Origin of the sequence: Anaerofustis stercorihominis DSM 17244, from assembly GCF_000154825.1 — a bacterium.
In the GTDB taxonomy this organism is placed as follows: Bacteria; Bacillota; Clostridia; order Eubacteriales; family Anaerofustaceae; genus Anaerofustis; species Anaerofustis stercorihominis.
The window spans coordinates 806,802-864,472 of sequence record NZ_DS560019.1 but is presented as its reverse complement, the minus strand read 5'-3'; the positions used below and the strand labels follow the sequence as shown (position 1 = coordinate 864,472).

Sequence of the window (57,671 nt, the reverse complement as noted above, 5' to 3'; positions counted from 1 at the left end):
TTTTCTCCGGCATTTTTATTGTCATATGTACCTGCTGTGGCTTTTATTGTAAGACCAGTTGATTTTGCAGATTTTACACTTGAAGCGCTTATCTGATCTTCCGCTAAAAGTCCGCTGACTTCTGTTACGGAAACGGCATCAAGACTTGCTTTTGATATTGTATTCGTACCGTCATAAACTTTAGTCGGAGCGGTAGTTATATCTATACCCGTAACAGTCAATTCTTTTTTAGCTATATTTATAGTTACTTGTTTAGTCTTTGTTAAATTTGTGTCCAAGTCAGTACATTTTACTTGAATATTTATATCTCCGTTTGTCGCTATTTTAGGAGTACCTGAAATAACACCTGTTTCGGACATTTCAAGTCCTTCGGGAAGACTTCCGCTTACTATTTCAAACTTAACGTTCGGAGCGTCGCTTGAAGCTGCATTTGAAGGAACCAAAGTCACATTACTTATTGCAGCCCCGTAAGTCCCGCTCACTTTTGGAGTTGTAAAGTCTAAAGCCGCATCCCAAGATGCATACAAAGTCAAGTCCGAAGTTATAGGAGATAAGTTGTTGTATAACTTAGCTTCTTGATTATTCAATGAATCATACCAGCCTTGGAAAGCATAATATTGTCTGGTAGCTGTAGGCATTTCCAGCATACCGCCGTAGCGTACGGAAGCAGAAGCTTGAGAAGCATTTCCGCCGTTACCGTTGAATGTAACGTTCATCATTTTTCTGTCATAATAACGTTTAAGACGAAGTCCGCTCGCCACTTCTCCGCTTTCCTTACGAAGAGCTGTTGTTGTATTTTCATCAAATCCCGTATAAGTCTTTTCGGGAGCCGTTACGGTTTCCCCTACCGTACCCTCAAAGGATTTGCTTTCTGCCAATGTATAGTTGTCATCCTTTACATTTTGCTTATAATACTCAACGGTATACATAGCATTTTCTGTTCCCTCTACCCAATAGGCAGTTAAAGTCGTATCACTGCTCGGCATTTTAAATTTTGTTCCCGCAGGATAGATATTCCCTTCACTATCCTTCCAGCCGCCGAAAGTACAATTTTCTTTTGTAAATGTATTATTGGGAAGAGTAACATAATCCTGTTCATAAGCCTTTATACTTGAAGGTGCGGTACCGACAGCCCCTTGACCGCCGTTAAAGCTCAAATAGTATTCTTCGGCTTCTCTGACTTCATCATCACCTTCAACTACAACCCTAACAGTTTTTATATCAGACATTGCACCTGGAGTATTCATAACCCATACGGAAACAGTATGTACTTCCCCGACTTGCCATGAAGAAGGTTTGGGTATGGACGCTTTAAGAGTTTGGACTTCGCCCGTTGCATCAACTTCGATTAACTTTTCCGCAGGAGTTTCATTTTCCGTATCCATATCGAATACATAGTATATCGCATCTTCTACATTTTCATTTATATCTTTGAAACGTGCTTCAACGTCCACTTTATCCCCGTTACAAACCGCAGAAATATCCTGCATTAATTGTGGAGGTGTAGCCGAACTACCTATACCGAGAAGCACAGAATACGTCTTAGTTTCCCCGTCCCTAATAAGTCTGTTTATCCATCCAAAAGACATACCGGAGTCTATATTAAGAACAGAACCTGTTGTCTTTATTCCGGAAAACATATTTGCAGGATACTGACCATATGGTCCGTAATACAATGTATCTACATCTGTAACACCATATGATTTTTCACATACAAAGTTAAATTGTCTTGAAGAAGCATCGGTACTCTCAGCCATACGTATACCCGTATCTGTTCTGTAAATCGGAGCGCTGTCATTATTTACGATTTGTATATCAGCTCCAGAACCCAATGCGACAAATTTATCTTTACCTGTATTATTAGTCAATGTGTACTGAATTTTAACATATCTATTTTCATTAGTAAAAGATAACGTTTGTGTCAAATCAAAACCTGTAACGCCATTGATATTACGTTTAACCACGCCATTCGGCAAACTGTTTATTGCTGTACCGCTGCTTGCAGCTGCATTATTTACTTCACTGTCCGTTATCCTTAAATATGAAATATACCCTCTATCCGAATAAGTAGTTTTAAAACTACCGGGCATACCTCTAACATTAAATGCAAATCCGGATTGGTTTGTCAAATATTCAATTTCGCTTGCCTGTGCATTGTCAGCGGCAAAAATATTTGAAGATGGGAATAAACATAACATTAAAACAAGAGTCAGTATCATCCCTATTATTTTTCTTGAAATCTTACTTCGCTTAGGTTTAAATTCGTCCATTTCTCTTTTCTCCTTTATTATTTTTATAAGTATTATTTTAGAAATAGATATGCATCTTACCTAACTACGTTAAAAGACGAAAATAAAGAACTTATGTCCTTTCTTATCGTCGATGTTTAATCATATTAAATTTACAATAAGTGTACTTTTTGTAACGAAAGGTGTATAATACCTAATGCAATTATATATGGGGAATAGTATGCAAAAGTGTTACATACCTAATGATTGATTAAATAAAAAAGAGATATTTTGTCTTATTTTTTTGTTTGACAATTAGTTACAAAAAGTACACCTTTTTTGACAAATAATTTAAAAATTTTACTGAAATTAACTATAATTATTTAAATATATAAAAAAAACACAAAAAAAAGAGGTTTAAACCTCTTTTTTATCCTTTAAATCCATAAGCTCATCAATCAACTTTACCGCTACTTCTTCTTTAGGCATTAAATCAAGAGCCTTCATATCATCCTCTGTAATGAAAGTGACTTTGTTTGTATCTCCTTTAAATCCCGAACCTTCTTCTTTCAAGCTGTTGGCAACTATGATATCCGCTTTTTTCCGCTTCAATTTTTCTTTTGCATTTTCTATCAGATTACTGGTTTCCATTGCAAAACCACAGACAATTTGATTTTTAAGTTTATTTTCTCCCAAAAACTTTAATATATCTTCGGTACGTTTGAGCTTGATAAACATATCATCATCTTTTTTCTTTATCTTTTCTTCACTTACATTTACAGGCGTATAATCTGCTACCGCAGCGGCTTTTATTATAAAATCCATTTCTTTATAATTTTCCTTTACCGCTTTAAACATATCCATTGCGCTTTTTACTTTTATGAAGTTAACAAAAGGAGGGATATCCTCAGTACTGTTACCGCTTATCAATGTAACATCAGCTCCTCTGAGCATTGCCATTTTAGCTATGGCATAGCCCATTTTCCCGCTAGAATGATTGGTTATATATCTTACAGGATCGATAGCTTCCATTGTTGCACCTGCGGTAACCAATACTTTCTTACCTTTTAAATCTTTAGAGCATGCAGTTTCTCTTAAAATATGATTTACCAAAGTTTCTTCATCCGGAAGTTTACCATCGCCTATATCTCTGCATGCAAGTATTCCTTTAACTGGATCAATCACTTCAAAATCATATTTTTTTAATTTCTCTATATTGTCCTGAGTTATTCTATTATTATACATATGAGTATTCATTGCCGGAGCGACTATTTTTTTACATGTCGCAGCTAAAGCAGTAGTAGACAGCATATCATCAGCTATCCCGTTTGCCATTTTGGAAATTATATTTGCACTTGCGGGAGCTATCAGCATAACATCGGCTTTTTGTCCGAGAGATACGTGAGAAACATGAAATTCAAAATTCCTGTCAAAAGTATCCACCAAGCATTTATTGTTCGTAAGGGTCTCAAAAGTTATGGGATTTATAAAGTTCAATGCATTTTTTGTCATTATTACATGAACATCTGCACCGAGCTTTATAAGCATGCTTGTCACATTTGCCATTTTATATGCGGCAATACTTCCGCTTATTCCAAGCACTACGGTTTTACCGTCTAATATTTTATTCATTTATCATATCCTCTGTCAAAAGACCATGTTTTTCATATCTTGTTATCCTAAGTATTTTATTATCATCATCTACGAATAATACTTTGGGAGGATTATCTTTTACTTCTTCGGGCGTCATGGAAGCATAAGCCATGATAATTATTTTATCTCCCACCTGTACTTCTCTTGCGGCAGCTCCGTTTAAGCAAATCATACCGCTTCCGCGCTCACCCGCTATAGTATAAGTTTCAAACCTGTTTCCGTTATTAACATCTACGATTTGAACTTTTTCATATTCGAGTATACCCGCTTTTTCCAAAAGTTCTGTATCTATTGTAATGCTTCCCACATAATCAAGCTTTGCTTCGGTAATCGTAGCTCTGTGGATTTTTCCCTTTAACATATTTAGTAACATATATTCCTCCTAGCATTCAAAAGTAAAATTGTCGATAAGTCTGGTTTTACCTATATAAACAGCCATGGCAACCAATACTTTACCTTGAATTTTATCTATTTTTTCAACAGTTTCCAAATCTACGGCTTCTACGTAATCAATTTTTACAAGTTGCTCTTTACTTATGTTTTCTTTCATTTTATCAAGCAAAATAGATACATCTCTTTCTCCACTAATCAACAGTTCTTTTCCCAGAGAAATCGTCTTATATAAAATAAGAGCCGCTTTTCTTTCTTCTTCACTTAAATATGTATTTCTTGAGCTTTTTGCCAGACCGTCTTTTTCCCTTATTATCGGACAACCGATAATATCTATATCCATATTCAAATCTTTTACCATTCTTTTTATGACGCATAATTGCTGAGCATCTTTCATCCCGAAATAAGCTTTGTTCGGCGTTACTATATTAAATAATTTTGTTACTACTGTCATAACTCCTCTGAAATGTATCGGTCTTGATTTGCCGCAAAGTTCCGTCGTTAGTCCGTTCATATCCACATAAGAACAAAAACCTTTTTCATACATTTCTTCCGCTTCGGGATTGAATATCAAGTCCGCACCTGTTTCTTCACATAGCTTACTGTCTTTATTCAAATCTCTGGGATAAGTTTCTAAGTCTTCGTTTTCCCCAAACTGCATTGGATTTACAAAGATACTTACAACGACTCTGTCATTTTCCTCTACGGCTTTTTTTATCAGGCTTTGATGTCCTTCGTGAAGATAACCCATTGTAGGTACAAGACCAACGCTTAGACCTTCTTTTTTCCATGACCTTACTATACTTCTAACTTCTTCTATTTTATGAACTAATTCCATTTCATTCTCCGCCTAATATAATTTTTCTATTACTTCATCATCTATTTTATAAGTATGTTCCCCACTAGGGAAGACACCTTTATTTATTTCATCATTATATTCTTTAAATGCTTCTTTCATTACACTTCCTATATCAGCATATTTCTTCACAAATTTAGGAGTAAAATCCGAAAACATTCCAAGCATATCCTGATATACAAGTATTTGTCCGTCACAGTATTTCCCCGCACCTATGCCTATAGTCGGAATATTTATACTCTCTGTTATAAGCTTAGCTAGCTTTTCGGGAACACACTCTAAAACCAACGCAAAAGCCCCTGCTTCTTCAACGGCTTTAGCATCATTAATCAATTTTTTTGCTGCCTCTTCACTCTTCCCCTGAACTTTAAATCCTCCAAAAGCATTTATACTTTGAGGAGTTAACCCAAGATGTGCCATTACGGGAATTCCCGCATTTGTTATAGCGTTTATAGCCTCACTTACTTCTTTTCCGCCTTCCAGTTTAACAGCTCCCGCTCGTCCTTCTTTCATAAGCCTTCCGGCATTTTTAACTGCGTCGTAAACAGAAGTTTGATATGACATAAAAGGCATGTCGACAACAACCAAAGAATTCTTTGCGCCCCTCGCAACGGCTCTTCCGTGGTGTATCATATCTTCCATAGTTACGGATAAAGTATCTTCATAACCTAGAACTACATTTCCAAGAGAATCTCCGACCAATATCCCGTTAATACCCGCTTCATCCATTAATTTTGCGGTGGAATAATCGTATGCGGTAAGCATAGATAATTTTTCATTACTTTCTTTTGCACTTTTAAAAGTTGTTACAGTATTTTTCATCCTTATTCCTCTTTCAATAGTTTCTTCATATTGCCGTAATCATTTTCTTTATTTTTTATTCCGGCAATATCTGTAAGTCCCAATGATAATGATTTATAAATATCTTTTGCTTCATTATTTAATACATCTAAGTGTTTCATTACGGTAGTAATATCATTTCTTTCTATGGGACCGGTCAAAGAATCAACTATCCCTCTTTCATAGATATTATTTGCATTGTTCATAAAAAGCGGCATTAAAGCATCAATAGCTTCTTTTTTATCAAATCCGCTCTCGGTAAGCAAATCAGCCCCTCTATCAACAAGGGCAATGACTAAATTACTCACGTAAACACATGAAGCATGATATTTACTTTTATTATCTTTAGAAATTATTTTGACTGGATTTCCCATGCTCTCAAAAAAACATTTAAATAAATCTAAATATTTTTCATTTCCTTCGATTGTAAAATAAGCACTTGAGATATCCTTATAAGACGTATACTTATCGTTAAAAGCATACATTGGATGAATGGAATAACCGAAAACTTCTCGGTCACCTTTTTGAAAGACTGCGGAAGATAATGCTCCGCTACAGTGACAAAATATTTTATTTTGAATGTCGAAATCTTTTAGACTTTCCCAAACTTCGCCGATATCCTTATCGGGGACCGTCAGGAATAATGCATCACATGAATTTAATATATCATATAATGTACTAAAACAATCAGTATTCGTGAACTTGACTGCTTCACGTGCAGAGTCGGGATTTTTACTGTAATATCCCAAAACATTTTTTTTGTGCAGTTTAAAGTATTTGCCGAGGCTGACGCCGACTTTTCCTGCACCAATAAATCCTATTTTCATTCTATCACCCTCTTTCGGTGATGCCATAAAGTCTCTTTCCTTCGATAAAAGCTTTAATTCTAATAATTAGAATGAAAAACAAAATATTTACCACGGTATAGTTTCAAAATGAATACCATCCGCCTACATAATAGCACTAAGGGGAATATTTGTAAATAAAAAAATAGATATTAATATTTATTTAATAAATAAAAAAAGAGCAGATTATCCTGCTCCTTGATTATTTTGATTTACTCAACTCAACCTCTACGGTATTTGCTTTTCCGTTTCGTTCATAGGTGATTTTTATTTTTTCTCCCGGTCTATGATAGTAAAGCTGTTCTCTGAATTTTAACATATTATTGACTTCCACTCCATCTACTTTTGTAATGACATCATTTTCTTTTATCCCTGCTTTTGCGGCACCCGAACCATTTACGACTCCTACTATCAATATCCCCTTATCTACAGATAATTTTTCATTTTCTGTATAGTATCTTGCAATTTCCTTATCCACACCTTCTATCCCTATAACGGTAGGAGTAAAAGAACCTTCTTCTTTAATTTGGTTTATTATAGGCTTTACTATATTGATTGGTATGGCAAAACCCAAACCTTCACCCGACTGGATCTTATAGGTATTTATACCAATGACCTCCCCGGCAAGATTTAATAAAGGTCCTCCGCTGTTTCCCGCATTTATGGAAGCATCGGTTTGTATAAGGTCTTCGGCTATTGTCTTATTATCTACGGCAATGCTTCTGTTGAGTGCACTTATTATCCCCTGAGTAACACTTCTCTCGAAAGTAAGCCCCAAAGGATTTCCTATTGCAATAGCTGTCTGACCTATATTTATTTTTTCACTGTCACCTAAGTTTACTACAGGCAAATTCTTTGCATTTATTTTTATTACGGCTAAGTCGACGGTATCAGATTTAAATACCACTTTTGCCTCATAGCTGGTCCCGTCTTTCAAGGTAACATTAATTTGTTTTGGATTACCACTTACAACATGCTGATTTGTAACAATAATTCCATTTTTATCCACTATAAATCCGGTCCCCACACCGCTGCTTTCGTACTCTCTATTGAACATATCTTTACTTAATTCCGTAGTTTCGATACCGACTACGGCAGGAGTAACGTTTGCAGCAACTTTTTCCGTCGTACTGGATTTTAAAGTCGTAGCCGAAGATGAACTTCCGCTGTTTCCGCCGCCTTGATAAACAGTACCGATTTTTTCATCTATTAGTTTTTCCATTCTGTAATTAGTTACAAAAAAAGCAACGGAACCGAAAAGAATGCCTCCGATTATCAGCCCTAAAAAGAAAATAGTTAAACCGCTTCTCTTTTCTCTCATTTTTTCCTCCTAAAATTCTAAGATACCATTGATACCGATCCTGTTCGCAACGTCTAAGATATAATCTTTGCCCTCTTTGATATCACTATCGAGTGCTACATTTTTTACGGTTTCATAAGCAATGGTACTTATATTGTTTTCTTCGCTTAAATGTCCGAGTCTTACCCTTTCAGTTTTATCCTTAATGAGCTCACTTAATACTTTTCCGCTGTCATTATTTGATAAATGTCCGAACGGAGATAAGATCCTTTGCTTTAGATGTATCGGATATGAACCTTTTTTAAGCATATTCTCATCATGATTTGCTTCAAGAAAAACAAATTTACATTCTTTTAAATTTTCTATTACATCTTCCATTATCATTCCCATATCCGTTGCAACTCCGCATTTTGTTTTTCCGTCATCTATTGTAAACCCTATAGGTGCAACCGCATCATGGGGAATGGAAAAACTGTTTACAAGAACATCATTTATGTAAAAAGGGATTTCTTCTTCGATTCTGTATATATTTTCTTCTTTTACTCTGCCGACCTTTTTCAGTACGGTATCACATGCGGCTCTATGTAAATATATGGGGATATCCGCCCTTCTGGACAATACTCCCGCACCTTTTATATGATCACTGTGTTCGTGAGTGATCAAAATAGCATCTATATCACTTATTTCAACATCTATTTTTTTTAGTTCATTTACTATAGTACTGCCGGGAAGACCTGCGTCAACCAAAATTTTAGTATTTTCGCTTTCCACAAGCAGACTATTACCTCTCGAAGAGGAAAAAAGATTAGTAAATTTCATTTATTCTCCTATTAATTCTATGCGTTCTATAATTAAATATATATTTTAATATTAAAAATCCCCTTATAAAATAAGGGGAAAAGGTTACGAATCAACTCTCTTTATGTCCGCTCCTAAATTTCTAAAGTTTTCTTCGATATTTTCATATCCTCTGTCTATATATTTAAGGTTTGTAATTTCTGTGGTTCCTTTTGCAACGAGCCCAGCAAGTATCATTGCAGCCCCTGCTCTAAGGTCGGTCGCCTGTATCTTTGTTCCATAAAGTTCGCTTGGACCTGTAAATACGGCTGTATTTCCGTTCACTCTTACATTGGCTCCCATTTTTTGAAGCTCAGTTACATATCTGAAACGATTTTCGAAGATACTTTCCGTAATTGAGCTTACACCGTTTGCAAGGCACATAATAAGTCCCATAGGCTGCTGTAAGTCCGTAGGAAATCCCGGATAAGGCAGAGTCTTGACATTACAAGGTTTGATATATTCTCTTCCCACTACCCTTATATTATCATCTTCATCAACACTAACGTCCGCACCCATTTCAATAAGCTTGGCTGTGATTGAATCCAAATGAGGAGGGATTACATTTTTTATGAGTACATCCCCTTTTGTCGCCGCCGCAGCTATCATATATGTTCCCGCAGTTATTTGATCCGGTACTACAGAATATTCACATCCATGAAGTTCTTCAACCCCCATAATCCTGATAACATCCGTACCGGCACCTTTAACGCTTGCACCCATTAAATTTAAAAAGTTTGCGATATCGACAACGTGTGGTTCCTTTGCGGCGTTTTCTATAACCGTCAGCCCTTTTGCCTTTACTGCAGCGAGCATAATATTAATTGTAGCGCCAACGCTTACAACATCCATATATATGTTAGTTCCGTTAAGACCGTTTGGAGATTCTATTTTAATCGAGCCCTTTACATCTACTTTTGCACCCAAGGCTTCAAACCCTTTAATATGCTGATCTATAGGTCTTGCACCTATATCACATCCACCCGGAGGAGGAAGTTCGACAAATCCGTTTCGTCCGAGCAGGGCACCTAAGAGATAATAACTGGCTCTCATCTTTGTACTTTCATCTGCTATCTCATCACTGGTGCAGTCCGCTATTGCTGTTGTATCTATACTTAAGCCTTTACTCGTCTTTCTGATTTTAGCGCCGAGTTTTTTCATTATGCTTATATAATTTCTGATATCTTGTATATCAGGTAAATTTTCTATTAAAAATTTATCGGATGCCAGAACCGTTGCGGGTAATATCCCAAGAGCCGCATTTTTTGCACCGGTTATAGTCACTTCTCCGGTAAGTCTTCTGCCACCGTTAATAATAATTTTTTCCATATTTTTCATCCTTTTATTCTTTTTCCCCTTAGCTAATTAATTATACTAAAATTAATACTAAAAATAAAGAGTAATTAATCATTATTTATATCTAGAAGCATGGATTATTTTGTAAATGTTTATAACTTCTCGTCCTTGCAAGAAGATTAGTATCACTTAAGTTAACTATGGGAGTACCTGCAAATCTTGTTTTGTATACGCTACCGTGACAGTCCGACCCACCGCTTACTATCAAGTCATTTTTTTTACAATATTCGAAGTAATACTTATTTTGCTCCTTTAAAGGATTATATGAACTGTAGCATTCAAGTCCGTCGATACCTATATCCAAATAGTAATTTAACATTTCCTCACTCATTACATTTCCCGGGTAATAATAAGAAGGATGTGCAAGGACTGCGACCCCTCCTGCATTTTTTATTACTTTAATTACTTCTTCCGATGAAATCAAATCTTCATCTTTAGGGACAGGAACCTGAGCTTTAACTTCATTAAAAGGCTCTACACCCTCACAAACTCCTTTTTGTGCAAGATAATTCATTATGGGAAGCCCAGCCATTTCTTTCATCTTATAAATATTATATTCTTCTAAACTTACACCATTATCATAATTTTTTTCTACCCATTTTATTATCCTGGTATCTCTGTTTTGCCTTACTCTTCTGGTTTTTGTCATAGTATAAGTAAGATCGATATCGTCAATATCTATATCATATCCAAGTATATGTATTTCTTTATCAAATGATTTAGAACATATTTCTGTTGCTCTTATAAAATTCAGTCCTTCCTTATTTGCGATATACTCCGTTAGTTTAACATTAGAAATACTGTCATGGTCCGAAATTGCAAAATACTTAAGCCCCGCTTCTTTCACATTTTTTACGGTCTCCTCACTGTTCCAGCTCCCGTCGGAAGCATTTGTATGAATATGAAAATCTAATCTGTCCATTTTTCCTCCTATAATAACTTTCTGAAATAGCACCCTCTTGTACTATCATTTAGTAATTCACTGTTTTCATAGTGTTTTATTATATTTTTTATATCATTTTTATTTTCATCATTAAACATAAATATTTTATTTATATCACTATCGAGTTTATTAAGCCTGTCAAATACACATAAAGGATAAGTATTATAAAGTTCACTTGTTTGTCCGTTACATTTTACTCTAAACTTCTTGCCCATCCTGTCGTTCAGAGACAGCTTTTTATTACAATTTTTACATCCTATCTCTTCTTTTACAGGACAATTCCTTGCAGTCATCAAAGGAAGATAACCATATACTATAATCGATAACTCAGTATTTGACTTGATTTTATTTATATTATTTATAGTATTTTCAAAAGAAAGGGTTACATTTTTTAAATTATGTATTTCTTTTTCAAGTAAATCCACTGAATAAGAATTGGTAATATTGGTTCCAAATCCCGTCATTATTTCAAAGTCAAGTTTATCCAACAGGACAATCTTACCTATCGTATGAGCAAGTCCTTTTTTAATTCCCAACTCTTTTGCCTTTAAAAGATTTTTATTTATATTTGCTTCCTCATCAAAGTATACCCTGGGAATTTCTACGCCCAGTTTACCTTTATACTTAACAATCAAATCTTTATTTAATTTATTAAGCTCGAATAAAGGAATGTACGTTTCATCAAAATAATCAAGAATAAATTCATTAAGTGTATTTATATCGTTGATAACGGCAATATTTTTACCACCAATAGGTCTGCTCTTATCTTTTGGTTTTATTAATTTTCCTATATCATAAACAGGAAATTTGCTAATCCTTATTTTATCAAGCTTATCCGTAGCATTCCTTCTCAGTTCATTTATGCTTGAAATAGGAACAAATATATTATTATCCGCCTTACCTTCCATATCATTTATCTCATAAACAGTCGAGCCTAATTTTAATAAATTTTTTTCAATATTTTCTTTTGCGGTAGGTTTATTTTTTGCTTCTTCAATTATATCACCTTTAACAGAAACAATATTATTATCTTCGTCGATCATTTCCAGATAAGAATTCTTCCCCAAAGTAAAGTCATACTTTATATCTACTTTAACTTTATCTTCATAAATATCTTTACTTTTTATCTCCTCAATTGCAGCTTTGGTATAAGATTTATCTTCTTCACTCCTAATACCAAACATATTATTTCTTTTACCTGTTATATAACCGTCGGTAAAACCGCTTCTTGAAAATACATCTTTAAGCAACTTTTTATTATATTTACCAAATTCTATTTTATTTCTTATTTCACTGACAACGCTCTTCACATATTCCTTACTCTTCATCCTGCCTTCAATCTTTAAAGAAGCGATGCCCATATTTGCAAACTCTTCTATATAATCGATATAGCAAACATCTTTAAGAGATAGATCATATCTTCCCTTTTCTCTAACATAGAAAGGGAGTCTGCATACACCGGCACATAACCCCCTGTTCCCGCTTCGCTCTCCCAACGCAGAAGAAAAATAACATTGCCCGGAAACACTCATGCAAAGCGCACCATGAATAAAGATTTCTACTTCAACATCAACTTCATCCATAATTCTTTTTATTTCTTTTAAAGAAAGCTCTCTTGAAAGAACTACTCTGTCAAATCCCATGTCTTTAAGTTTCTTTGCATCACTTACATTATGTACACTTAGCTGAGTGGAAGCATGGATAGGAACCTTTGAAATCTGTTTTAAAATATTTATTACCCCTAGATCCTGAACTATGATAGCGTCGAACCCGGCTTTATTAATAACTTCAATCTCTTTTACCAAATCCTGTATTTCATTGTCGTAAACCAAAGTATTGAGTGTAACATGAGCCTTTTTACCTCTCAAGTGACAAAAATCTACTGCTTCTTTTATATCCTCAAAACTAGAGAAATTTTCGGCATTCCTCCTTGCATTAAAATTAGAAAGACCAAAGTAAACACTGTCGGCTCCGGATAAAATCGCAGTTTTTAAATTTTCAAAACTTCCTGCAGGTGCTAAGATTTCTATTTCATTACCATTAACTATCATAAAAGTACCTTCAATTATTTATTTCAATGTAAGTATATAATAATAGCTATTTAAATACAAATATTTGAATGCTTTTTTATTTTTTTTAGAATTCTGCTAGATTTCATCAAATTTCCCCATGGATTATTTTTATAATTTTTTTATAACTTATAGGAGGCTTAAAATGATAAGTAGAGAAGGAATTATTAAAATAAACAATACATATAATAAAAACATAAAAAAAGAAAAAGAGACTAAAAAAAACAACTTTACCCTATATAAAAACATAGTCATAACGATTTTGTCTATTCTCGGTAACTTTAGTATATTCTTTTCCTACACTTTACCTTTTGTTTTCGGTATAAGCGCATTTATCATCTACAAAGAAGAACTTTCAAACATCCCCTTAGTTCTTATGGTGATAATAACATCTTTTACTCTTGGGATATCATCAGGGATAAGACTTATTTTTTCAATATTATTGATGTTCGCACTTAGCCGAAATTATATTATAAACAGTAATAAAGCTACATATGCATGTCTTGCAAGTGTCATCACATTATTTAGCGGCTTACTTACGAATTACATAGCTAAAAATCCTCCAATAAATAATATGTACTGTGCACTTGAAGCTCTTAGTTTGGTAATTGTTTTCTTTATCTTCGATACTGCCTATAATCTGATTGAAAATATTGACCTTAAAAAAGACTTCTCATCCTTTGAAGCCTTAAGCCTTGGAGTTGTATTTTCTATATTTTTACTTGGTACGGCAGATATAAATATATTTACCTTATCGATAGCTATGATTTTTACTACCTTCCTTTTGTTATTCGTAGCTACGTACTTCTCTTTAAGCCTCTGTTTAAGTTTTTCACTTGTAAGCAGTATCCTCCTCACTTTAAGGGGAGGATTTGATACCGATATAATACTTATATTCACGGTAGCATGCTTATTTGCTTCTATGACTAAGAATATATCCAAAATAACAAGTACTCTCATTTTTGGATTTACGGCGCTGACATTATCGTGCTACATAAATAAAAGTATAATGTTTACCGTAGGACTGAAGGAAGTCCTCATTGCTTCCGCTGCTTTTTTGATTTTCACTGCATTATTTAACGATCGGGTAATGGCATTTTTAAGCTCAACCGAAACCATAGACCATGGAAATATATTCAATAATGCAATAAAGAAGACCATAAAAGAGGAAATAGAAAATAAAAAGAATATGATCAACGAGGTAAGCTATAACATTACCCTTAATAATAAAAACGAAAACACAAACGTAACCAAAAGTATATGCAAAGTCCTTACCGCCGATATATGTACAAACTGTGAAGACTTTCATAAGTGCTGGAACGAAGAAGGCGAAGATACTTTTGTAAATTTCTCACAAGTAATCCTTGATACGTATAACGGAAAAATAACATCTAAAAAAGATTTACCTAAAAGTTTTATAAATAAATGTAAATACAACTTTTTTATGTTTAAAAGTACATCATACCTCTGTGATAATTTAAAGCTTAAAAAGGACTATAATAATAAATTAAATAAATTTAAAAGTCTTATGAAAATTGAATTCAACAGCGTCAATAAAACCCTTGATAACATTTATAACAATATCAAAAAAGGACTCAATTATTTTTCAAGCGATGAAAAGAAAGTAAAGGAAGGATTATTCTCAATGGGGATAATCGTAAAAGAAACGGTTATACTTGAAGATTTCCAGGGAAAAATAAAAACATATTTAAAGACAGGAAAAAGATTATCAAGCGAAGAATATAGGATTACCGTACCTTTACTGTTAAGCGAAATCCTCGGTAAAAATATAATGTACGATTATAACTCTTACACAGAGCAAGCTTTTGAAGCTTTTGAATACACATTTACCGAAAGAATGCCATATTCTTTAAGTGTAGGAGTCAGAAGAGAAAAAAAAGAAAACAGAGAAGAATGCGGTGATAACTATTCAAATATAGTCCTCCCAACTAACACACATTTAATTGCTCTCGCAGACGGTATGGGCAGCGGAGAAAAAGCAAACAAACAGAGCGAAAGAGTATTAAATTTACTAGAAGAAATGCTCAGCTGCGGAAGCGGTGAAGAAAACAGTGTAAATATGATAAATTCAATCCTTTCTCTTGAAGAAGATGAGATTTTCACAACTTTGGATGTAGTCCTGTTTGATTTATATAATGCGGAAGCTGAATTCATAAAAGCCGGTGCACTTGAAAGTTATTTAAAAAGAGACGGGGAAATAATGGACTTGACGGGAGAAGCACTTCCAATAGGTATCATAGAAAATATAAATCTTGCCACTGAAAAATTAAAATTAAAAAATAACGACTATTTATATCTGATTAGTGACGGTTTCTTGGAAGCATTCTCAGATGACAGAGAATTAATAAAAGAAAAAATTAAAAATATGGAATACAGAAACCCTCAAAAAATAGCAGACGAATTATTCAATGAAGCATACGCAAGGAGTCTCGGAAAATTAAAAGATGACGTAAGTATATTGGTAGTTAAAGTCAGAGAAGAAATAGCAGGATAAAAGAACTCTCTTAAGAGTTCTTTTTTATTTTATGGATCATATTAAATAAAAAAGAAATATTTAATACTTTTAAAGATTATTTTGCTGTGTTGATCACTGTATTTTATCAATTAATCACTTATAAACAATATAAATATTTAATACTTAAGCATCATATAATTAAAAAACATCATAGCAAAGTTAAAATAATGTGAACAAAAACAAATAAAAGGTTGAAAAGGTTACCATAAAGTTATATAATTTAGTTATATAAAAAAGAATTTCCCAAAAAAGTAACTTAGAGATGAAAATGTAACCGGTGAGTAACTGTAGTGTCATATACTGGTAACATAAAGAGAAAGAAAAACGTTGAGGTGTAGATATGAAAAAGAGAAAAGGGATGAAAAGTTTAGTAGCGATAATGATAAGCGTGTTACTTGTACTGCAGTGTGCGGGACCTATATTCGCAGCGGAAGAAATAATAGAAGAAACATCTAAAGTAAGTGAAGAAGTTATGGATAAGACAGCTAAAGAAGTAAAAGAAGAAGCTGCTGAAGAAAAAGCCGAAGCAGAAGAAGCTAAGGAAGAAGAAAAGACAGAAGTAAAAGAAGAAGCAAAGAACAAAGAAAAAGAAGCTTCTAAAGAAGAAGTAAAAAAAGAAGTAAAAGCAGTTAAAGGTACAAAGAGCGTAAAAGAAGCAAAAAAAACCAGCGAACCTTGTACTATCACTTATGTGATGGACGAAGAATACTTCGATGTATACAGCTTCAACAAAGGACCTGCGGACGCAAAGACATACACCGAAGAAAAGAACAGGATAACAGGTTTCGGAGCGTTTTACAAAGACAGAGAAACAAACAAATATATGTTTGATGTAACCATGACATTATTGAATGACGCGGTAGGAACATTAAACGGAAAGAAAGTTACATTCCCTGCAGGAACTATCGTATCTGTAAGAAGCGAAAGATATGACGGTACTTTTGAAGCAAAAGTAAACTACAGTACGGAAGGCGAAGGAAAAGGTTTCGGATATACAACATTCGATGAAGGACAAAATATCAGGATATTGGTTACACCTTATTATACGATAAAATACTCAGTAAACTTCTAAGCCGGAGAAAACGGGAAATTAGAAGGACAAACTGCATTTGAAGACATCAATAAAGGAAGCGAATTCAAGAACGTAGTAAAAGTTCCGACACCCGTAGCGGAAGAAGGATATGAATTTTCACACTGGGAAGAAGGACTTCCGGAAGAAGGACACAGAGTAAGAAGCGACGAAACATACAAGGCAGTATTCGAAGCAAAGAAAGCGGCTGAACCTGTAGTACCTGAAGAACCAAAAGATGAAAATAATACACCTGCACCTGATGATGAAGAATTCATAACACCCGACGATGAAAATAATACAAACGGCGAAGATGTTGTAGTAACTACAACGACTACAACAGTAAAGACAACAACTGTAGAAAGAAATAATGATGGAGCATCGGTTGGAACATCAGCAGCAAACACAGGAAACGCACAACCGGCAGCGGCAGCAAATAATAATACGGCAGTAAACAATAACGTAGCAATAAATGATAATCAAACACCGTTAGCAAGCGGAGCGAACGCAGGGGAAGCAACAACAATAAATGATAACGAAACACCGCTTGCGAATGCTGAACAAACAAACGCAGGAAGCTTTGCATTAGTAAATATATTGTTAGCAGTACTAAGTATAATATCAGCAATGGTAATGGGACTTAAGGGAATGAGAAGAGAAGGCAAGATGAGCATGACAGCAGCAGGCATCGTTTTAGCGATAGTAAGTGTAGCGGTATTCTTCTTGACACAAGACTTAAGCGGAAATATGGTAATAGCTGATATGTTCACTGTAGTGATGGCAGTTATAGCAGTGGTACAGATAGCGGTTGGATGTATGATGAACAGAGAAGAAGCAAAGGAAAACAGATAGGAAAAAGAAGTAATAGATATTAGATATAAAAAGGAGCCTGTACTAAGGCTTCTTTTTTTGGGGTAAAAGAAATTTTTTATTAGAGTGTATTTAAGGTAAGGTTTTTTTATATATTGATTAGTTTAGAGAAGGTTTAAATTAAAATCATTTATTTTATATTATCTATCCTTTGTGTTATAATATTTTTAACTTAGGAGAGGATTATGAATTTAAGACTTGATGATCTGCAGATAAAAAATTATTATATATATCAAGACACCGATAGTTTTTGTTTCGGTGTAGATGCGGTTTTGCTTGCCAATTTCATGGCAAAGTTCATTAAAAGAAACGATAAATTAATCGATCTTTGCTCAGGCAGTGGTATCATACCTATACTCATATATGCAAAAAGAGAAAATAAAGATATAACCATGGTTGAAGTAAATAAAGATATGTGTTCAGTTGCAGAAAAATCTCTTGAATATAATAAAATAGATACTATTAATATTATCAATAACGACTTAAATCAATTGGACAAATCTTTATATAATAAATTTGACAGTCTTTCGGTAAACCCTCCCTATTATAAAACAAACAGTGGTATAATAAGCGAAAATGACAATAAAAAAATAGCACGACATGAAATATTATGTAACTTTGATGATATAGCAAAGGTTTCCTCAAAATTGCTTAAAGATAAAGGTAAATTTTTTCTGGTTCACAGAACAGACAGGTTCGAAGAAATACTTCTTACATTGAATAAATATAGACTTACGGTAAAAGATGTAAAATTTATCTATCCTAAAAAGAATAAAAATTCTAATTTATTTCTTTTAAAAGCAGTAAAAAACGCAAAACAATCGATGAATATACTGCCATCGCTTATAATGTACCAAGATAACGACCAATATACAAAAGAATTTATGGAGTATTATTATGAAGATAGAACAAGTAAACAATGATATCATTTTAACCAAAACCGATCATTTTAATTTAAAGAAAACATTTGAATGCGGACAATGCTTCAGATGGGACGAAATAGAAAAAGATGAATTCATAGGAGTAGTAAACGGAAAAGTAATACATATAAAAGAAAATAATGGAACTTTTACTTTCTATGATACGACAGAAGAATATTTTAATAATGTTCTGGTAGATTATTTTGATTTCAATTTAGATTATAACGAGATAGATAAAAAAATCAGTACAGATGAACATATCAAAAAGTGTATTGAATACGGTAATGGCATAAGGATTTTAAAACAGGATTTATTCGAAACTATTATCTCTTTTATAATTTCAGCCAATAATAATATACCGAGGATAAAAAAAATAATAAGCGATTTATGTGAAAGATACGGCAAAGAAATAATTTATAAGGGAAAAAGTTATTATTCTTTTCCTTCTTATGAAGATTTAAAAGATATAACACAAGAAGAATTCCACGAACTTAAAATGGGATTTAGAGATAAATATTTGGTAGATGCTATTTCAAAAATCAACTCAGGAGAAATCGACCTTGATACAATAACAAATATGGAAACTGCCGAAGCAAAAAAGGAACTGATGAAAATAAAGGGTGTGGGAGAAAAAGTTTCGGATTGTATATTACTATTTTCTCTTAAAAGATTAGAATTATGCCCTATGGACGTTTGGGTTAAAAGGATATTTGAAACCAGATACGGACTCACCGATTTAACATTTGAAAATGGATTTAACCTCGCAAAAAATAACTGGGGTGAATATGCGGGTATAGCACAACAATATTTATTCTATTATGAAAGAGAAACTTCTAAGGAGAAATAATTTATGAATAATAAATTACTTATATTTGATTTTGACGGAACACTGGTAAACTCACTTCCCTTATGGCAAAAAGTAGATAAAATCTTCTTTAACCAAAGAAGAGGCATAAACTATTCAAGTGAGGATATTGATTTCAGACCAATGAGTATAGAAGAAGCTGCTATAGAAGCAAAAAATTTCTATGGAATAAAAGATAGTATAGAAAGTATAATGAATGAATGGATAGAAATCGTAGACGGACTGTATCTTACAGAAAATATACTGAGAAATGGTGCCAAAGAACTGATTTCAAAGGCTAAGAAACAAAATTATAAATTAGCTGTAGGTACCAACAATACTATAAGACTTGTTGACGGTTTTTTAAAAAAAGAAGGAATCAAAAAATATTTTGATTTGATTTTGACAGCGAATGATGTTGAAAACAGTAAACCTGCTCCCGATATTTTTTTAGGCATTGCGGATAAATTAAAAGTAAAACCTGAAAATTCTATTGTAATAGAAGATTCTCTTTCGGGAACGACAGCGGGAAAAGCTGCAAATATGTTTACATATACGATAAAAGAAGATGAAAGTTTGGAACATAAAGATGAAATACTTAAAATAACCGACAAATATATCTACTCATTAAGTGAAGTGGAATTATTTTAATTTATAAATGTAAATTAAATGTAAAATAAAAACAATATCTTTGACAAAACATAATGATTATGGTATAGTATTCCAAAATAAGGGAGTAATCGACGCATGGCGTAATAAGGTCAACATCCTGGAATCAAACAAATTCCTGGCTTTATTTGAAACGATGAGACTTATCTGTTATAAAGACGGATAAGTCTCTTTTTTTATCTTCTTTATTTAAAGAAAGGAAATATCATGAGTTTATGGGAACTATTCATCATCGCAGTAGGACTTTCAATGGATGCATTCGCAGTTTCGATATGTAAAGGACTTTCAGTAGAAAAAATAACTATAAAACATCCAATCAAGGCAGGATTATATTTCGGAGGATTTCAGGCATTAATGCCGCTGGTCGGATATTATTTGGGATTTCACTTTAAAGATTTAATAACGAACTTCGACCACTGGATAGCTTTTATGCTATTAGGTTTTATAGGAATTAATATGATTTTGGAATCAAGAAATATCGATGAAGATTTAAATAATAAGTTTGATTTTAAAACAATGCTTACTTTAAGCATTGCTACAAGCATAGATGCTCTTGCGATAGGAATTACCTTTGCATTTCTAAAAGTCAATATTATTCACGCAGTATTACTAATAGGAGCAACAACCTTTATTTTATCCATAATAGGAATAAAAATAGGTAATATATTCGGTCTAAAGTACAAACAAAAAGCTGAAATGTTTGGAGGTGTGATATTGATTTTAATGGGACTTAAAATATTACTGGAACATCTTGGAATACTTTAAAATTTAAAGTGAATAATTAAATATAGAATATAGAATTAAAAAGTTAACATATAAAAATACGGAGGATATTTATGAAAGAGTATTTACTTAGCATACTTGACGTACTTAAAAACTTAAATACGACAGAAGACGGATTAACAAGCGGTGAAGCTAATAAGAGAGCTCAGACACACGGAAAAAACAAACTTATCGAAGGCAAAAAAATATCTATCTTTAAAAGATTTATTAATCAGCTCTTAGACCCAATGATAATTATTTTGATAGTAGCCGCAATAGTATCGGGAATAACTGCCGCATATGCCGGAGAATCTTTTGCGGACGTAATCATTATAATGATAGTAGTAATAATCAATGCAGTTCTTGGTGTAGTGCAGGAAAGCAAGGCAGAAAAAGCAATAGATGCACTTAAAGAAATCGCAGCTGCTACTTCCAAGGTCATCAGAGACAATAAGCAAATAACGATTAAAAGCGAAGATTTAGTACCGGGAGATATCATTATCTTAGAAGCAGGCGACGCGGTTCCCGCGGACGGAAGAATAATAGAATGTGCAAGTATGAAAATCGAAGAATCTGCATTGACCGGGGAGTCCGTACCTGTTACAAAAACCAAAGATGAAGTAGAAGCTCATGCAAACGGAGATGTTCCATTGGGAGATAGAAAGAACATGGTATATATGGGCAGCTCCGTAGTTTACGGAAGGGGTAAAGCAGTGATTACCGCTACCGGTATGGACACCGAAATGGGTAAAATAGCAGATGCCCTTGCAAAAGCAGAGGATAATGCAACGCCTCTTCAAAAGAAATTAACACAGCTAAGTAAAATACTTAGCATTTTAGTCCTTGGTATTTGTGCGATAATTTTTGCAATAGATATATTTAGAGTTTATCCTAATGTAACAGGCGAAGCAATGCTTGATACATTCATGGTTGCGGTAAGTCTTGCCGTGGCAGCTATACCGGAAGGACTCGCCGCGGTGGTAACAATAGTCCTCTCTATAGGTGTTACAAATATGTCTAAAAGAAACGCCGTTATCAGAAAACTAACCGCTGTTGAAACGCTTGGATGTGCTTCTGTTATATGCTCGGATAAGACAGGAACCCTAACACAAAATAAAATGACTGTAGTGGAACACTACGGAGAAGATGAAAATTTAATTGCAAAAGGCATGGCTCTTTGCTCGGATGCAGAACTTGATGAAAATAATTCTGCAATAGGTGAACCGACAGAGTGTGCATTAGTTAACTTTGCTTATAAACTAAATCTAAATAAAAATGATTTAAAAGAGGAATATCCTCGTATAGGAGAAGCTCCATTTGATTCTTTAAGAAAAATGATGAGTACCGTTCATAAAACCAAAAAAGGTAAAATCATTCAATTTACAAAAGGGGCTCCGGATGAAGTATTGAAAAGATGTAATAAAGCTTTATTAGACAGCAAAGAAGTTGATATAAATGAAGATATTTTAAATAATATCCTAACTCAAAATAAAAACATGGCTGACAGAGCTTTAAGAGTCCTTTGTATCGCAATGAGAACTTGGGATAATGAACCTGATAATTATGATGCAAGTAATCTCGAAAAAGATTTATGTTTTGTGGGACTGACAGGAATGATCGACCCGGTAAGACCTGAGGTAAAAGATGCGATAGTAGAATGCAGGAATGCAGGTATCAAACCTATAATGATTACCGGAGACCATAGAGATACCGCTGTAGCCATTGCAACGGAGCTAGGCATAATAAAAAATAAAGATGAAGCTATTACGGGAGCGGAGTTGGATGAAATATCAGACGAGGAGCTACCTAATAAAATAGAACATTATGCGGTATATGCAAGAGTCCAGCCGGAACATAAAGTAAGGATAGTAAAAGCTTGGAAAGATAAAGATAAAATAACAGCAATGACAGGAGACGGAGTCAATGACGCTCCTTCTATCAAGAATGCGGATATCGGAGTTGGTATGGGAATTACCGGGACGGATGTTACAAAGAATGTAGCAGATATGGTATTGGCAGATGATAACTTTGCAACTATCGTTTCCGCTGTGGGAGAAGGAAGAAGGATTTACGATAACATCAGAAAATCAATTCAATTCCTGCTTGCTTCAAACTTATCGGAAGTTTTATCTATATTCATTGCAACTTTGCTTGGATTTACAATATTAAAGCCTGTTCATTTATTATGGATAAATCTTATTACCGACTGCTTCCCTGCTCTTGCTCTGGGAATGGAAAAAGCAGAAAGCGATATAATGAAACGTCCGCCAAGAGATTCTAATGAAGGGATTTTTGCAGGAGGAATGGGAGCGAATATAGCTCTGCAAGGGATAATGGTAACTGTAATTACTCTTTTAGCCTACTTTATAGGTCATTATATGGAATCGGGAGTATGGGAAATCGTAAACAGTGCCGACGGAATGACCATGGCATTTTTAACTTTATCTATGGCTGAGATTTTCCACTCATTTAATATGAGATCACTCGATAAATCTATATTTAATATAAAAGGTCAAAATAAATATTTACTTTTTGCAATGCTGGCTTCCCTAATATGCACAACAGCGGTAATATATGTACCTTTCTTATCCGGCGCATTTGGATTTGAACATATTTCAATAATGGAATACGCAGTATCTATACTTCTTGCGGTTCTTGTCATTCCTATAGTTGAAATAAGTAAATTGATCAAAAGAAAAGCCCATAAATAATAATAAAAAAAAGACTTGCTTAGAGAAATTTTTTTCTTTGCAAGTCTTTTTTATATTTCTAATATATATGTGAAATATGTATATAGATACCAATAATTTCCATTATTAAGCGAAACCTCAACTGTTTTTGTTGTAGCTTGAGGCAAAAAAATGTATAATAAAATTATATTTACCAAAACAAATTAAATAAAGGGGAATTAAAATGAAAAAAAGAATAACGGCACTAGTAGTTTCTATGCTTCTTATTTTTGGAGCTTTGACGGGATGTAAAAGTAACGATAATCCTGCAGGAGTTAAACTCGATCCGAGCAATCCCGTAACAATAACCGTTTGGCATTATTATAACGGAGCTCAAAAAGTTGCATTTGACAACATGATAAAAGAATTCAACGAAACTGTTGGATTGGAAGAGGGGATTTTTGTTGAAGGACATAACCAGGGCGATGTTACACAGCTCGAAGACAGTGTTATGGCATCAATAAATAAAAAAGTTGGAAGTAAAGAAATTCCCAATATTTTTGCTTCATATGCCGATACAGCTTATGAAATAGAAAAAAAAGGATACTTGGTGGATTTAAATAAATATATGTCTAAAGATGATATTGATTCATATGTAGATTCATATATTGAAGAAGGCAGGATAAGCAGCAATGCAGACGAGCTTAAAATATTCCCTGTAGCAAAAAGCACAGAAATATTTATGTTAAACAAAACAGCTTGGGATAAATTTTCAAAAGCTACGGGAGCAAGCCTTGAAGAACTTAAAACTAAAGAAGGCTTAGTTAATATTGCAAAAGAATATTACGAATGGATCGATTCGCTGACTCCAAATGTTAAAAATGACGGAAAAGCTTTTTACGGAAGAGATGCGATGGCAAATCTGTTTATAATAGGTTCTATGCAAAACGGAGATGAACTTTTTAAAGTTGAAAATCAAAAAGTATCATTAAATATAAATAAAGAAAACATGAAAAAAATATGAGAATTTTATTATGTTCCATATGTTAAAGGCTATTTCTCATCTTACGGAAAATTCCGTTCCGATGATGTGGCTATAGGTGAAATAGCGTCTTTAACCGGATCTACTACATCAGCTAACTATTTCCCTGATAAAGTAGATAATAACGGAAAATCAAGCAAAATCGAAACGATAGTTCTAGAAGACCCTAAATTCAAAGATGGTAAAGACTATGCAGTACAGCAAGGTGCGGGAATGGTAGTAACAAAAAGTACGGAACAGGAAGAATACGCATCGGTTGTTTTCTTAAAATGGTTCACGGAAGAAGAAAGAAATATCAACTTCTGCGGAGACAGCGGATATCTTCCGGTTAAAAAAGATGCTAACAACATCGATTCATTTAATAAAGTTATCAAGGAAAACAACATAAATCTAAATGACAAAGTAAAAAAGACCATGGACGTAGCATATGATACACTAAAAAATAATACCCTCTATACAAACAAAGCATTCGACGGCGGAAGAAATGCAAGAAAAGTATTGGAATATAACTTATATGACTTAGCTATCAATGACAGAAAAGAAGTTGAAAAAGCACTAAAAAACGGTAAGAGCTTAGAAGAAGCGACAAAAAAATATACTTCTGACAAAAATTTCGAAAAATGGTATGAATCATTCAATAAGGCATTAAAGGATAGCGTAAAATAATAAGTTAAAAATAAACTTTTGAGGGCATTATGAAGAAGAAAAGATCAATATTTAATCAAATACTATTTCCATTGATAATTCTTATTTTCATACTTGTTTTTGCTTTATATATTGCTCTATACATAAGCGGAACACCTAGTATTTTAAATCAAAATTCCGTACAGATATTGAGTCAAACAACAGAGAATAGGAAAATCATATTAGAAAATAATATGGTTCAGCAATGGTCGAATCTAAAGGAAGAAATCAAAGATGTAAATTCCAATTTAGATAAAATACTTAAAAATAACCATACAAATTTAAAAGCATTCTTAAAAGATAAATCTTTGCAGAACGAATTATTTGATTCGTCTTCAAATACCCTCATATCAAACTTAAGAAAAAACACGGTTAATGGTTCTTTTATAATCCTTGCAGATACGAGAAACAAGAAAAGCGTACCGGGGATTTATTTAAGAGATGCCGATCCGGAAAACGATCCTGTGGATTATTCAGATATAACCATGGTAAGAGGAAGCTCAACACTTTCTCATAAATTAAAAATACCTTTTGATATCCCATGGGAATCATCTTTTAATATAAGCAGCAATGATGAAACGTTCAGCAATGAATTCTTTTATAAGCCTTTTAATGCAGCAAAAGAAAATCCTGAACTTGGATATCAAAATTTGGGTTATTGGTCTAAACCATTCTATTTAGAAGGTGAGAAAGAGGCAAATAAAAGTTATCAAATGATCACATATTCCGTTCCTCTTATATATAAAGGACAGGTATATGGAGTTGCGGGTGTGGATATATCTATTTCTTATCTTCATTCTATATTACCCTCAAGAGAGCTCGATTTAAAGAATTCTCATCAAAGCGGTTATTTATTGGTATTGAAAGACGAAAACAATAATTGCAAAGTTTTGACAGCATCCGGCGCGAGTGCTTCTCAAGTACAAAACATCAACAATTCATTTTCTTTAAAAAAAGAGAATACCTCAGATAACTTTTATAAACTTAAAGATATAAAACTGCATGATTCGGAAGTTTACGGAACATTATTAGATTTGAATCTATACAATACCAATACTCCTTTCTCCTCAGATCAGTGGGCATTGATGGCTATAAGCACCGATAATCAATTATTTGGAATATCGAATAATTTGATGAGAACCGTAACCATAGTCATTATACTTTGTCTGATAATTGGTCTTGGTGCAATCTATCTGACATCTACTTCAATTACTAAACCTATCATTAGATTGGCTCAAACTATTAAAACAAGCGATGAAAATAAACTCAATGAATTTCCTATTTCAAATATAGAAGAAATAGATGAACTTTATAACGTTATAAGCGACTTGACTCATAAACAAAAAGAATCGGAAAATCTAATTATAGAAGAAAAAAGCAGATATCAAGCGGCACTTGAAAGCAGCACTCAAACGATATTCGAATATGACGCTCTAAAAGATATTGTATATGTTTATTACGAATTTAAAAATAAAGATGACGAAAACAGCAGTTTGGAACCTTCGGTAACAATTGAAAACTGCAAAGAAGCTTTAAGGAATAAAGATTATATCTATGATGAAGATAAATACATAATTGATAAGTATATAATTGATGATTTAGGTTATATTCATACTGATTTCAGAGGCAAACTAGGTAAAAATCTAGAAGATTTTATTTGGATAGAGTTAAGAGGAAAAGCTATTTATAATAACAACGAGGAACTGATCAAAATCATCGGGAGCATGAGAGATATTGATGATGAAAAGAAACAAGAGTTAAAAGAAATAGAAAAACAAAGAAGAGATCCTCTAACCGGATTATTCAATTGGAATGAAGGAATCAAACTGATAGAAAATGAATTTAGTATTTTAGAACATGGAACGATTTTAATATTCGATTTGGATTATTTTGAAAACATCAATAATAATCTGGGTATCGTTATCGGAGATGTAATACTTGAAGAAAGCGGTCATATTTTAAGTTCGGTAATTTCCAATAATGATATAGCCGTAAGGTGCGGAGGAGATGAATTTTTACTTTGGGCTCAAGACAAAAATGCCGATGAAGCTTTAAATATAGCAAGAGAGTTTACCGATAAATTTAATAGTACCTTTAAAGACTTAAATGTTCAAACAGGATGCAGCACCGGGATATATTATATAGAAAATACTGAAGAAACTTCGGTAGAAGATGCAATAAATAATGCAATGAAAGCATTAAAATTTGCTAAAGATAAAAAAATGGGCGAAGTAGAAACATATGCCGCTCTTCCCGAAACAGAAAAAAATAATAATATAGATTTAACTAATACATTCGGAGATATACTTGGTGTTAATTATGCAAATGATATAAGTATTGCATCACTTATATTCAATATGTTTGATAAAACAAACGACTTAAGAAAGATAATGCCGGTCCTTTTAATGAAAGTCGGAAAGTACTTTAATTTAGACAGCATAATAATGACATTTGCCGAACAAGATTTTTATAGCAGTTATATACCTTTCCAATGGCATAACGATAATCATAAAATATCAGAAGAAATAAGACATTATTCAAAAGAAGATTTTCTTAAACTAAGCAGTAAATTAATGACTAAACCTATTAAATATGAAGTAAATAATGAATTAATGCCTCTCGAAAAAGATTTCTTTAGAATAGAAGAACATACAAGCGGAGTTTGCTATCCATTAATAAACGATGAAAACTATATAGGAAGCATATCCTTCAATTTAAAGGATGAAACAAAAAATATAGAAGATAAAGATAACAGCAGCTTATATGAAATAGTTAAGATAATTGCTACAAACATCGGAAAATCTCGTTCAGACTCTGCAAGTAAAGCAAAGAGTGATTTCTTATCAAGGATGTCACATGAAATAAGAACACCTATGAATGCTATAATCGGTATGACCAATATTGCAATGGAAGAAAACGGGCTAAAAAACAGCACCAAAGAATACCTTGAAAAAATTAGCACCTCATCAGAATACCTTCTTTCCATAATCAATGACATATTAGATATGTCCAGAATCGAAAGCGGTAAGATGAAATTATCACCTTCCAATTTTAGTTTAACTAATCTTATCGATGAAGTAGAAACCTTGATACGACCTCAAGCAGAAGATAAAGAGCTTAACTTTAATGTAAAAGCCAATGTTAACGATGATGTTCTATACGGAGATTACATGAGAATAAATCAAATTCTTATAAATCTTCTTGGGAATGCTATAAAATTTACACAGTCAAAAGGAAATATATTGCTTTGTGTACGTGAAGAAGATTATAATGACAAACAAAGCAAAGTTACATTTATAGTAAAAGATGATGGTATCGGAATAAGCAGTGAAAATAAAGAAAGAGTTTTCCATGCATTCGAACAGGCTGAAGATGATACTTCCATTCATTATGGAGGAACCGGATTGGGGCTTGCAATATGTAATAACCTTGTAAAATTAATGGGAAGCAATATAGAACTGGAGAGTGATTTAGGTAAAGGAAGTACATTTAAATTTACATTGATACTTGAAAAATCCTCTGAAGATAAACTTAAAAAGAAAGAAAATAATAATATTGATTATGACTTTTCCGGCAAAAAGGTTTTACTGGTTGAAGATAATGACTTAAATATTGAAATTGCCAAAACTATACTGGAAATGAATAAGTTTATAGTAGAAGTTGCGGAAAACGGACAGATAGCGGTAGATAAATTTAAAGAGTCTGCAGTCGGATATTATGATTTGATTTTAATGGATATCAGAATGCCGATAATGGACGGGTTGACGGCAACAAAGACCATAAGAAACCTTGATAAAGCCGATGCAATCACCGTACCTATCGTTGCAATGTCTGCAAACGCATTTGATGAGGATATGAAAAAATCAATAGAAAGCGGTATGAACGGACATATCTCGAAACCTATAGATTTAAATAAACTATATTCTCTACTGGGAGATTTACTTTGTAAATAATAAAAAAAGACCCTATGTAATGGTAGTATCCCATAAGGAAACATTACAAAACTTATGACTTATGCCAGGTAAACGGAAAAAACAAAAAATGCTATGCAAAAGGTTCGCCGATTGCATGGCATTTTTTTGTTTTTAAAATATCAAATATGAGTTTTTCAGTGTTTCAACGGAACGCGCAGCCATCACCGAAGGTGATGATCTCAGGGGTTTGGGGACATGTCACCAACAAGCATTTAGCAGGAATTCTGGGAACGGAAATCCTGCTAAATACGCAATCTTACGTAAGATTGCATTGCTTGCCATTTGTATCGTGAATTCCTTATACTACCGGTTATCAGGAATTCTAAGTTATCAGGAACCTGTTGAAAGCATCCATATTTCATAAGGGATTACGGCAAAAGGGTTCCTGATAACTTTTTTGTTTTTCCTGATTTATGCCAGCTATATGAAAAATCAAGGGATTTTGAATTCCTGATAACTTTTACCTGTTAACAAAACGTTATGTTGAAAACAATAAGTAGCCGATGTTTGTTTTTATTGAATTCGTTACGGCTAAATTGTATAATTAAAAAGAAGGAGGGTGAAATATGTCGCAGCTTGATACATATAGAAATACCATGATTAGAAAGCGGGAGGAACTGGCCAAACTGAATCAAGATTTGGCTAAAGAACAGGCAAAAATATCTCCATTGCAAAAGAAAATCATTTCTGCCCAAAGTATGATTGACCGTACCAAAAGCCAGTCTACCATCAATACTAAATATAAAGAAATTCAACGTGCAAATAAATCTATTTCGGACATTCAAAAAAAGTGTGGGGACTTACAGAAAAAGATTGCCCAAAAGGAGAAGGAATTAGCAACTGCAGAAAAAAATTTTAGAAATGAAGAAGCTAAAGTTAATAAAAAGAATCTTGAAGCAGAGAAGAAACGTCAACGAGAAATGGAGCGCCAAGCGGCCGCTTTTGAGCAATCATTAAACGAATACGGAACTGTCCAAACAAATATGCAGATGGAAATTGAACGCCTAAAAGCAATACCGGAAAAAATCACAGTTTTATTTCTGGCTGCTAATCCAAAAGATACTCAAAAGTTGTCTCTTGATGAAGAAGCACGATCAATCCAAGAAAAAATACGACTTTCAGAGTATCGTGACTCTATTCATTTTGAAAGTCGCTGGGCTACTCGTTCATCAGATATATTGCAGGCAATAAATGAGACAAATCCAACAATAGTCCATTTCAGTGGCCATGGAAGCATGTCAGGGGAACTTGTATTGTTAAATCCAGATGGCAGTACAAAGATGGTTACAAAGGAGGCAATTACCATGGCCATGTCAACTGCCTCCGATACAATACGATTAGTGGTTTTTAATGCATGCTTTTCTGAATCGCAGGCAGTCAGCGTTGTTGAACATATAGAAGCCGCGATTGGAATGTCTGAATCAATTCGGGATGATACTGCTTGTACATTTGCGGCCCAACTCTACTCTTCGATAGGATTCGGACGTTCATTGCAGGTATCTTTTAATCAGGCAATAGCTGAATTGCTGTTAGAGGGAATTCCTGGTGAAAATATCCCCCAAATTTACGCTCGTGATGATGTGGATCTTAATGATATGATACTTGTCCGTCCCGATGTTTAAGTTATCTCATACACGAAATCAGATAAAATAGTTTTTAAGAATTATCAGAGGATTTTCAAGATTTTAATGGAACATTAACTTTGAATCCTCTGATAGTTTTTTTGATTATTCAACCATGAACAGCATTGATAGACTGAACGAAAGACGTACAATAAGGATGCAGCAAGTAACATATAAAGTTGCAATGAGATAAAAGTACAAATATAGTTAACCTAATCTGCTATAGCTGAAAGATACCGATAGAGTGAACACTTTGTTCAAAGATAATATGCTGCTCTAGCGGCAGGTGCAGGGAGACAAACGGATAATTGACACTTGCGCCAGAGTAGATGTTTCTGGGGTGTATGATATATGAAAAGACCGCAAGAATAATGAAAAGCGGCATTATCTGTTTTGTTATAATGAAAACAGAAAGGAGGGAAACCATGAACAGTCAAAAAGTTGAGAATATAGCGGCAGTGATTTCTTACATTGAAGCGCATCTCAATGAAAAATTGGATTTGGACACAGTTGCAAATGCAGTTTGCTATTCCAAGTATCATCTGCACCGAATGTTTACAGATACAGTCGGGATCACACTTCATGACTATATCCAGCGCAGGCAACTGACCGAGGCGGCAAAGCTGCTGGTGTTTTCAGAAAAGCCGATTATCGAAATTGCGCTGATTGCTGGCTATGAAAGCCAGCAGGCGTTTACTTCCATCTTCAAATCCATGTATAAGCAAACGCCGCTGGAATATAGGCAGAACGAAGTCTTTTATCCTTTGCAACTGGAATTTACATTGAACAAAAACCCAACTGTTCCTGATACGATCATGCAAGAGATTTACTATGCTACACTGGAAGATATTCCCGACTGGATGAATTTTATTACCCTTGTCATTGACGGTTTTCCCTGCCTTGATGAAATCTCCCATTTGGAACAAGTCAGGCAATATGTCGGTCAGCGCCAGGCTCTTATTATGCGGGATGGCCCAACTATAATTGGAGCAGCCGCATTTTCTTATCAGACAGGGAGTATCGACTTTCTGGCAGTACATCCGCAATACCGGCATTATGGAGTGGCAAAGGCTTTCCTTGACTTTATGATGTGCAATATATTTGCAGGCCGTGAAATCAGTATTACTACTTTCCGCGAGGGAGATAAAGCCGATACAGGCCAGAGAGAGGACTATAAACGTTTGGGCTTTGCCGAGTCGGAGCTTCTCACTGAATTTGGCTACCCCACCCAGCGGCTCATTCTACCACCAAAACAGGAGAAAGGCGACGATGAACGATAACATTTTAGACCAAAAATGGAGCGCAGGATCACTCCTGCGCTTCGCATTTCCCACCATCGTAATGATGATTTTTATGGGATTATACACCATTGTAGATACGATCTTTGTAGCACAGTTTGTGAATACGGACGCGCTTTCTTCTATCAATATCGTGTGCCCCATTATCAACATCACGGTGGGACTGGCTACCATGATTGCAACAGGCGGAAACGCGATTGTTTCCCGAAAGATGGGGGCAGGTAAAAATCAGGAGGCAAAGGAAGATTTCACTTTGCTCATACTCACAGGTGCGGTGATTGGGTTTCTCATTCTTTTGGGTGGGACGATCTGGATCGACAACATTATTTATGCTCTTGGGGCCAGTGATCTGCTCTTTCCCTATTGCAAAGATTATCTCATGGTGCTGTTTCTATTCATTCCGGCCAATATCCTGCAAACGCTGTTTTCAAACCTGTTTGTGACTGCTGGAAAACCCGGCCTTGGTTTTGGGTTGTCTGTTCTGGCGGGCGTGGCGAATATCGTTTTTGACTACATTTTCATTGTCCCTTGTGGTCTGGGCATCCGGGGCGCGGCGTTAGGGACGGGCTTAGGCTATCTGATCCCTACGGTTGCCGGGCTGGTCTATTTTGCGCGGAGCAAAGGAACGCTGTCTTTTACAAGGCCAAAATTGAAATGGGCTGTGATAGGAGAAAGCTGTTTCAACGGATCCTCTGAAATGGTGGGACAGTTGGCAACTGCCGTCACAACATTTCTGTTCAACCGAACGATGATGAAGCTGTTAGGTGAAAACGGTGTTGCGGCAATCACGATTATCATTTACTCCCAATTCCTGTTAAACACACTGTATATCGGTTACTCTATGGGGATAGCACCCATTATCGGGTTTAACTACGGAAACAGAAACCATATCCAGCAAAAAAAGGTTTTATCCATCAGTATGCGGTTTATCGGGTTGGCGTCGATATTGATATTTGCGGTTTCCATGTTTGGCGGCTCTTACATTGTGCGGCTGTTTGCGGATGATACCTCGGAGGTTTACCAAATTGCGGCGAATGGCTTTGCGATTTTTTCATACAGCTTTTTATTCTGCGGCTTGAACAATTTTACTTCCGCAATGTTTACAGCATTGTCAAACGGAAAAGTATCTGCGGTTCTTTCCTTTTTACGGACGTTTGGCCTGCTGGCTGGAGGCATCCTGCTATTGCCCCGTATTTGGGGAATAACTGGGGTATGGCTGGCTGTACCAGTCGCAGAGGGAATTATGTTTGTTGTATCTGCAATCTGCCTGATCCATTACAGGAAAAAATATTCTTATTAAGCAAGAAACCGTTTCTGTATTATAAAGGGGCATGTTTTTATATAGTCAGGCTAACAGTGACGAATGACAACTTTATTCAGTCGAAATGAAAGCACAAATACCTACACTGATGGAGGGGGTGATGACATGGGAAATTAGCTGTATTTGATATATCCGAACCGGGCGGCATAATTGCAGAAAAGTTACTCATGTTGTTAAGCGCCCGTCAGCGTCAGGAGTTAGTAAATTATCTCCTCGATTCTCAAAAGCAACAGAATAATCCGGCTGACAGCTCATGCGCCATTCCTGAAACTTTTAAGATGCAGGCAGCCATTGAGGAACCTTTCACAGAAATTCACATGGGAGATTTATATTTCTGCCAGGAACAACGGCTTGTCTGTGTTGGCGAGCAGGTAATTGAATTCACCGCTAAGGAATTTGACATTCTTGCTTTGTTAATCACACATCCGAAGCGGGTATTTACTTATGAATTGATTATGCAATTGGTCTGGAATGAAGATTATTCCTACTACTCCCGCAAGGCAGTCAATAATCATGTGAGCAATCTGCGGAGGAAACTGAGAACTACACCAGATTCTCCGGACTACATCAAAAGCGTTATTGGTGTTGGTTATAAATTTGAATATCTGTCTGCTCCATAAAAATCCGTCGCAGGAACAACTGCGGCGGATTTTTTGACAAATTTTCATATAGACGGCAACTTTCCACTTAAAAATGAACGGATATATGAGGGAATGACTTTGAAGCCGCCTATCTGTACACGGCAATTATGAATTTTTTGTGAAATTTGCAAAAGGTCCCCCCTATTTTGCCTCAAAAATGAAATGTATAGTAGAGGGATGTTTTTTGACGGTCAGGAAGGAGGTATTTCTATCCATAATCAGATTCCGATTATGAACTATCCGCAGTACCGACGGATGCGTAAGCTGGTACCTGAATGCTGCAACTATGACGGCGGCAACTGTATTGCACTGGACGATGGAGAGGAATGTGTCTGCGTTCAAAGTATTTCCTATTCGCTTCTCTGCAAATGGTTCCGCTGTGCTGTCCTGCCGCTGGATGAGCCGTTGGAAACGGAGCTTCTGTTCCGGGATGAATTCAAACGCTGCGTGATCTGTGGTCAGCCATTCCTCCCCGGTTCCAACCGGGCCAGATACTGCAAGCTCTGTGCAAAGAAGGTTCACCGCCGGCAGAAAACAGCCAGCGACAGGAAAAGGCGGCTCCTGTGCGGACAATTAGAAGCAAAAAAAACTTGAGATTATTGGCGTTTCAGGCTGCGGTCAACGGCTATAAGGGATAAATCCCCTGCGCCCCTCTAAAACTTGCTTTTAACTGTCCGCAGGACGATTTTAACCTAAACGGGATTTTCCCATTCAGGTGTCGTTTTCGATTCTGTCGGTTTACCTCTTTTGCCATTTCCGCCTATATGGGATTCTCCAGTACTGGATTTTCAGAGACTGGAAAACCTGACGCTCTTGACAGACCCGTCCCTCTCTTTCCGGCGCCGGATTTCCAGACACCTTTGACAGCCCATATTTAGACGGAAATTAAAGAGAAGAAGTTAATAACAAGATAGTTAATATCAATCCAATCAATCAGGGATGGATTGATGGAAAGGAGTACATAATGCAAAATGATTTTTTGACGCCTTATAAAGAGGACAGCGTTGTACCGCCCTATCTGCCGTTTCCCCGTTTCCTGGTGCCAATGGACTTATCCAACGACGCAAAAGTACTGTATGCCCTGCTCTTAGACCGGGCGGGTATTTCCAGAGAAAACGGATACATAGAACCGGACGGGCGGATTCGTCTCTACTTTACGTTGGAAGAAGCAAAAGGGAAATTGCATAGGAGCAGGCAGGTGGTGACAAGGGCATTTCAGGAATTAGAACGCTGTGGCCTGATTCTCCGCAGAAAGCAGGGACTTGGCCGTCCGGCGGTCATTACACTGAATATTTTACCCACAAGGAAGGAGCGTGATGGGATTGCGTAAGCCTGTGGATTTAAGCAAACTTCCCAAAAATCTGAAACCGGAAATTGCCGAGCGCGTGGCAGAACATTTCAAGGACGGCGCTTTTGAGTTCGATTTCAGTACGGAAGAAATGATTGCTGTTGAAGGGAATACGGTCTATCATGTCATTCCCCATTACGCAGAGGGAGAAGCGGAAAGCGTACTGGACAAGTTGCGCCGTATCATGGCGGGAAATTTGGAGGAAACAGAATGAAAGATGCTGAAAAAAGAGGAACGGCGCGTTATAATATAGGCAACCGTTTACCTGGCTGTTATCCCGATACACGGGAGGAAAGGAGCTACTATGAACCAGCAGCCAGATAAGATCACAGCTTTATATTGCCGTTTAAGCCAGGATGACGCTCTCGATGGGGAGAGCAATTCCATAACCAACCAAAAGGCATTGTTATCTAAATATGCGGCAGAGCACGGATTCCGCAATCTCATGTTTTTTGTGGACGACGGGTTCTCAGGGACAAATTTTCAAAGGCCCGGATTTCAAGAAATGATGAATTATGTGGAGGACTATTCCGTTTCCACCCTGATTGTCAAAGACCTGTCACGCCTGGGCCGGGAGTATTCCTATATGGGCCGGTTGCAGGATTTTATTTTCCCCGCCTACGACGTCCGGTTTATCGCCATCAATGATGACGTGGACAGCGCAAAGGGCGAAAACGACTTCGCTGTGTTCAAAAATGTATTTAACGACTATTACGCCAAAGACACAAGCAAAAAAATCCGGGCAGTAGTCAAAATGCGCGGGGAGGCCGGGGAACACATCGCCAGCAATCCGCCCTACGGATATGTGAAAGACCCGCAGAACAAAAAGAAATGGATTGTAGACGAGGAAGCCGCAAAGGTGGTGCGACGTATCTTTGACCTGTGCATTGCGGGCAAAGGCCCCATGCAGATCGCAAAAATCCTGACCGCTGACAGGGTATTGACGGTTACAGCATACAACGCAAGGCAGAAAGGATGGACTATGCCTGATAACCTGTATCAGTGGTGCTCCAAATCCGTTGCTGGCATACTGGAACGGCCGGAATATACCGGCTGTACCGTCAATTTTAAGACTTATACAAAATCCCTCAAATTCAAGAAGCGGATGGAAAACCCGAAAGAAAACCAGAGGGTATTTGAAGATACGCAGCCAGCAATCATTGAACGGGGACAGTGGGAACGGGTGCAGGCGTTAAGGTCAAACAAGCGCAGACCCACAAAGACAGGGAAAACAAGCATTTTCTCCGGCCTTGTCTACTGTGCCGACTGCGGCGCAAAGCTCTATTACTGTACCTGCAATACCTACAAGGATGAGTCTCAGGATCATTTCGTCTGTTCCAATTATAAGAGCAATACGGGTTCCTGCCAAATCCACTATATTCGAGAGGTTACGCTTTATAAGCGGGTGCTGGAATGTATTCAGGGAACACTGACCTATGTGCGTTTGTTCCGGGATGATTTCACTCAGGAAATGTTGGCGCAGGACGAGGCCAGCCGGAAATCGGAGCTGACACAGAAACGGAAAGCCCTCTCCGGGGCGCAAAAACGTATGGAGGATTTGGACAAGATCATCCAAAGGCTTTATGAAGATTCCGTGCTTGGAAAATTAAGCGACCTCCGCTTTCAAAAACTCTCGGCACAGTATGAAACGGAGCAAGCGGAGATTCAGAGGCTTGCGGTTTCGCTGGAGAGAGAAATTGAAAATGAAGCTGGACAGATTGCCGATGTGGGGCGTTTCCTCCAGCTTGCCAACAGGTATTCCGACTTGCAGGAGCTGGATGCCTCTACGGTAAATGAGCTGATTGAAAAGATCGTGGTCCACAGCCCGGAGAAGATCGGCGGGAAGAAACATGTCACGATTGAAGTCTATTTTACCTATGTGGGGAAAATCCGGATTCCACTTGCCAAACCGGAACTACTGACAGAAACAGAAGAACCGACGTGACCTTCGCCACGCCGGTTTTACCGGAATTATAATTTACTTCCTTATGGGTCTCCGGCTAAAAATAGAGGTCTTTTATTTTATAAAGACGGGGCACTATGCCTGCTTACGCAGATTCCGCGCCCCTGCTTAACCACAATTAAAAACCTTGATTTTATTTATTATAACTTCATCCAAAATAAAAAAGACCCATATAAGGGTCTTTAACTTTATTATTTAATTAAAGGCATTCCACAATAAGTCTGCCCATTTCTTTGGTTCCGACTTCTTTAGTATCTTCGCTTTTTATATCGACGGTTCTATATCCTTTGTCCAAAACTTGAGCTACCGCATTTTCGATATCATCAGCTTCTTTATTCAAATTAAATGTATATCTAAGCATCATTGCCATTGAAAGAATAGTCGCAATCGGATTAGCCATATCTTTTCCTGCAATATCCGGAGCCGAACCATGGATAGGCTCGTACATACCAAAAGAGTTTTCTCCAAGGCTTGCGGAAGGAAGCATACCTATAGAACCGGTTATTTGACTTGCTTCGTCAGATAATATATCCCCGAACATATTTGATGTTACGATAACGTCAAATTGTTTAGGATTTCTAACAAGCTGCATTGCTGCATTATCTACATACATATGAGTAAGTTCTACTTCAGGATAATCTTTGCTCATTTCGGTAATTACTTTTCTCCAAAGTCTGCTGCTTTCAAGAACGTTTGCTTTATCTACACTGCAAAGTTTCTTATCTCTAGCCATAGCGGTATCAAAAGCAATTTTTCCTATTCTTCTTATTTCCATTTCGGAATAGCTTTCCGTATCGTAAGCTTCATTACCGTATTTACCGTCTCTGTATCCTCTCTGCCCGAAATAGATGCCTCCGGTAAGTTCTCTCACAATCATTATATCTAGGCTGTCACCAATGATTTCTTTTTTTATGGGACAAGCTTCACTAAGTGCTTTATGGATGATTGCGGGACGAAGATTTGCATATAACCCCAAAGCTTCTCTAATACCCAGAAGAGCCTTTTCCGGTCTTTGATCTCCCGGGAGATCATCCCACTTCGGTCCGCCTACCGCACCGAGTATCACGCTGTCGGAGTTCTTGCATACCTCTACCGTTTTTTTAGGAAGACACTCTCCAACGTTATCAATAGCGTCCCCGCCTGCTTTTACATATGTAAAATTAAATTTATGGTCGTATTTTTCACCAATTTTATTTAATACTTTTATTGCTTCATCAACTATTTCCGGACCTATTCCGTCCCCCTTGATTACAGCTAAATTAAAATCCATAGACTACTCTCCTATCTTTTCCTTTGTATATTCAACAAGTCCGCCTGCATTCATGATTTTCTGCATAAATTCAGGGAAAGGTTCTGCCTGATAAGTTTTTCCTGTGGTAATATTTGTGATTACACCACTGTCAAAATCAACTTTCACTTCGTCACCGGCTTTAATATCATTTGCAGCTTCTTCGCATTCAAGGATAGGAAGCCCGATGTTTATTGCGTTACGATAGAAAATCCTGGCAAATGTTGAAGCTATTACACAAGAAACACCTGCACATTTGATTGCAAGAGGGGCATGCTCTCTGCTTGAACCGCAGCCGAAGTTTTTTGTTGCAACTATAATATCACCTTTATTTACTTCTTTAACAAAATTTTCATCTATATCTATCATACAATACTTAGCAAGTTCATCTCCGCTTGATACATTTAAGTATCTTGCGGGAATAATTACATCAGTATCTACGTTATCACCATATTTAAATACTTTACCTTTAGCTTCCATTAAAACTCTCCTTTCATGACTTTTTCAGGGTCAGCAATATATCCGGCAATCGCAGAAGCTGCCGCTACCGCAGGACTGGATAAATAAACTTCACTGTCTACATGTCCCATTCTTCCGACAAAGTTTCGGTTTGTAGTCGAAATCGCTTTTTCTCCGGCTGCCAAAATACCCATATGACCTCCAAGACATGGTCCGCATGTAGGAGTAGAAAATATAGCGCCTGCGTTTACTATATCTTCCACATAACCAAGTTTAATGCTATCCAAATAAATCTTTTGCGTTGCAGGAATTACTATAGTTCTTACTTTTTTGTCAACTTGCTTTCCTCTTAAAATATCAGCAGCCATTTTTATATCTTCCAGTCTTCCGTTCGTACATGAACCGATAACGGCCTGGTCGATATAAACCTTTCCCGCTTCGTCCACCGTCTTTGTATTTTCAGGTAAATGAGGGAAAGAAACAGTTGGTCTTAGTTTACTTAAATCAATTTCTATAACTTCATCATACTGTGCATCTTCATCGGCTTCGAATACTTCAAATGTTTTTGTGGAATGTTCTTTTGCATATTCTATTGTTTTATCATCTACAGGGAAAATTCCGTTCTTTGCTCCGGCTTCAATAGCCATATTAGCCATTGAAAATCTATCATCCATAGAAAGATATTTTATCCCGTCTCCGGTAAATTCCATCGACCTGTAAAGAGCTCCGTCTACACCGATTTTACCTATGATATGTAAGATAATATCCTTACCGCTGATCCATTTTGCGGGTTTATTTTTAAGAACGAATTTAATTGCGGAAGGAACTTTGAACCAAGCTTCTCCCGTAGCCATACCGATAGCCATATCTGTACTTCCCACTCCCGTAGAAAAAGCACCGAGAGCACCGTATGTACAAGTATGAGAATCTGCTCCGATTATTACTTCTCCGGGAACTACTATCCCCTTTTCCGGAAGGAGAGCATGTTCTATACCCATTTGACCTACATCAAAGAAATTTTTAATGTTCATATCCCAAGCAAAGTTTCTGCAGCTTTTACACTGTTCGGCAGCTTTGATATCTTTATTCGGAGTAAAGTGGTCTAATACGATAGCGACCTTTTCTTCATTAAATACTTTCTTTGCTCCGGTCTTTTTAAATTCTTTTAGGGCAACGGCAGTAGTTATATCATTACCCATTACTATATCAAGTTTAGCTTCAATAAGCTGCCCTGCTTTAACGCTGTTAAGTCCTGCGTGTTTTGCAAGGATTTTTTGAGTCATCGTCATTCCCATAATATATATCTCCTTATTTTTCTATTTTACGATTTTATTTGCAACACTTACTACGGCATAGAAAGATGATAATGTGATATTGCTTGATACCCCTGCACCATAATACATTTTATGATCTTTTCCTTCTATTTGTATATAAGATATTGCTCTGGCGTTTGTACCATATTCCATAGAATGTTCACGGTAATCCGTTACTTCCATTTCTACATCAAAATGATTTTCAAGAGCATGTGTAAATGCATCGATAATACCATTACCGGAACCATTTACTTCAGCTTCTTTTCCATTATACTCTATAATTGCCTTAACGGAAACATCTTTGTCTTCATCTTTTGTCGTTTCCTTGTATCTGATAAGTTTTATAGGACTTTCATTGTTTATGTACTCTTTCTTAAATATATCAAATATCACTTCGGGAGCTAAATCCCTATGATGTTTATCAGATACCGCTGTGGTAACTTTACTAAAGTCTCTTTGGAAAGCTTTTGGAAGATATAATCCGTAATTTTGTTCAAGAACGAATGCTACCCCGCCTTTTCCTGACTGGGAATTAATACGAACGATTGGATCGTAAGTGCCGCCAACATCTTTCGGATCGATTGGAAGATAAGGCACTTCCCAAATCTTTTGCTTTCTTTCTTCTCTTTTTGCCATACCTTTTCTTATAGCGTCCTGATGAGAACCGGAGAATGCCGTAAATACAAGTGAACCGACATACGGATGTCTCGGGTTGATTTCCATTCTTGTAAGTCTTTCAAATAAATCACCAAGTTCTCTCATTTTCGTAAAGTCTAATTTTGGATCTATTCCCTGTGAATACATATTCATGGCTACCACCATGATATCACAGTTACCTGTTCTTTCTCCGTTACCGAATAAAGTACCTTCTACTCTGTCGGCTCCTGCCATCAATGCAAGTTCTGTAGCGGCAACTCCCGTACCTCTGTCGTTATGTGCATGAAGAGATAAAACGACGTCTTCTCTGTGATGAAGTCTTTCGGAGCAGTACTCTATTTGGTCGGCATATATATTTGCTGTCGCCATTTCCACCGTTGAAGGAAGATTTATGATTATTTTATTATCTACATGTCCGTGCCATACATCTATTACAGCGTTACAGATTTCTATCGCATAATCCATTTCCGTTCCTGTATAACTTTCAGGAGAATATTCAAATGTAAATTCCGTTTCGGGATACTTCTTCATTTCTTTAAGGAATTTCTTTGCACCCTTAACGGCAATTTCCGTTACTTCTTCCTTGCTTGCGTTAAACACCACATCTCTTTGAAGGACAGAAGTTGAATTATAAAGATGTACTATTGCCTTTTTAGCCCCTTTAATAGATGCAAATGTTTTTTCGATAATTTCATCTCTTGACTGTGTAAGGACTTGAATATTTACATCGTCCGGAATTAAATCATCATCTATAAGCTTTCTTACAAATCCGAATTCGGTATCGCTCGCAGCAGGAAAACTGACTTCTATTTCTTTAAATCCGATTTCAACCAATTTATTATAAAATTCTAATTTTTCATCCAAGCTCATTGGTATTTCCAATGCTTGATTTCCGTCTCTTAAATCTACACTGCACCATATCGGTGCTTTTTCTATGACCTTAGAAGGCCATTTTCTGTCTTTTTTATCCACGGGTGGATATGGTTTGTACTTTTCAAAGTTTTTCATTTTTTTACCCCTTATGATAATTTATGAACGTACCCTATTTAAAAATAACACACTTCTCGGTAGCCTTATTCCCTATAATATTTCAACTTATATGTAAAAAAGGAAATAAAAAACCTTCCGACTCAAATATTTAAATAAGAGACGAAAGGTAATATTTCCGCGGTACCACTCTAATTTATCCTTATAAATAAGAATACACTCATTAAAGATACGGGCAGTGTGCCGATATCCTGTCACTGTAACGGGTGACACCCGATTTAACTTACTCTCTATATGATTTCAGCAAATCACTCTGAGGCGAGTTCGGAATTCATTAAGCACTGTTTCACACCAGCCAACAGCTCTCTGTAACTTCTTAGAAAACTTACTATTCCTCTTCTTTGTGTTTCAAAGGTATTAAGTTCATATTGATATTAATCTATCACATGAAAGATTGATTGTCAATAATATTTAGAAAATTCACTCTGATTTATTTATGATAAGTACTACTTTATATTATCTTTACAGACATTTTAAAAACATGATATAATATTATAAAAAAGGAGAAAAAAATGGCAACTCATGATCAAACATGTTCGTTTCTTAGAATTTATAATAATTCTTTAGCTGTAGTTCAATTTATAGCACAAGGTCCAAACGGAGAAATTGCACGCAGCGGTAATGTAACTATAGGAGAAAGATGGGATTTCAGAGTCAGAGATCACAGCGGGATACCTATAACAATAAAAGCAAATGTTAAGGGAGGAAAAAATCCGCAAACATTTCAGGTAAATTCAAATTACGATACTAATTATGATTATCTGGTAGAGTTGACAGAAACATTATTTAAGACAAGTTTTTATGCACTGTAACGATAAAATTAACTTAGCTCTTATTATTAAGCATACCCTAAATATAAAAAAGATCCTTAATTAAGGATCTTTTTTATATTTCTTTTTTAGAAAAAGAAGTTTTTACCTGAACATTAGGGATTTTCCCAAGTCTTCCGGTAAAAGCATTTATCATATCAACTTCTCCGACCACTGCAATGGAAATTATAGATACATCTTCATCGGGTAAAGGAACGCCCATTCTGCCTTTAATAATATCCTTATAACTTCCGATAACTTCATTTACTTCTTTTTGTACAGATGTAGGATCATCAAGTACCATACTTACTACTGCTATTCTCATTTTCTCTCCCTATTTACAATTATTTATAAATTCCTTTATTATTTTTACACTTGTATCTTCTTTTTTATAATTACATTCAGGATGCCACTGTACTGCAAGTACAAATTTTTTATCCTCCATATAAGCACCTTCAATAACTTTATCTTCGGATACCGCCATTACTTTAAGTTTAGATGAAAGCTCTTTAACTGCCTGATGATGACAGCTGTTTACATCTATTTTATCTTTATTTAATATATTATATAATGGAGTATCCTGTATAATATCTACTTTATGAAAACTTTCATCATACGGAGGTTTCTGTTTATGATTTATCTTTAATTCACTTTCTAAATCCTGATATAAACTTCCGCCTAAAAGCACGTTTATAAGCTGGAGTCCTCTGCATATCCCGAGTATCGGTTTATTCATTGTAATAACTTTATTAAAAAGTATTTTTTCCATTTCGTCCCTTTTTATGCAAATGTTTTGGCACTCAGGCTTTTTCTTTTCGTTATACAACTCAGGATTTACGTCATGCCCTCCCGAAAACAAAAATCCGTCACACATATCAACAAGCTCATCTATTGTTTTATCATTAATTGTAAGCGGCAGCATGATAGGAACGGCTCCGCTTTCTTCAAGACAAGTCATATAGCCCGGAAGCATCCAATAACTATCTTTATATTCATCATATAAGGGAACTATTCCAATAATAGGTTTTTTCATATATACCTCCAAAATATAACTTATCATATCAAAGAATTTAAAAATAGTAAATAAATTAACTGTTTATTCAAATAAAAAAGAACTTTTACAGTTCTTTTTTATCACGTACTTAATTTGTTTCTTTCATATATAAATTTTTCAACAAAATGAGTAAATATAATCAAATAAGCCAAAGACAAACTAAATCCCGCCAAAACATCACTGGAAAAATGAACCCCCAAATATATCCTGCTTATCCCTATAAGTACGATCAAAGAAATGATCACGACACTTCCTATCCATTTTAATACGTCCGTATAGTCCGTTTTCCAAAGAAGATAGAGAAAAAATCCATAAAATGCCAATGAAACCATGGAATGACCGCTTGGGAAACTAAATCCGCTGGCTTCCGCAAGTCTGAACACGGTAGGTCTCGGTCTTTCAAATAAAAATTTAAATACCTGATTAATAATTACGATATTGATTAAATTAATTGTTGAAAGAATTATCTTTCTTTTATTTTTAAATAACAATAGTGTAAATATCCATAAAGGAAGAATTACTTCCCCGGAACCGAATCTGGTTATAAATCTGAATATCCTTGTCATTCTATATGATATAAAACCCGCAACGGTATAATATATTTTATTATCCAAAAAAATAAGCTCATTTTCACTGAGTTCTATAGAAATATGTATGAAAATAAATAAACATACAGCACATATCACCCATTTAAAATATTTATGATAATAATAATTGATACTCTTCATTTCCATAATATTTCTCCTTTTAGAATATTTTACATTAATTTTATTTAATAAACCTTAAAATACATATATTCGTACAACTGTTAATATTATTTTATATGTTATAAGCTCCAAACTCAAAAGAAAAATGTAAAATAATAAAATTATTTTTACATTCAATAAAAGAAACATATTTAAGATACAAAAACGTATAAATAAACATAAGGAGGGAGAAATGAAAAAATATCTTTATGTTATTTTATCCAGTATCATCGTAATCGTAATTTTATTTGGAATGTGCTTTTATCTTTTGGTAACCACTTCATATGTGGATAGTTCATTATATATATTAGACGGGAAGACTGTTTGTATTGACCCGGGACACGGAGGACAGGACCCGGGAAAAGTAGGAACGTCAGTCAATGAAGATAAGATAAACTTAGCGATTTCAGAAGAATTAAGAAGTATTTTAATGACAATGGGCGCGAATGTGGTTATGACGAGGGACAGTGACAACGGACTATTTGAAGACGGCAGCATGACCTGGACCAAAAAAGGCGATATGAAAATGAGACGAGATATCATAAAAGAATCCAAGTGCGATATAATGATAAGTATACATATGAATGCACACAGTGATAACAGCAGGGGTGCACAGGTATTCTATTTAAAAGACCATGAGAAAAGTGAAAATCTCGCAAAACATATAAAAGAAGAACTCGACAATACATCAAAATATTCTAAACATAGACAAATAAAACCAAGAGATGATTTATATATCCTTAAAAATGATAATACTCCAAGCGTAATAGTGGAATGCGGTTTTTTAAGCGAACCAAACGAAGAAAAATTGTTGAACGACCATGATTATCAAGTTCAGCTAGCAAAATATATTTCTCTCGGAGCCGTAAAATATTTTTATGATATAAAATAAAGAGCATATCACTGCTCTTTATTTTATATTTGATATATTTTTTATTTTCGGACCTATTATAAATGCCATAACGGATTTTATTATATCGGCAGGTATATAAGGAATACATCCTATCATAAAAGCACTTATAACACTTATGTTACTTTGAAACGATAGCCATAAACTTCCGAATATATAACATGCTGAATTCCCAAGTATAAATCCTAAAATAACAAATCCTTTATTACACTCATACTTATCTATAAAATATCCGAGTATTAAAGTCAAGAAAATAAATCCTAACAAATAACCTCCCGTAGGACCTATGAGCCTATTCACACCTCCCATAAATCCTGAAAAGACAGGCAGTCCTATAGAACCGATCAGAATATATACTAGCACTGATATCAAAGCATATTTATATCCCAACGCATAAACCGCAAAATAAATCCCGAGTTGAGCTAAAGATATTGGTACGGGGCTTATAGGTATGGGTACGGATACAGGTCCTATAATACACATTACAGCCGTACATAATGCTATTTTAGTAAGAGTGCGGGTTTTTAAATGTATTTTACTTCCCACTTTATATCTATCAGCCTTTCAAATAATATTCATTAGTCATTATATATCAAAAACTAACTTTTTCATAACAACAAAAAAACAACTTATAAAAAGTTGCTATTTTATTTATTAAGCAAATAATTCGCTGTATTCTCATCTGTTACCAAGTTATTTATATATTTATTTTTTAATGCCAAATATATCGCAAACATTTTATTTTCTCCTCCCGCAACGGCAGCTCTTATAGGAACTTTTTTAAAACATTTAGGACTTATTCCGACAATCCTGTCCAATATCTCCAAATCTTCTTCTTTTCCCTCCCTGTTTAAGAATAAAGAAGAAACGATATCACAGCAAATATCTCTGTCTTTAAGTTCTTTAAGATCTTCATCTTTAAAATATCCTGATTTATGTATAGTAGCATTTTCATCTGCCGGATTACCCAGAGAGGTTATTACACAGTCAAGCTTTCTATACATATCAAAAACTTCTTTTATTGAACCTTCATTTATGATTATCTCTTTAAACTTCTTATTATCCACTATGGAAGGAGCAAGAAGCACCATAGACTTACTGCCGTATACTTCGCTTACTCTGGCTGTTATTTGATTTGAGTGCATTTCAATGGATACATTGCCGTACCCGCCGAGAAGAGACACGAAAGTTTTCTCAGGATATTTGATATCACTTTCAATATTCAAATTACTTAAAGTTTTTCCCCAGCCTATACCTATATTATTATTATTTCTAACGAATTCATCCAATACTTCACCCGCACCGTCTGCAAGAGAGCGAACAAGCTTTTTTGTTTCTTTAAAGAAAGGAACTATTTTAAAATCAGCATAAGGATATTTTTTCTTAAGGGCCTCTTCCAAATTACTGAGCGGTGTGAATTCTTTTATCTTTATTTCTACAATTCCTTCTTCTATACATCTTTTTAAAGCTCGGGAAATCCCTATTCTTGAAATGCCCAAATTATCTCCTATTTGTTTTTGAGTAAGACCTTCCAAATAGTACATTTTCGCTATTTTTGATAGTGTATTATTATCCAGCATAATTTTCTCCTAAATTTAATAAAAACTAGTTGACATCTTTATTTTTTTATTATATAATACGGTTGAAATTGAACATATGAACTTACATAATGTTCATATGAACATGAATAAATAATAACATTACTATTTATGTTTGTCAAGTTAAATCACACTTTCAAAGTATTTAGGAGGAAAATAATGGAAGGTAAAATGAAAGCTGGTAGACTTCACGCTATCAATGATATAAGATGTGATGAAGTAGATATACCACAAATAAAGGATGACGAAGTACTACTTAAAGTTTATTGTGCCGGTATATGCGGTTCCGATTTAGGAAGAGTATTTTCAACAGGTACATATTCTTTCCCAACTACATTAGGTCATGAATTCGGCGGAGAAATCGTTGAAATCGGTAAAGGCGTAAAAGATCTTGATTTAAGAGAAGAACTTAAAATAGGTCAAAGAGTAGATGTTAATCCAATGACAGGCTGCGGAAAATGTAAAGACTGTTTAAACGGAAACATCAACTTATGTGATACATATGGTTACACAGGTTCAAGAAGTGACGGAGGCTTCGGACAATATGTTGCTGTAAAAGCTACACAGTGTTATGTATGCCCGGATGACTTCAGCTGGGATATGATTTGTCAAATCGACCCTGCTGTTATCTCTTTACACGGTGCTCTCAGAGCAGGTATAAAAGTAAATGACGCAGTAGTAGTATTCGGTACAGGTCCTGTTGGATATTATATGGTACAATGGGCTAACATCTGCGGAGCCAGAATGGTAATAGCGGTAGATATCAAAGACGAAAAACTTGACTTAATCAAAAAAGTAGGTGCTACATATACAATCAACTCAATGGGAATGACAAATGAAGAAGTTGTTGCCAAAATCAAAGAATATGCTGGAGAAGAAGGTCCTGAAGTATGTATAGAAGCTGCAGGTTCTCCTATAACATTCAACCAAGCATTACAATGCTTAAAGAAACATGGTACATTCACATGTATAGGAACACCTCACGGAGATGTTAATATATTAGATAAATCTTATGATAAATGTATCTTAAGAAAAGAACTTACAATAAAAGGTTCTTGGTGTTATAACTTCACACCTGAATATGAAGAATTCTGTGCAACAATCGATGCAGCTAAAAAAGGTTTATTAGACCTAACATCTATAATCTCTCACAGATTCAGCGTAGACGAAGTAAAAGACGCATTTGATTTAATCGAAAGAAAAGAATTCTTTAATAAGATCGTAATCACACAAGACGGTTATGAACCGGGCAAATAGTTTTTAATTAAAATTTAAATATAAAAAATTCAAGGAGAAAATTAAAATGATAACAAAATATGAATTAGCAAGAGCAAACGACCACTCTTTATTAAAACCACAATTAACTTATGATGAAGTAAGAAAAGGTATCCAATTCGCTAAAGAATGGAAATGCAGAACTGTATGTGTTACTCCAAGCAGAGTAAAAATGGCTTATGAAATCCTTAAAGGTTCTGAAACAGCAGTATGTGCATGTGTTGGTTTCCCAAACGGTGCAGAATTAACAGAATCAAAAGTTGCAGATACTCAAAGAGTATACAACATGGGTGCTACAGAAGTTGATATCGTACTTAACGTTTCAGCTATGAAATCAGGAGACTATGACACAGTTTATAATGACGTATACGAAGTAGTAAACGCTTCTCCTGCTAACATCAAGGTTATCTTAGAAAACTGTCTTTTAACAAAAGAAGAAATCGCCAAAGCTTCAAGAATTTGTTCTGACGCAGGTGCAGGTTTCGTTAAAACATCAACAGGATTCTCTTCAGGCGGAGCAACACTTGAAGATGTAGCTATAATGAAAGAAAACATTGATACAACAAGAGTACAAATCAAAGCAGCCGGCGGTATTGCTAATGTAGCAGATGCTGAAGCTTTCTTGAAAGCAGGCTGTTCTAGACTTGGTATTTCAAAAACACAAGCTATGTTTGATGAAATCGACGCAGCAAGCAAATAATTAAATCAATATGAAACCAAATAAAAAAGAACCTAATTTTAGGTTCTTTTTTATTTATTTTAAATAGAAATGAATTACATAGAAGAGAATATATATAATAATAAAGAGTTTATAGATTTACTCGAACAAAAATTAAGTAAAGAAGATTTAATTAAACTTAAAAGTTCAATAAATACGCTTCTTGAAGTCCTAACTAATATAAAATAAAAAAAGAAAGATATTATCCTTCTTCATACTTATAATGAAAACAAATCATTCAAAGCTTCGCTCATAGTAGGATGAGTAAACACCTGATTTTTAAGAATAGTATAATCCGCACCCAGATCCATTGCCAATTTTACTATATTTATCATTTCATATGACTCCTCACAGAGTAACATCGTACCGAGAATCCTATTGGTTTTATTATCTATTATAGCCTTTAAAATACCGTACGGTTTCTTAAGCACTTGTGCCTTTGGTATTGCACCTACCGGTAATTTTAGAACTTTTATGTCATAACCTTGTTCTAAGGCTTCTCTTTCATTTAAACCTACTCGCGATAACGGAGTGTTCATAAATACGCTGTAAGGAACATTTTCTCTTTTACTTAGGTTATATTTATTTTTATTTTCAAGTCCGCTTACTATTATTCTATAATCATCCAAAGAAACATATGTAAATTGAAGCCCTCCGTTAACATCTCCCATTGCCCAAATATTATTGTTTGAAGTCCTTAAATTATTATCAACGACTATCCCGCCTCGTTTATCTACCTCTACACCCGCAGCTTCTAAATTTAAATCACCTGTATTAGCTTTTCTACCCGTAGCAACTAATATAGCATCTGCCTTGTCATTAAACTCTTTTCCTTTATGACTATATGAAACGATACCGTCCTTAGTAAATTTTTTTATTTTCGCACCGAGTTTTATTTCCATTCCTTGATTTTCGAGCAATGATTTTACTTCATCAGCAATATCTTCGTCTTCTCTTGGAATGAATTTATCACCGTCTTGAATAACAGTTACATTACTTCCAAAGTTTGAATACATAGAAGCAAATTCAAGACCGATATATCCGCCCCCTATTATAATAAGTCTATTGGGCAAAGTATCAAGTTCCATTAATGTATCACTGAAATATACATATGGGTTATTTTCAATTCCTTCTATTTTAGGGATTACAGATGTCGAACCGGTATTTATATATATTTTATCTGCATGTAATAATTCTTCGCTATCTTTATATGTTATTTTAACAATATTTTTATCTTCAAAACTTGCTTTTGCATTAATGACATCAACATTATCCAAATTATTCAATTTATCATAATTTTTACCTCTAAGCATTTCGGTTAAGTTTCTTTTTTCTTCGATTGCTTTTTTGTATAATTTACTTTTTTCATCAAAAGAAATATCTCCCATTTGTGCTGTTTTTGATGCATTTTTAACAAGGGATTTAGAAGGTATACATCCCACGTTTATACAAGTCCCGCCATACATTTTATTTGACTTTTCTATTACGGCAACTTTTTCACCTTTCTTAGCCAAATATCCTGCTAAAGTTTTTCCGCCTTTACCAAATCCAATAATTATATCATCATATTTTTTCATTTCTATTCTCCATTTTTAAATATTTTACTGTCTATATCCTTTATGGTTATTTTATTTAATTCTTCTTTACATACCTCATCTAATCTTTCATACACTCCGTCCATAATATCACCCATACCGGATGCTATCAGACATTCCATATTTACATTTCCGGAACGCCAAGATATATCTACCACCTTGTTTCCTATTGCCTCATAAACGTCTAATAAGGTGATATTAGCCGCATTGAGTACAAAACTATACCCTCCCTTTACAGAACCTTCTCTTGTCTTTACCAGTCCTGCCTTTTTAAGTTTAGAAAGGATTTTTCTTGCTCTTGCGGGATTTATACAAATATTCTCAGATATTTCTTCACTTGTCTTAAATTCTTTATAATGATGATTTAAAAAAACCAATGCATGAACCGAAACCGAAAATTCACTATTCATAAATTACCTCCTAAAATTATTTCTCTATTTCATAAGGCCAGTCAATTATCCCGCCGAAATCATATATATTTTTATATCCTATGTCAACTAACTTCATTGAAGCATCTTTACTTCTCCTACCCGACCTGCAGTACACTAAAATAGTTTTATCTAAGTCCGGGATTTCTTTTAATACCATATTATTGATAGTTTCATTTGGAACTAATACCGAATTCTTTATATGCCCGCCTTTATATTCATCTTCTCTTCTTACATCTAAAATAATTACATTACCTTGCTCCATCATTTCTTTTGCTTCTAAAGCAGAAATTTTATGATAAGCACTTTTATTTTCTTCTTTAGGGATAAAATATTTAAAACTGATAAACAAAATAATAACAATCCCCACTATAATCAATATATTTTTCACTATATCCTCCTTATGTAACAATACATGTTACAGTTTCATTAATGTAATTATAATGGTTACAGATATATTTGTCAATATAAAATAAAAAAGAGAGGAAATAAATTTCCTCTCTACAAATAATAACTGCTTAAACAGTTATTTTAATTCAGATTTGTACAATTCTTCCATTTCATCACAACTGAAAAACTCGTCCATTTTCATATCCAGTGCCCTTGATAAACTGTATATAACACCTATACCGGGATTTTGACTCTTTCCATCAAATAAACTATATACAGTCGTCGGAGGAATTCCCGAACTTTCCGCAAGGCTGTGAATTGAGATTTTCCTCTCTTCACTTATTCTTATTATTCTTTTTGTTATGGCACTAATGAGACTAGTATCACTTTTATATATTGCGTGCATTTTATTTTCTCCTTTAAAATTAAAATTGTCAAAGGGATTTTTATCCCTCTGACAAACAAACCTTTGAACATTCTATTTAAAACCTTTTTCTAAATTGATAAATAGTTCAGAATCAAAAAAATCTTTTATATCCATATCCAAACTATCACAAATCATTTTAATAGTTTTAAAACTTGGATTACCGCATTTACCGTCAAACATACTATAAACCGTAGTAGGCGGAATTGCCGACATATTCGCAAGTTTATTAATAGATAGTCCTCTTTCGTCACATAATTCAACGATCCTTCTATTTAGTGAGTCTCTTAATTGCATTTTTACACCTCCTTTTCTAATTATTTTCATAGATAAAAACCCAAATATTTTTTACTCTATCACCTCCTTTCAAGTTTAGTGGCACAAAGTAGTATCTGCATATAAAAATAACTATTAAATATTTACTTAAATTTTTGTAATAAAAAAGGACGCGTAAATACACATCCCAAATCAATAAAAATATAAATAAATATATTTAGAACACAAAAGGAAACAAACATATACTTTCTCCCATACTTTAATGTCAATATTCTATATCAGATAACTATGCCCACTTATATATTTTACCAATTTCATCCATTAAGTCTACATAATTTAAAATAATTTTATTTATAATGTAATTATATTGACATAAAATAAAAATATATTATAATAAAGGAGAACAATCTTCAGGGTTGGGTGCAATTCCCTACCGGCAGTTAAAGTCTGCGAGCGCAAGCTGAAAAGGTGAAATTCCTTTACCGACGGTAAAGTCCGGATGAGAGAGGATACATAAAGTATTTTTTTAGTAATTTCCTGAAGGGTAATTACTATTTTTTTATGTATACCTTAAATTTAGGAGGTATAGAAAAAATGAAAGACACTAGAAGACTTGTAACAGTATCAATGCTTATTGCATTATCAATAGTACTTATGTTAATCATAAGATTCCCTATTATGCCATCGGCAGCATGGCTTGAGTATGAACCGATGGATATCCCATTATTGATTGCAGGACTGCAATTCGGACCTGTAGTAGGGATCCTAGCAGTCATTATCTCAAGTTCGATCCAAGCTATGACTGTAAGCGCTATGAACGGCTGGGTAGGAGCACTTATGCATATTATTTCAAGCAGCGCTTTGGTTGGAGTAACCGCACTCGTATATAGAAAGAATAAAACAAAAAAAGGTGCAATGATAGGTTTGATTTTGGGAGCATTATCAATGGTAATAGTAATGATCCCGGCAAATCTGCTTATCACAACCAATTTTTACGGAATGCCTATGGATGCGGTAATAGCTTCCCTTCCCGTAGCTGTAATTCCATTTAACTTACTTAAAGCAGGTATCAATTGTTTAGTAACATTTATTATTTATAAACCCATCAGTAATTTTATCCACAAACAAAATGACAGGGATATGATAAAAGTGACTAAATAATATATACAATTCTTTACTTAATAAATCCTTAGACCTTCTTTACGAAGGTCTTATTTTTTATATATCCATCTGAAGTGGCCGCTGATATCATTATACCTATATCTTGCATACACTTCCTTTTTCTCAAACTTACTTTGATGTATTATAAGTATTTCTCCGTTTTTAGTTCTCTTATCCGATACTATCCCTATATGGCTATCTGAAAATGTTATTATATCCCCGGGCTGCCACTGGTCTACTTTTGTTATATCTGTTGTAAGAGAAAGTGCGTTCTTTCTAAAAAATACTAATAAATTCGGTACTCTTCTAAAATCGATATTAGGGTCTGGAGAACCATCAACTCTATAATAATCTTTTGTATTATTTTTAATATCCTTATCGACCAAATCTTTTAAATCATATCCCGCTTTTTTAAAAGCATACCATATCACATCGGTACATACACCCTCGCCTTTCGGAGGATATCCGTCTTTATAATATGCACTTTTATATTGGGGTTTTGTCATTACATACTCCCTGGCACCGAGCATTATATCCTTATAATCATCTATTCCGTCCTTATCTTTATCAATACCCGACTTTATCTCTTTTATACCAAGCTCTTTTAAAGTATACGATTTAGTTGGTATATATCCGAAATACTTAAGGGCATATAATATCATGACAGCAAATATCAATGTTATTAAAATCAAAAATCTCTTCTTATTCATAATTCCCTCTTTTCATACAAAAAAACAGCTCCCCTAATAGAGAACTGCCTTTTTGGAAAAACTACTCTTCAACTTCATTTTCCAATTCCTGTAATTTTTCTTCATAAGCTTTTAAAACCTTATTTTGAATATCGACTCTGGTTTCAAGGTTTATAGGATGTGCAATATCTTTGAATTCCCCATTAGGCATCTTTCTGCTCGGCATAGCAATAAATATACCATTATCCCCTTCAATAATTTTGATGTCATGAATAACAAACTGATCGTCAAATGTTACTGATACAATTGCTTTCATCTTACCTTCATCATATGTCTTCCTTACCCTAATGTCTGTTATTTGCATTATACGTTTCCTCCCTTTAATCTGTTATAAACATTATACATCATAAATTTTGTAATTGCAACAACGATTACATAGGCTATACATAAGGGATTTAGAGCTTCTTTAATAGTTATATTTTTAAATTGAAAGCATATATTTTATTAGTATATTTAACTATAATTATATACAATAAAATACATATTGTAAAAATAATAAAAACATAGTAAAATGTATATTATATTTATTTAAGATAAAATTATACGGCGGTGAATTAATTATGAATATAGATTTAGAGAATATAAAAAAAATATATTTTATAGGAATTGGCGGAACCAGCATGTCGGGTCTTGCACTCATGTCCAAAATTAACGGAAAAGATGTTTTAGGTTCAGACATGAGACCTTGTGTATACACAGAAAAATTGGAAAAAAATGAAATTAAAGTAATTATAGGGCATAATAAAGAAAATATAACTGATGATATTGATCTAATCGTATATTCAGCAGCGATAAGAGAAAATAACCCTGAAAGAGTAGAAGGAAAAAATAAAGGTATATTAGAGCTTGAACGTTCTGTTTTTCTCGGCCTCATCAGCAGATATTATAAAAGAACTATCGCGGTAAGCGGAACACATGGGAAAACAACGACATCGTCATTAATGTCTTTGGTTTTTTTGAATGCAGATTTAGACCCTTCTATATCCATAGGAGGAACGCTTAAAAAGATAAACGGGAACTCAAGAGTCGGTGACAGTGATTATTTCGTTATAGAGGCATGTGAATTTGTGGATAGTTTTTTGCACTCAAGACACTTCGTAGGAACAATCCAAAATATAGAAAAAGACCATTTAGACTACTTTACAGGCGGCATCGAACAGATAAAAGAATCTTTTAGAAAATTTGCGGAAATAACACCAAAAGACGGTATGCTTGTTGTAAACGGAGATGATGAAAATGTTTTAGACATACTTGACGGTTTAGAATGTAAAATCGTAAAAGCAGGCCTATCCGACAGCAATGATTTTGTAGCTAAAAATATAACTTATGATAAATTCGGAAATCCAAATTTCGATGTTTATAAGGGCGGAGAATTCTATCATAAGTTCGAACTAAATATCCCTGGTGAACATAATGTTTTAAATGCTTTAAGCGTAGTAGCGGTATCCGATTTCTTTATGATAGATAAGGAAGTAATAAATGACAGTTTCAAAGAGTTTACCGGAGCCAAAAGAAGATTTGAAAAAAGAGGTATAGTTAATGACATTACCGTTATTGAAGACTATGCCCATCACCCAACAGAACTAAAGGTTACCATTGATGCTTGTAAAAACTACGAACATAATAAGTTGTTTGTAATATTCCAGCCACATACTTACTCCAGGACATTCCTTTTATTTGATGAGTTTGTAGAAGCAATGAAAGGTGCGGACGAACTGATTTTAAATGATATTTATTCTGACAGAGAAGATAACGAATGGAATATTTATTCTGAGGATATAGCCAACAAAGTAATAGAAAAATACAATATACCTTCAAGGGTAATAAGTGAATTTAGTGATATAAGAGATTATGTAGTAAATAATGCAAAACCGGGTGATTTTGTTCTTGTTGCAGGCAGCCAGTCAATAAATCAAGTAGCATATGATATAGTGGAAAAATTAAAAGAAGTTTATAAATAAATTATTAAGATGTACATTAATGTACATCTTTTTTTATTTTTGATATAATATTCATAATAAACGGTGGAAGGTATTATATGAAAGAAGAAAACATAAAAAGATGCAAATGGGTAGATTTGAATTCTGAAATTTATATCGATTATCACGATAACGAGTGGGGCGTACCTACATATGATGATAAAGAGCTATTTGAAATGCTTATCCTTGAGGGATTTCAGGCAGGTCTGTCATGGATAACGATACTAAAAAAGAGAGAAGCATTTAGAAAAGCTTTTGACGATTTTGATGTAATAACAGTTTCTAAATACGATGAAAATAAAATAGATGAATTATTAAATAACAAAGATATAGTTAGAAATAAGAATAAAATAAATGCAGCAATAAACAATGCAAAAATATTTATAAAGATACAAAATGAATTCGGAAGTTTCAAGGATTATATATGGGGCTTTACAAATGGTAAAATCATAAAAAACATCGATGATAATATGCCGACCCATAATGAATTATCCGATACCATATCAAAAGATTTAAAACAACGCGGAATGAAATATGTGGGAACTATCATTATTTACTCCTACCTTCAATCCATCGGAATAATAAATGACCATGAAAAAAACTGTTTCAGATATTAAGAGAGGTTTTTATTATGAAAATAAGAAAACATTATATTTTTAAAGGTAGAGTACAAGCCGTAGGATTTAGATACACCGCTTATAAAGAAGCCAGAAAACTTAGTCTGACAGGATTTGTTAAAAACTTAAATAACGGAAATGTCGAAGCTGAATTTCAGGGCGAAGCACATCTTATAGACGAAGTTATTAAAAAATTAAAATATGACCGTTTTATCTATATTGCTTCTATGAAAGTAGATAATATTGATGTTATAGAAAATGAAACATCTTTTGAAGTTTTATATTAAATAAAAAATAGCACTTGCTATATAGTGCTATTTTTATTTTTTTGTTATTTAACACATCTTTTACAAGGTAAATACCCGGCTTTCTTTGCCTTACCTAAGGTTGTTTTCTTTGGAGATTTTAAACATGTTTTACTGTAATGATAACAAGTACTTTTTCTATTGGAAATATATACTGTCAAATGGGACTTGCTTAAAACTTTTATTTTATACTTTAAAGTGATTCCGTTTGCCTTCACTTTAATTGTTGTCGTTCCTGCCTTCTTACCGGTAACAATACCTTTACTGTTAACCGTCGCTATTCTTTTATTTGAAGATACAAATTTTATTTTATTCTTTGGACTG

The 57,671-nt window shown here is 34.6% G+C and carries 56 protein-coding genes, 1 pseudogene, 1 riboswitch and 1 other annotated feature (2 of these 59 cut by a window edge); of the genes and pseudogenes, 28 read left to right on the top strand and 29 right to left on the bottom strand.

Annotated features, from left to right (window positions below; translation table 11 throughout):
- From ANASTE_RS08890 to ANASTE_RS08840, 11 genes are all read right to left on the bottom strand, one after another.
- Positions 1-2,270 carry the start of a YDG domain-containing protein gene (locus ANASTE_RS08890; protein ID WP_007050683.1) on the bottom strand. Its footprint begins 2,983 nt before the window's first position, so only the first 2,270 of its 5,253 coding nucleotides appear in the window; the start codon lies at positions 2,268-2,270; the stop codon falls past the left edge of the window.
- Positions 2,271-2,645: 375 nt separating this feature from the next.
- The gene (coaBC, locus tag ANASTE_RS08885; protein WP_007050682.1) at positions 2,646-3,860 is read right to left on the bottom strand and encodes a bifunctional phosphopantothenoylcysteine decarboxylase/phosphopantothenate--cysteine ligase CoaBC; all 1,215 of its coding nucleotides are present in this window, start codon (positions 3,858-3,860) and stop codon (positions 2,646-2,648) included.
- Positions 3,853-4,254 (bottom strand): aspartate 1-decarboxylase, encoded by a 402-nt coding sequence (panD, locus tag ANASTE_RS08880; RefSeq protein WP_007050681.1) that lies wholly within the window; start codon positions 4,252-4,254, stop codon positions 3,853-3,855. The genes coaBC and panD overlap by 8 nt, the downstream gene beginning before the upstream one ends.
- A 9-nt stretch (positions 4,255-4,263) precedes the next feature.
- Entirely contained in the window at positions 4,264-5,109 is an 846-nt protein-coding gene (gene panC / locus ANASTE_RS08875) for a pantoate--beta-alanine ligase (RefSeq protein ID WP_007050680.1), read from the bottom strand.
- Between the two features lie 12 nt (positions 5,110-5,121).
- Positions 5,122-5,949: a 3-methyl-2-oxobutanoate hydroxymethyltransferase gene (gene panB / locus ANASTE_RS08870; protein ID WP_007050679.1), complete on the bottom strand. Its 828-nt coding sequence runs from the start codon at positions 5,947-5,949 to the stop codon at positions 5,122-5,124.
- Positions 5,950-5,951: 2 nt separating this feature from the next.
- A complete protein-coding gene (locus ANASTE_RS08865; RefSeq protein WP_039945788.1) occupies positions 5,952-6,794 on the bottom strand; it encodes a Rossmann-like and DUF2520 domain-containing protein in 843 nt (280 codons plus the stop codon).
- A 220-nt stretch (positions 6,795-7,014) separates the two neighbouring features.
- Positions 7,015-8,133, bottom strand: a complete 1,119-nt coding sequence (locus ANASTE_RS08860; protein WP_007050677.1) for a S1C family serine protease — start codon at positions 8,131-8,133, stop codon at positions 7,015-7,017.
- A gap of 9 nt (positions 8,134-8,142) precedes the next feature.
- Positions 8,143-8,931, bottom strand: a complete 789-nt coding sequence (locus ANASTE_RS08855; protein ID WP_007050676.1) for an MBL fold metallo-hydrolase — start codon at positions 8,929-8,931, stop codon at positions 8,143-8,145.
- Between the two features lie 84 nt (positions 8,932-9,015).
- Complete coding sequence (locus ANASTE_RS08850) at positions 9,016-10,278, bottom strand: UDP-N-acetylglucosamine 1-carboxyvinyltransferase (RefSeq protein ID WP_039945484.1); 1,263 nt, start codon at positions 10,276-10,278, stop codon at positions 9,016-9,018.
- Between the two features lie 91 nt (positions 10,279-10,369).
- On the bottom strand, positions 10,370-11,227 hold the full coding sequence (locus tag ANASTE_RS08845) for a PHP domain-containing protein (RefSeq protein ID WP_039945481.1): 858 nt from the start codon (positions 11,225-11,227) through the stop codon (positions 10,370-10,372).
- Between the two features lie 8 nt (positions 11,228-11,235).
- Positions 11,236-13,299, bottom strand: a complete 2,064-nt coding sequence (locus ANASTE_RS08840) for a U32 family peptidase (protein ID WP_007050673.1) — start codon at positions 13,297-13,299, stop codon at positions 11,236-11,238.
- Between the two features lie 163 nt (positions 13,300-13,462).
- On the opposite strand from ANASTE_RS08840, the gene ANASTE_RS08835 reads away from it, so the two are divergent.
- Both ANASTE_RS08835 and ANASTE_RS11980 read left to right on the top strand, forming a co-directional pair.
- A complete protein-coding gene (locus ANASTE_RS08835; protein WP_039945478.1) occupies positions 13,463-15,832 on the top strand; it encodes a SpoIIE family protein phosphatase in 2,370 nt (789 codons plus the stop codon).
- Positions 15,833-16,211: 379 nt separating this feature from the next.
- Positions 16,212-16,925, top strand: a complete 714-nt coding sequence (locus tag ANASTE_RS11980; protein WP_148344976.1) for a hypothetical protein — start codon at positions 16,212-16,214, stop codon at positions 16,923-16,925.
- Here the strand turns inward: ANASTE_RS11980 and ANASTE_RS08825 are convergent.
- On the bottom strand, positions 16,922-17,380 hold the full coding sequence (locus ANASTE_RS08825; RefSeq protein WP_007050669.1) for a hypothetical protein: 459 nt from the start codon (positions 17,378-17,380) through the stop codon (positions 16,922-16,924). The two genes, ANASTE_RS11980 and ANASTE_RS08825, sit on opposite strands and share 4 nt — an antisense overlap.
- 10 nt (positions 17,381-17,390) lie before the next feature.
- Here ANASTE_RS08825 and ANASTE_RS08820 point away from each other — a divergent pair, with 10 nt between their 5' ends.
- From ANASTE_RS08820 to ANASTE_RS08750, 17 genes and pseudogenes are all read left to right on the top strand, one after another.
- A complete protein-coding gene (locus ANASTE_RS08820; protein ID WP_459552725.1) occupies positions 17,391-17,774 on the top strand; it encodes an FILTED domain-containing surface protein in 384 nt (127 codons plus the stop codon).
- A gap of 203 nt (positions 17,775-17,977) precedes the next feature.
- Positions 17,978-18,715, top strand: a complete 738-nt coding sequence (locus ANASTE_RS08815; RefSeq protein ID WP_007050666.1) for a tRNA1(Val) (adenine(37)-N6)-methyltransferase — start codon at positions 17,978-17,980, stop codon at positions 18,713-18,715.
- Positions 18,690-19,559 carry a DNA-3-methyladenine glycosylase family protein gene (locus ANASTE_RS08810; protein ID WP_007050665.1) on the top strand — a complete coding sequence of 290 codons (870 nt, stop codon included), beginning with the start codon at positions 18,690-18,692 and terminating at the stop codon, positions 19,557-19,559. The genes ANASTE_RS08815 and ANASTE_RS08810 overlap by 26 nt, the downstream gene beginning before the upstream one ends.
- A 3-nt stretch (positions 19,560-19,562) precedes the next feature.
- A complete protein-coding gene (locus tag ANASTE_RS08805; RefSeq protein ID WP_007050664.1) occupies positions 19,563-20,207 on the top strand; it encodes an HAD family hydrolase in 645 nt (214 codons plus the stop codon).
- A gap of 40 nt (positions 20,208-20,247) precedes the next feature.
- The gene (locus ANASTE_RS12125; RefSeq protein ID WP_181965799.1) at positions 20,248-20,391 is read left to right on the top strand and encodes a hypothetical protein; all 144 of its coding nucleotides are present in this window, start codon (positions 20,248-20,250) and stop codon (positions 20,389-20,391) included.
- Between the two features lie 41 nt (positions 20,392-20,432).
- Positions 20,433-20,990, top strand: a complete 558-nt coding sequence (locus tag ANASTE_RS08800) for a manganese efflux pump MntP (RefSeq protein ID WP_007050663.1) — start codon at positions 20,433-20,435, stop codon at positions 20,988-20,990.
- 71 nt (positions 20,991-21,061) lie between these two features.
- Positions 21,062-23,698 (top strand): calcium-translocating P-type ATPase, PMCA-type, encoded by a 2,637-nt coding sequence (locus ANASTE_RS08795; RefSeq protein WP_007050662.1) that lies wholly within the window; start codon positions 21,062-21,064, stop codon positions 23,696-23,698.
- Positions 23,699-23,900: 202 nt separating this feature from the next.
- Positions 23,901-25,364 (top strand): annotated as a pseudogene (locus ANASTE_RS08790) (extracellular solute-binding protein).
- Positions 25,365-25,393: 29 nt separating this feature from the next.
- A complete protein-coding gene (locus ANASTE_RS08785) occupies positions 25,394-29,335 on the top strand; it encodes an ATP-binding protein (RefSeq protein ID WP_007050659.1) in 3,942 nt (1,313 codons plus the stop codon).
- A 587-nt stretch (positions 29,336-29,922) separates the two neighbouring features.
- A complete protein-coding gene (locus tag ANASTE_RS08780; RefSeq protein ID WP_007050658.1) occupies positions 29,923-30,978 on the top strand; it encodes a CHAT domain-containing protein in 1,056 nt (351 codons plus the stop codon).
- 425 nt (positions 30,979-31,403) lie between these two features.
- The gene (locus ANASTE_RS08775) at positions 31,404-32,258 is read left to right on the top strand and encodes a GNAT family N-acetyltransferase (protein WP_039945472.1); all 855 of its coding nucleotides are present in this window, start codon (positions 31,404-31,406) and stop codon (positions 32,256-32,258) included.
- Positions 32,248-33,576: an MATE family efflux transporter gene (locus ANASTE_RS08770; protein ID WP_007050656.1), complete on the top strand. Its 1,329-nt coding sequence runs from the start codon at positions 32,248-32,250 to the stop codon at positions 33,574-33,576. The genes ANASTE_RS08775 and ANASTE_RS08770 overlap by 11 nt, the downstream gene beginning before the upstream one ends.
- Positions 33,577-33,764: 188 nt before the next feature.
- The gene (locus ANASTE_RS08765; protein WP_007050655.1) at positions 33,765-34,217 is read left to right on the top strand and encodes a winged helix-turn-helix domain-containing protein; all 453 of its coding nucleotides are present in this window, start codon (positions 33,765-33,767) and stop codon (positions 34,215-34,217) included.
- 252 nt (positions 34,218-34,469) lie between these two features.
- Complete coding sequence (locus ANASTE_RS11770) at positions 34,470-34,832, top strand: cysteine-rich VLP domain-containing protein (RefSeq protein WP_083781765.1); 363 nt, start codon at positions 34,470-34,472, stop codon at positions 34,830-34,832.
- A gap of 370 nt (positions 34,833-35,202) precedes the next feature.
- Complete coding sequence (locus tag ANASTE_RS08760) at positions 35,203-35,568, top strand: replication initiator protein A (protein WP_007050652.1); 366 nt, start codon at positions 35,203-35,205, stop codon at positions 35,566-35,568.
- Complete coding sequence (locus tag ANASTE_RS08755; RefSeq protein ID WP_007050651.1) at positions 35,555-35,800, top strand: hypothetical protein; 246 nt, start codon at positions 35,555-35,557, stop codon at positions 35,798-35,800. The genes ANASTE_RS08760 and ANASTE_RS08755 overlap by 14 nt, the downstream gene beginning before the upstream one ends.
- 90 nt (positions 35,801-35,890) lie before the next feature.
- The gene (locus tag ANASTE_RS08750) at positions 35,891-37,531 is read left to right on the top strand and encodes a recombinase family protein (protein ID WP_007050650.1); all 1,641 of its coding nucleotides are present in this window, start codon (positions 35,891-35,893) and stop codon (positions 37,529-37,531) included.
- Between the two features lie 217 nt (positions 37,532-37,748).
- On the opposite strand, the gene leuB is transcribed toward ANASTE_RS08750, so the two are convergent.
- From leuB to leuA, 4 genes are read right to left on the bottom strand one after another with little or no spacing between them, the layout of a single operon-like run.
- Entirely contained in the window at positions 37,749-38,819 is a 1,071-nt protein-coding gene (gene leuB / locus ANASTE_RS08745; RefSeq protein WP_007050649.1) for a 3-isopropylmalate dehydrogenase, read from the bottom strand.
- Positions 38,820-38,822: 3 nt separating this feature from the next.
- Positions 38,823-39,317: a 3-isopropylmalate dehydratase small subunit gene (gene leuD / locus ANASTE_RS08740; RefSeq protein WP_007050648.1), complete on the bottom strand. Its 495-nt coding sequence runs from the start codon at positions 39,315-39,317 to the stop codon at positions 38,823-38,825.
- Complete coding sequence (leuC, locus tag ANASTE_RS08735; protein WP_007050647.1) at positions 39,317-40,591, bottom strand: 3-isopropylmalate dehydratase large subunit; 1,275 nt, start codon at positions 40,589-40,591, stop codon at positions 39,317-39,319. The genes leuD and leuC overlap by 1 nt, the downstream gene beginning before the upstream one ends.
- A gap of 21 nt (positions 40,592-40,612) precedes the next feature.
- On the bottom strand, positions 40,613-42,274 hold the full coding sequence (gene leuA / locus ANASTE_RS08730; RefSeq protein ID WP_007050646.1) for a 2-isopropylmalate synthase: 1,662 nt from the start codon (positions 42,272-42,274) through the stop codon (positions 40,613-40,615).
- Between the two features lie 134 nt (positions 42,275-42,408).
- Positions 42,409-42,664, bottom strand: a binding site (T-box leader).
- A 161-nt stretch (positions 42,665-42,825) separates the two neighbouring features.
- On the opposite strand from leuA, the gene ANASTE_RS08725 reads away from it, so the two are divergent.
- On the top strand, positions 42,826-43,125 hold the full coding sequence (locus ANASTE_RS08725; protein WP_007050645.1) for a hypothetical protein: 300 nt from the start codon (positions 42,826-42,828) through the stop codon (positions 43,123-43,125).
- Between the two features lie 73 nt (positions 43,126-43,198).
- Here the strand turns inward: ANASTE_RS08725 and ANASTE_RS08720 are convergent, their stop codons facing one another.
- The 3 genes from ANASTE_RS08720 to ANASTE_RS11505 all read right to left on the bottom strand — a co-directional run bounded on the left by ANASTE_RS08720 (position 43,199) and on the right by ANASTE_RS11505 (position 44,910).
- On the bottom strand, positions 43,199-43,447 hold the full coding sequence (locus ANASTE_RS08720) for a TM1266 family iron-only hydrogenase system putative regulator (RefSeq protein ID WP_007050644.1): 249 nt from the start codon (positions 43,445-43,447) through the stop codon (positions 43,199-43,201).
- A 9-nt stretch (positions 43,448-43,456) separates the two neighbouring features.
- Positions 43,457-44,155: a gamma-glutamyl-gamma-aminobutyrate hydrolase family protein gene (locus ANASTE_RS08715; protein ID WP_007050643.1), complete on the bottom strand. Its 699-nt coding sequence runs from the start codon at positions 44,153-44,155 to the stop codon at positions 43,457-43,459.
- A 101-nt stretch (positions 44,156-44,256) separates the two neighbouring features.
- Positions 44,257-44,910, bottom strand: a complete 654-nt coding sequence (locus tag ANASTE_RS11505; protein ID WP_007050642.1) for a phosphatase PAP2 family protein — start codon at positions 44,908-44,910, stop codon at positions 44,257-44,259.
- 205 nt (positions 44,911-45,115) lie between these two features.
- Between ANASTE_RS11505 and ANASTE_RS08705 the strand changes: the two genes are divergently transcribed.
- Positions 45,116-45,814 carry an N-acetylmuramoyl-L-alanine amidase gene (locus tag ANASTE_RS08705; RefSeq protein WP_007050641.1) on the top strand — a complete coding sequence of 233 codons (699 nt, stop codon included), beginning with the start codon at positions 45,116-45,118 and terminating at the stop codon, positions 45,812-45,814.
- A gap of 18 nt (positions 45,815-45,832) precedes the next feature.
- On the opposite strand, the gene ANASTE_RS08700 is transcribed toward ANASTE_RS08705, so the two are convergent.
- Together ANASTE_RS08700 and ANASTE_RS08695 are read right to left on the bottom strand one after the other, a co-directional pair.
- Entirely contained in the window at positions 45,833-46,378 is a 546-nt protein-coding gene (locus ANASTE_RS08700; RefSeq protein WP_007050640.1) for a biotin transporter BioY, read from the bottom strand.
- Positions 46,379-46,479: 101 nt separating this feature from the next.
- A complete protein-coding gene (locus ANASTE_RS08695; protein ID WP_007050639.1) occupies positions 46,480-47,412 on the bottom strand; it encodes a sugar-binding transcriptional regulator in 933 nt (310 codons plus the stop codon).
- 177 nt (positions 47,413-47,589) lie between these two features.
- On the opposite strand from ANASTE_RS08695, the gene ANASTE_RS08690 reads away from it, so the two are divergent.
- The 3 genes from ANASTE_RS08690 (at position 47,590) to ANASTE_RS12120 (ending at position 49,612) form a co-directional block, all read left to right on the top strand.
- Positions 47,590-48,687, top strand: a complete 1,098-nt coding sequence (locus ANASTE_RS08690; protein ID WP_039945468.1) for a galactitol-1-phosphate 5-dehydrogenase — start codon at positions 47,590-47,592, stop codon at positions 48,685-48,687.
- A gap of 46 nt (positions 48,688-48,733) precedes the next feature.
- Positions 48,734-49,405 (top strand): deoxyribose-phosphate aldolase, encoded by a 672-nt coding sequence (gene deoC, locus ANASTE_RS08685; protein WP_007050637.1) that lies wholly within the window; start codon positions 48,734-48,736, stop codon positions 49,403-49,405.
- Positions 49,406-49,474: 69 nt separating this feature from the next.
- The gene (locus ANASTE_RS12120; protein ID WP_007050636.1) at positions 49,475-49,612 is read left to right on the top strand and encodes a hypothetical protein; all 138 of its coding nucleotides are present in this window, start codon (positions 49,475-49,477) and stop codon (positions 49,610-49,612) included.
- Between the two features lie 29 nt (positions 49,613-49,641).
- On the opposite strand, the gene ANASTE_RS08680 is transcribed toward ANASTE_RS12120, so the two are convergent.
- From ANASTE_RS08680 to ANASTE_RS08660, 5 genes are all read right to left on the bottom strand, one after another.
- Positions 49,642-51,000, bottom strand: coding sequence for an FAD-dependent oxidoreductase (locus ANASTE_RS08680; RefSeq protein WP_007050635.1), 1,359 nt, complete (start codon positions 50,998-51,000; stop codon positions 49,642-49,644).
- Positions 51,001-51,002: 2 nt separating this feature from the next.
- Positions 51,003-51,428 (bottom strand): RrF2 family transcriptional regulator, encoded by a 426-nt coding sequence (locus tag ANASTE_RS08675; protein ID WP_007050634.1) that lies wholly within the window; start codon positions 51,426-51,428, stop codon positions 51,003-51,005.
- Positions 51,429-51,444: 16 nt separating this feature from the next.
- A complete protein-coding gene (locus ANASTE_RS08670) occupies positions 51,445-51,837 on the bottom strand; it encodes a rhodanese-like domain-containing protein (protein WP_007050633.1) in 393 nt (130 codons plus the stop codon).
- A gap of 135 nt (positions 51,838-51,972) precedes the next feature.
- Positions 51,973-52,242: a helix-turn-helix domain-containing protein gene (locus ANASTE_RS08665; RefSeq protein WP_007050632.1), complete on the bottom strand. Its 270-nt coding sequence runs from the start codon at positions 52,240-52,242 to the stop codon at positions 51,973-51,975.
- Between the two features lie 72 nt (positions 52,243-52,314).
- Positions 52,315-52,557, bottom strand: a complete 243-nt coding sequence (locus ANASTE_RS08660) for a helix-turn-helix domain-containing protein (RefSeq protein WP_039945783.1) — start codon at positions 52,555-52,557, stop codon at positions 52,315-52,317.
- Positions 52,558-52,938: 381 nt separating this feature from the next.
- A riboswitch (FMN riboswitch) is annotated at positions 52,939-53,051 on the top strand.
- A gap of 79 nt (positions 53,052-53,130) precedes the next feature.
- On the opposite strand from ANASTE_RS08660, the gene ANASTE_RS08655 reads away from it, so the two are divergent.
- Positions 53,131-53,697, top strand: a complete 567-nt coding sequence (locus ANASTE_RS08655; protein WP_039945464.1) for an ECF transporter S component — start codon at positions 53,131-53,133, stop codon at positions 53,695-53,697.
- A 50-nt stretch (positions 53,698-53,747) separates the two neighbouring features.
- Here the strand turns inward: ANASTE_RS08655 and ANASTE_RS08650 are convergent, their stop codons facing one another.
- Together ANASTE_RS08650 and spoVG are read right to left on the bottom strand one after the other, a co-directional pair.
- On the bottom strand, positions 53,748-54,407 hold the full coding sequence (locus ANASTE_RS08650) for a DUF1287 domain-containing protein (RefSeq protein WP_007050629.1): 660 nt from the start codon (positions 54,405-54,407) through the stop codon (positions 53,748-53,750).
- Between the two features lie 61 nt (positions 54,408-54,468).
- Positions 54,469-54,750, bottom strand: a complete 282-nt coding sequence (gene spoVG / locus ANASTE_RS08645; RefSeq protein ID WP_007050628.1) for a septation regulator SpoVG — start codon at positions 54,748-54,750, stop codon at positions 54,469-54,471.
- A 256-nt stretch (positions 54,751-55,006) separates the two neighbouring features.
- On the opposite strand from spoVG, the gene murC reads away from it, so the two are divergent.
- The 3 genes from murC (at position 55,007) to ANASTE_RS08630 (ending at position 57,329) form a co-directional block, all read left to right on the top strand.
- Entirely contained in the window at positions 55,007-56,407 is a 1,401-nt protein-coding gene (gene murC, locus ANASTE_RS08640) for a UDP-N-acetylmuramate--L-alanine ligase (protein ID WP_007050627.1), read from the top strand.
- Positions 56,408-56,484: 77 nt separating this feature from the next.
- The gene (locus ANASTE_RS08635) at positions 56,485-57,042 is read left to right on the top strand and encodes a DNA-3-methyladenine glycosylase I (protein ID WP_007050626.1); all 558 of its coding nucleotides are present in this window, start codon (positions 56,485-56,487) and stop codon (positions 57,040-57,042) included.
- 14 nt (positions 57,043-57,056) lie between these two features.
- On the top strand, positions 57,057-57,329 hold the full coding sequence (locus ANASTE_RS08630) for an acylphosphatase (protein WP_007050625.1): 273 nt from the start codon (positions 57,057-57,059) through the stop codon (positions 57,327-57,329).
- A gap of 44 nt (positions 57,330-57,373) precedes the next feature.
- On the opposite strand, the gene ANASTE_RS08625 is transcribed toward ANASTE_RS08630, so the two are convergent.
- A protein-coding gene (locus ANASTE_RS08625) for an Ig-like domain-containing protein (protein ID WP_039945461.1) crosses the window boundary here: on the bottom strand, positions 57,374-57,671 show its final stretch. 1,415 nt of this gene lie beyond the right edge of the window; 298 of the gene's 1,713 nt are visible here — the last part of the coding sequence; the start codon falls outside the window, past its right edge; the stop codon is at positions 57,374-57,376.

Coding starts and splice junctions, on each gene's coding strand:
- ANASTE_RS08865 (WP_039945788.1), bottom strand. CDS start 6,794: ATGAAAATAGGATTTATTGGTGCAGGAAAAGTCGGCGTCAGCCTCGGC.
- ANASTE_RS08755 (WP_007050651.1), top strand. CDS start 35,555: ATGGGATTGCGTAAGCCTGTGGATTTAAGCAAACTTCCCAAAAATCTG.
- leuA (WP_007050646.1), bottom strand. CDS start 42,274: ATGAAAAACTTTGAAAAGTACAAACCATATCCACCCGTGGATAAAAAA.
- murC (WP_007050627.1), top strand. CDS start 55,007: ATGAATATAGATTTAGAGAATATAAAAAAAATATATTTTATAGGAATT.
- ANASTE_RS08725 (WP_007050645.1), top strand. CDS start 42,826: ATGGCAACTCATGATCAAACATGTTCGTTTCTTAGAATTTATAATAAT.
- ANASTE_RS08705 (WP_007050641.1), top strand. CDS start 45,116: ATGAAAAAATATCTTTATGTTATTTTATCCAGTATCATCGTAATCGTA.
- ANASTE_RS08840 (WP_007050673.1), bottom strand. CDS start 13,299: ATGATAGTTAATGGTAATGAAATAGAAATCTTAGCACCTGCAGGAAGT.
- ANASTE_RS08815 (WP_007050666.1), top strand. CDS start 17,978: ATGAATTTAAGACTTGATGATCTGCAGATAAAAAATTATTATATATAT.
- leuB (WP_007050649.1), bottom strand. CDS start 38,819: ATGGATTTTAATTTAGCTGTAATCAAGGGGGACGGAATAGGTCCGGAA.
- panD (WP_007050681.1), bottom strand. CDS start 4,254: ATGTTACTAAATATGTTAAAGGGAAAAATCCACAGAGCTACGATTACC.
- ANASTE_RS08845 (WP_039945481.1), bottom strand. CDS start 11,227: ATGGACAGATTAGATTTTCATATTCATACAAATGCTTCCGACGGGAGC.
- ANASTE_RS11505 (WP_007050642.1), bottom strand. CDS start 44,910: ATGGAAATGAAGAGTATCAATTATTATTATCATAAATATTTTAAATGG.
- ANASTE_RS08750 (WP_007050650.1), top strand. CDS start 35,891: ATGAACCAGCAGCCAGATAAGATCACAGCTTTATATTGCCGTTTAAGC.
- ANASTE_RS08715 (WP_007050643.1), bottom strand. CDS start 44,155: ATGAAAAAACCTATTATTGGAATAGTTCCCTTATATGATGAATATAAA.
- ANASTE_RS08795 (WP_007050662.1), top strand. CDS start 21,062: ATGAAAGAGTATTTACTTAGCATACTTGACGTACTTAAAAACTTAAAT.
- ANASTE_RS08630 (WP_007050625.1), top strand. CDS start 57,057: ATGAAAATAAGAAAACATTATATTTTTAAAGGTAGAGTACAAGCCGTA.
- ANASTE_RS08785 (WP_007050659.1), top strand. CDS start 25,394: ATGAAGAAGAAAAGATCAATATTTAATCAAATACTATTTCCATTGATA.
- panC (WP_007050680.1), bottom strand. CDS start 5,109: ATGGAATTAGTTCATAAAATAGAAGAAGTTAGAAGTATAGTAAGGTCA.
- ANASTE_RS08655 (WP_039945464.1), top strand. CDS start 53,131: ATGAAAGACACTAGAAGACTTGTAACAGTATCAATGCTTATTGCATTA.
- panB (WP_007050679.1), bottom strand. CDS start 5,949: ATGAAAAATACTGTAACAACTTTTAAAAGTGCAAAAGAAAGTAATGAA.
- ANASTE_RS08675 (WP_007050634.1), bottom strand. CDS start 51,428: ATGAATAGTGAATTTTCGGTTTCGGTTCATGCATTGGTTTTTTTAAAT.
- ANASTE_RS11770 (WP_083781765.1), top strand. CDS start 34,470: ATGAACTATCCGCAGTACCGACGGATGCGTAAGCTGGTACCTGAATGC.
- ANASTE_RS08860 (WP_007050677.1), bottom strand. CDS start 8,133: ATGAGAGAAAAGAGAAGCGGTTTAACTATTTTCTTTTTAGGGCTGATA.
- coaBC (WP_007050682.1), bottom strand. CDS start 3,860: ATGAATAAAATATTAGACGGTAAAACCGTAGTGCTTGGAATAAGCGGA.
- ANASTE_RS08850 (WP_039945484.1), bottom strand. CDS start 10,278: ATGGAAAAAATTATTATTAACGGTGGCAGAAGACTTACCGGAGAAGTG.
- ANASTE_RS08800 (WP_007050663.1), top strand. CDS start 20,433: ATGAGTTTATGGGAACTATTCATCATCGCAGTAGGACTTTCAATGGAT.
- leuD (WP_007050648.1), bottom strand. CDS start 39,317: ATGGAAGCTAAAGGTAAAGTATTTAAATATGGTGATAACGTAGATACT.
- ANASTE_RS08720 (WP_007050644.1), bottom strand. CDS start 43,447: ATGAGAATAGCAGTAGTAAGTATGGTACTTGATGATCCTACATCTGTA.
- ANASTE_RS08695 (WP_007050639.1), bottom strand. CDS start 47,412: ATGCTGGATAATAATACACTATCAAAAATAGCGAAAATGTACTATTTG.
- ANASTE_RS08690 (WP_039945468.1), top strand. CDS start 47,590: ATGGAAGGTAAAATGAAAGCTGGTAGACTTCACGCTATCAATGATATA.
- ANASTE_RS08765 (WP_007050655.1), top strand. CDS start 33,765: ATGTTGTTAAGCGCCCGTCAGCGTCAGGAGTTAGTAAATTATCTCCTC.
- leuC (WP_007050647.1), bottom strand. CDS start 40,591: ATGGGAATGACGATGACTCAAAAAATCCTTGCAAAACACGCAGGACTT.
- ANASTE_RS08810 (WP_007050665.1), top strand. CDS start 18,690: ATGAAGATAGAACAAGTAAACAATGATATCATTTTAACCAAAACCGAT.
- ANASTE_RS08635 (WP_007050626.1), top strand. CDS start 56,485: ATGAAAGAAGAAAACATAAAAAGATGCAAATGGGTAGATTTGAATTCT.
- ANASTE_RS08660 (WP_039945783.1), bottom strand. CDS start 52,557: ATGCAATTAAGAGACTCACTAAATAGAAGGATCGTTGAATTATGTGAC.
- ANASTE_RS08805 (WP_007050664.1), top strand. CDS start 19,563: ATGAATAATAAATTACTTATATTTGATTTTGACGGAACACTGGTAAAC.
- deoC (WP_007050637.1), top strand. CDS start 48,734: ATGATAACAAAATATGAATTAGCAAGAGCAAACGACCACTCTTTATTA.
- ANASTE_RS08650 (WP_007050629.1), bottom strand. CDS start 54,407: ATGAATAAGAAGAGATTTTTGATTTTAATAACATTGATATTTGCTGTC.
- ANASTE_RS08775 (WP_039945472.1), top strand. CDS start 31,404: ATGAACAGTCAAAAAGTTGAGAATATAGCGGCAGTGATTTCTTACATT.
- ANASTE_RS11980 (WP_148344976.1), top strand. CDS start 16,212: ATGAAAAGTTTAGTAGCGATAATGATAAGCGTGTTACTTGTACTGCAG.
- ANASTE_RS08770 (WP_007050656.1), top strand. CDS start 32,248: ATGAACGATAACATTTTAGACCAAAAATGGAGCGCAGGATCACTCCTG.
- ANASTE_RS12120 (WP_007050636.1), top strand. CDS start 49,475: ATGAATTACATAGAAGAGAATATATATAATAATAAAGAGTTTATAGAT.
- ANASTE_RS08835 (WP_039945478.1), top strand. CDS start 13,463: ATGATAAGTAGAGAAGGAATTATTAAAATAAACAATACATATAATAAA.
- spoVG (WP_007050628.1), bottom strand. CDS start 54,750: ATGCAAATAACAGACATTAGGGTAAGGAAGACATATGATGAAGGTAAG.
- ANASTE_RS08760 (WP_007050652.1), top strand. CDS start 35,203: ATGCAAAATGATTTTTTGACGCCTTATAAAGAGGACAGCGTTGTACCG.
- ANASTE_RS08855 (WP_007050676.1), bottom strand. CDS start 8,931: ATGAAATTTACTAATCTTTTTTCCTCTTCGAGAGGTAATAGTCTGCTT.
- ANASTE_RS08780 (WP_007050658.1), top strand. CDS start 29,923: ATGTCGCAGCTTGATACATATAGAAATACCATGATTAGAAAGCGGGAG.
- ANASTE_RS08665 (WP_007050632.1), bottom strand. CDS start 52,242: ATGCACGCAATATATAAAAGTGATACTAGTCTCATTAGTGCCATAACA.
- ANASTE_RS08680 (WP_007050635.1), bottom strand. CDS start 51,000: ATGAAAAAATATGATGATATAATTATTGGATTTGGTAAAGGCGGAAAA.